Source organism: Pedobacter sp. UYP24, from assembly GCF_054057295.1.
This window is the reverse complement of sequence record NZ_JBSRZD010000017.1, coordinates 1-42,140: the sequence shown is the minus strand read 5'-3', so window position 1 is coordinate 42,140 and position 42,140 is coordinate 1. Positions and strand designations below refer to the sequence as shown.

General features: G+C 40.4%; 38 protein-coding genes and 1 tRNA gene. 17 read left to right on the top strand and 22 right to left on the bottom strand.

Going from position 1 to position 42,140, the window contains the following annotated elements:
• Window positions 1-228: hypothetical protein (locus ACVWYN_RS17995; RefSeq protein WP_457290201.1), on the top strand; the 228-nt coding region annotated here is incomplete at its 5' end.
• A gap of 134 nt (window positions 229-362) precedes the next feature.
• Here the strand turns inward: ACVWYN_RS17995 and ACVWYN_RS17990 are convergent.
• The gene (locus ACVWYN_RS17990; protein ID WP_457290278.1) at window positions 363-590 is read right to left on the bottom strand and encodes a HipA N-terminal domain-containing protein; all 228 of its coding nucleotides are present in this window, start codon (window positions 588-590) and stop codon (window positions 363-365) included.
• A gap of 477 nt (window positions 591-1,067) precedes the next feature.
• Here ACVWYN_RS17990 and ACVWYN_RS17985 point away from each other — a divergent pair, with 477 nt between their 5' ends.
• Entirely contained in the window at window positions 1,068-1,190 is a 123-nt protein-coding gene (locus tag ACVWYN_RS17985) for a hypothetical protein (protein ID WP_457290276.1), read from the top strand.
• 237 nt (window positions 1,191-1,427) lie between these two features.
• Here ACVWYN_RS17985 and ACVWYN_RS17980 read toward each other — a convergent pair whose 3' ends face one another.
• On the bottom strand, window positions 1,428-2,156 hold the full coding sequence (locus tag ACVWYN_RS17980) for an AcvB/VirJ family lysyl-phosphatidylglycerol hydrolase (RefSeq protein ID WP_457290275.1): 729 nt from the start codon (window positions 2,154-2,156) through the stop codon (window positions 1,428-1,430).
• Window positions 2,157-2,409: 253 nt separating this feature from the next.
• Between ACVWYN_RS17980 and ACVWYN_RS17975 the strand changes: the two genes are divergently transcribed.
• Window positions 2,410-3,396 (top strand): 2-hydroxyacid dehydrogenase, encoded by a 987-nt coding sequence (locus ACVWYN_RS17975; RefSeq protein ID WP_457290274.1) that lies wholly within the window; start codon window positions 2,410-2,412, stop codon window positions 3,394-3,396.
• 23 nt (window positions 3,397-3,419) lie between these two features.
• Here the strand turns inward: ACVWYN_RS17975 and ACVWYN_RS17970 are convergent, their stop codons facing one another.
• A complete protein-coding gene (locus ACVWYN_RS17970) occupies window positions 3,420-5,111 on the bottom strand; it encodes a GH39 family glycosyl hydrolase (protein WP_457290273.1) in 1,692 nt (563 codons plus the stop codon).
• Between the two features lie 129 nt (window positions 5,112-5,240).
• Between ACVWYN_RS17970 and ACVWYN_RS17965 the strand changes: the two genes are divergently transcribed.
• Window positions 5,241-6,236 carry an ABC transporter ATP-binding protein gene (locus tag ACVWYN_RS17965; RefSeq protein WP_457290272.1) on the top strand — a complete coding sequence of 332 codons (996 nt, stop codon included), beginning with the start codon at window positions 5,241-5,243 and terminating at the stop codon, window positions 6,234-6,236.
• Window positions 6,237-6,245: 9 nt separating this feature from the next.
• On the opposite strand, the gene ACVWYN_RS17960 is transcribed toward ACVWYN_RS17965, so the two are convergent.
• The 15 genes from ACVWYN_RS17960 to atpD form a co-directional block, all read right to left on the bottom strand.
• Window positions 6,246-6,662, bottom strand: a complete 417-nt coding sequence (locus ACVWYN_RS17960; protein WP_457290271.1) for a hypothetical protein — start codon at window positions 6,660-6,662, stop codon at window positions 6,246-6,248.
• Window positions 6,663-6,728: 66 nt separating this feature from the next.
• Window positions 6,729-7,967, bottom strand: coding sequence for a threonine ammonia-lyase IlvA (gene ilvA, locus ACVWYN_RS17955; RefSeq protein ID WP_457290277.1), 1,239 nt, complete (start codon window positions 7,965-7,967; stop codon window positions 6,729-6,731).
• Window positions 7,968-7,972: 5 nt separating this feature from the next.
• A complete protein-coding gene (gene leuB / locus ACVWYN_RS17950; protein ID WP_457290270.1) occupies window positions 7,973-9,031 on the bottom strand; it encodes a 3-isopropylmalate dehydrogenase in 1,059 nt (352 codons plus the stop codon).
• A gap of 54 nt (window positions 9,032-9,085) precedes the next feature.
• Entirely contained in the window at window positions 9,086-10,603 is a 1,518-nt protein-coding gene (locus ACVWYN_RS17945; protein ID WP_457290269.1) for an alpha-isopropylmalate synthase regulatory domain-containing protein, read from the bottom strand.
• A gap of 12 nt (window positions 10,604-10,615) precedes the next feature.
• On the bottom strand, window positions 10,616-11,212 hold the full coding sequence (gene leuD, locus ACVWYN_RS17940; protein WP_457290268.1) for a 3-isopropylmalate dehydratase small subunit: 597 nt from the start codon (window positions 11,210-11,212) through the stop codon (window positions 10,616-10,618).
• A gap of 42 nt (window positions 11,213-11,254) precedes the next feature.
• Window positions 11,255-12,673, bottom strand: a complete 1,419-nt coding sequence (leuC, locus tag ACVWYN_RS17935) for a 3-isopropylmalate dehydratase large subunit (RefSeq protein WP_457290267.1) — start codon at window positions 12,671-12,673, stop codon at window positions 11,255-11,257.
• A 37-nt stretch (window positions 12,674-12,710) separates the two neighbouring features.
• The gene (locus tag ACVWYN_RS17930) at window positions 12,711-13,874 is read right to left on the bottom strand and encodes a 2-isopropylmalate synthase (protein WP_457290266.1); all 1,164 of its coding nucleotides are present in this window, start codon (window positions 13,872-13,874) and stop codon (window positions 12,711-12,713) included.
• 60 nt (window positions 13,875-13,934) lie between these two features.
• The gene (locus ACVWYN_RS17925; RefSeq protein ID WP_457290265.1) at window positions 13,935-15,404 is read right to left on the bottom strand and encodes an ATP-binding cassette domain-containing protein; all 1,470 of its coding nucleotides are present in this window, start codon (window positions 15,402-15,404) and stop codon (window positions 13,935-13,937) included.
• A 10-nt stretch (window positions 15,405-15,414) separates the two neighbouring features.
• Complete coding sequence (gene ilvC / locus ACVWYN_RS17920) at window positions 15,415-16,896, bottom strand: ketol-acid reductoisomerase (protein ID WP_457290264.1); 1,482 nt, start codon at window positions 16,894-16,896, stop codon at window positions 15,415-15,417.
• A gap of 96 nt (window positions 16,897-16,992) precedes the next feature.
• Window positions 16,993-17,607 (bottom strand): acetolactate synthase small subunit, encoded by a 615-nt coding sequence (gene ilvN, locus ACVWYN_RS17915; RefSeq protein ID WP_457290263.1) that lies wholly within the window; start codon window positions 17,605-17,607, stop codon window positions 16,993-16,995.
• A gap of 9 nt (window positions 17,608-17,616) precedes the next feature.
• Window positions 17,617-19,356 carry a biosynthetic-type acetolactate synthase large subunit gene (gene ilvB / locus ACVWYN_RS17910; RefSeq protein WP_457290262.1) on the bottom strand — a complete coding sequence of 580 codons (1,740 nt, stop codon included), beginning with the start codon at window positions 19,354-19,356 and terminating at the stop codon, window positions 17,617-17,619.
• Window positions 19,357-19,386: 30 nt separating this feature from the next.
• Window positions 19,387-21,084, bottom strand: coding sequence for a dihydroxy-acid dehydratase (gene ilvD, locus ACVWYN_RS17905; protein WP_457290261.1), 1,698 nt, complete (start codon window positions 21,082-21,084; stop codon window positions 19,387-19,389).
• Between the two features lie 59 nt (window positions 21,085-21,143).
• On the bottom strand, window positions 21,144-22,034 hold the full coding sequence (gene ilvE, locus ACVWYN_RS17900; protein WP_457290260.1) for a branched-chain-amino-acid transaminase: 891 nt from the start codon (window positions 22,032-22,034) through the stop codon (window positions 21,144-21,146).
• A gap of 514 nt (window positions 22,035-22,548) precedes the next feature.
• Window positions 22,549-22,791, bottom strand: a complete 243-nt coding sequence (atpC, locus tag ACVWYN_RS17895) for an ATP synthase F1 subunit epsilon (protein ID WP_457290259.1) — start codon at window positions 22,789-22,791, stop codon at window positions 22,549-22,551.
• A gap of 13 nt (window positions 22,792-22,804) precedes the next feature.
• Window positions 22,805-24,310, bottom strand: a complete 1,506-nt coding sequence (atpD, locus tag ACVWYN_RS17890; RefSeq protein ID WP_457290258.1) for a F0F1 ATP synthase subunit beta — start codon at window positions 24,308-24,310, stop codon at window positions 22,805-22,807.
• Window positions 24,311-24,493: 183 nt separating this feature from the next.
• On the opposite strand from atpD, the gene ACVWYN_RS17885 reads away from it, so the two are divergent.
• On the top strand, window positions 24,494-25,402 hold the full coding sequence (locus tag ACVWYN_RS17885; protein WP_457290257.1) for an SDR family oxidoreductase: 909 nt from the start codon (window positions 24,494-24,496) through the stop codon (window positions 25,400-25,402).
• 7 nt (window positions 25,403-25,409) lie between these two features.
• Here the strand turns inward: ACVWYN_RS17885 and ACVWYN_RS17880 are convergent, their stop codons facing one another.
• The gene (locus ACVWYN_RS17880; protein ID WP_457290256.1) at window positions 25,410-26,261 is read right to left on the bottom strand and encodes a VOC family protein; all 852 of its coding nucleotides are present in this window, start codon (window positions 26,259-26,261) and stop codon (window positions 25,410-25,412) included.
• Between the two features lie 293 nt (window positions 26,262-26,554).
• Between ACVWYN_RS17880 and ACVWYN_RS17875 the strand changes: the two genes are divergently transcribed.
• The 7 genes from ACVWYN_RS17875 to ACVWYN_RS17845 all read left to right on the top strand — a co-directional run bounded on the left by ACVWYN_RS17875 (window position 26,555) and on the right by ACVWYN_RS17845 (window position 32,105).
• Window positions 26,555-27,202, top strand: a complete 648-nt coding sequence (locus ACVWYN_RS17875; protein ID WP_457290255.1) for a DUF6266 family protein — start codon at window positions 26,555-26,557, stop codon at window positions 27,200-27,202.
• 109 nt (window positions 27,203-27,311) lie between these two features.
• The gene (locus tag ACVWYN_RS17870; protein ID WP_457290254.1) at window positions 27,312-27,776 is read left to right on the top strand and encodes a redoxin domain-containing protein; all 465 of its coding nucleotides are present in this window, start codon (window positions 27,312-27,314) and stop codon (window positions 27,774-27,776) included.
• A gap of 121 nt (window positions 27,777-27,897) precedes the next feature.
• Window positions 27,898-27,974: transfer RNA gene (locus ACVWYN_RS17865), tRNA-Arg, on the top strand.
• Between the two features lie 473 nt (window positions 27,975-28,447).
• The gene (locus ACVWYN_RS17860; RefSeq protein ID WP_457290253.1) at window positions 28,448-28,744 is read left to right on the top strand and encodes a helix-turn-helix domain-containing protein; all 297 of its coding nucleotides are present in this window, start codon (window positions 28,448-28,450) and stop codon (window positions 28,742-28,744) included.
• Window positions 28,745-28,860: 116 nt separating this feature from the next.
• Window positions 28,861-29,004, top strand: a complete 144-nt coding sequence (locus ACVWYN_RS17855) for a hypothetical protein (RefSeq protein WP_457290252.1) — start codon at window positions 28,861-28,863, stop codon at window positions 29,002-29,004.
• 256 nt (window positions 29,005-29,260) lie between these two features.
• Complete coding sequence (locus ACVWYN_RS17850) at window positions 29,261-29,881, top strand: porin family protein (RefSeq protein WP_457290251.1); 621 nt, start codon at window positions 29,261-29,263, stop codon at window positions 29,879-29,881.
• Window positions 29,882-30,185: 304 nt separating this feature from the next.
• A complete protein-coding gene (locus ACVWYN_RS17845; protein ID WP_457290250.1) occupies window positions 30,186-32,105 on the top strand; it encodes a peroxiredoxin family protein in 1,920 nt (639 codons plus the stop codon).
• Window positions 32,106-32,547: 442 nt separating this feature from the next.
• Here the strand turns inward: ACVWYN_RS17845 and ACVWYN_RS17840 are convergent, their stop codons facing one another.
• Window positions 32,548-33,156 carry a hypothetical protein gene (locus ACVWYN_RS17840; protein WP_457290249.1) on the bottom strand — a complete coding sequence of 203 codons (609 nt, stop codon included), beginning with the start codon at window positions 33,154-33,156 and terminating at the stop codon, window positions 32,548-32,550.
• A 265-nt stretch (window positions 33,157-33,421) separates the two neighbouring features.
• Between ACVWYN_RS17840 and ACVWYN_RS17835 the strand changes: the two genes are divergently transcribed.
• Window positions 33,422-34,321, top strand: coding sequence for an AraC family transcriptional regulator (locus ACVWYN_RS17835; RefSeq protein ID WP_457290248.1), 900 nt, complete (start codon window positions 33,422-33,424; stop codon window positions 34,319-34,321).
• Here the strand turns inward: ACVWYN_RS17835 and ACVWYN_RS17830 are convergent.
• Both ACVWYN_RS17830 and ACVWYN_RS17825 read right to left on the bottom strand, forming a co-directional pair.
• Complete coding sequence (locus tag ACVWYN_RS17830) at window positions 34,281-36,710, bottom strand: glutaminase domain-containing protein (RefSeq protein WP_457290247.1); 2,430 nt, start codon at window positions 36,708-36,710, stop codon at window positions 34,281-34,283. The genes ACVWYN_RS17835 and ACVWYN_RS17830 overlap by 41 nt on opposite strands.
• Window positions 36,711-36,730: 20 nt before the next feature.
• Entirely contained in the window at window positions 36,731-37,546 is an 816-nt protein-coding gene (locus ACVWYN_RS17825) for a phytanoyl-CoA dioxygenase family protein (protein WP_457290246.1), read from the bottom strand.
• A gap of 405 nt (window positions 37,547-37,951) precedes the next feature.
• On the opposite strand from ACVWYN_RS17825, the gene ACVWYN_RS17820 reads away from it, so the two are divergent.
• The 4 genes from ACVWYN_RS17820 (at window position 37,952) to ACVWYN_RS17805 (ending at window position 42,035) form a co-directional block, all read left to right on the top strand.
• Window positions 37,952-38,782, top strand: a complete 831-nt coding sequence (locus ACVWYN_RS17820; protein ID WP_457290245.1) for a DUF6544 family protein — start codon at window positions 37,952-37,954, stop codon at window positions 38,780-38,782.
• 96 nt (window positions 38,783-38,878) lie between these two features.
• Window positions 38,879-39,991, top strand: a complete 1,113-nt coding sequence (locus ACVWYN_RS17815) for an Acg family FMN-binding oxidoreductase (protein ID WP_457290244.1) — start codon at window positions 38,879-38,881, stop codon at window positions 39,989-39,991.
• Entirely contained in the window at window positions 39,981-41,009 is a 1,029-nt protein-coding gene (locus tag ACVWYN_RS17810; protein WP_457290243.1) for an SDR family oxidoreductase, read from the top strand. Before ACVWYN_RS17815 ends, ACVWYN_RS17810 begins: the two co-directional genes overlap by 11 nt.
• 102 nt (window positions 41,010-41,111) lie before the next feature.
• A complete protein-coding gene (locus ACVWYN_RS17805) occupies window positions 41,112-42,035 on the top strand; it encodes a helix-turn-helix domain-containing protein (protein ID WP_457290242.1) in 924 nt (307 codons plus the stop codon).
• The last annotated feature ends 105 nt before the right edge of the window (window positions 42,036-42,140 follow it).

The window sequence follows — 42,140 nt, the reverse complement described above, 5'->3', positions numbered from 1 at the left end:
CCCATGCTATTTGTAGCGGATGCTCGTATCGATGGTAATGGCAAATTGCGTTTCCAGTTAGGACGGGACGATATTCCTATTTCAAGCCGTATGCGTTTTAATATTATGCTGAATACCGATAAGGAATATGCAGCAGGACTTCGATACATTGTCACCAAATACTTTTCATTATCGACGCATTATGATAGTGATATGGGCTTAGGCGGCGGATTAACACTAACTTATTAATTTAACCAACATTTGTAATCTGAGTTATTCTCGTCAAATGATGACGAGAATAACTCAGATTACAAATGTTGCTGCAATTGCGTTTTGCAAAACCGATTGTACATGACATTGATCCGCATAATCCGGCCATAATTTCAGGACATCTTCGATCTGCCCGATGATCTCATTGGGTTTTTTAATGTACCCCTCTGCCCGATAAAACAGAGCATTTCGACCGGGTTCATGCTGTCTGCTGGACGGCCAACCCGTGCCAACCAGGCATTGATCAAGGTGTTTCCATAACGGTCAGGCAATACATCAGCTAACAGCCCCGGTAAACCCTTAAAGGTTTGGCTTTCTCTTAATTCAGGGAATGAAAGAATCCTTCCGTTAGCTGTGTTAAGGGGTATTTTGAGTGGGGCGAAATCCTAGCCTTTGCGTAAAAAAGAAGGCTCAAACTCGAAATTAGCCACTTGTTTCTCTTCATCCCACGCTATAGCGCCAACACGCTCATTCCAAAGATTAATAAATGCGCTGTTGATCATTGTAAACGGCTTTCTTTTATAAATTGACCAATGAGGATTAAAATCCCCTTATCGCTAATTGCATACCAATCTGTGTTTGTTTTTTCCATCACTAAATGCTTTTAATGTCGTTAATGATTGTTTTTCTAAACAAAAATACAGTTATTTTTAAAAATGACATTGTTTATTAGATCATTAGGTCTATCATATTTACCATCCATCAATGTAGCCAAATGTTGTGGTGCCCGTGCAAAGAGCTGATCATTAGCTGTTAGTACCTTTTATCGTTCATATGACATACTAAAATCGGTCAAAAGATGTACTAAGTGATGTCATATGACATTTTTTGAAACACGCGAATGGGGTACATTTGTATCATATAATAAGGAAGGTAATGGTGTGTTTAGAAGACTGAGACACAAAATGACCATTAAAGCATTGGCCAACTGGTTAAATTAAAACGGCAGCAATAAATTGATTAATAAGAGATTGGGATTAGCAATCTAAAAGTAGCTGGGATAGCTGCTTTGAAAGTTCATTGACGTATTAGTATTAAATCTTAAAAGAAATGGCAAGATATAAATTGGAATAAATGGATGTTTTTCAGGTAATTAGGTTCGGTTGTGGTTTCTTATCATCGTAGGGAGGCCATCTTATCACGAAGGATATTGAATGGTGCGAATATAAACTGACGCGCTAATTGCTAATTTTCCTATTTATTACGGACACTATTTTTCCGTAATCTACCTCATCATAGCGATGCGTGCCTTGTAAGCTATCCAGCATGAAATTTTTCTTTGCTATAAATTTTAAGGGCTTTGGTTCTTCTGCTACGCCATAAAAACAGAATATTGGAATATTTACTTTTTCTACCTCTTTATCTACCTTGTAAGCATAGTTGTCGGCTGAAATGTTAGTGAGATCAGCAAAATGAACTTTGAAGGAGGTTGTGGAAAATGGCGATAGCATCTCCAATGCTATAACACGATGCTTAATCCTATTGGGTAACCTATTGTAAATAAATGGAACTACATCGGCACCAAACGAATAACCGCAAAGATATATCTGATCGGTTTTGTACAGTAGTGTATACCTCCTGATCAAATGGAGTAGGTCATTTTTGGTCTGTTCCGGTGTTTTCTGATTCCAGAAATAGTCTCGTGAATTGATGCCGATGGTATAAAAGCCATTATCCGCAAATTTTTGGGAGAGCGCATCTTCAAATTCTACCCAACCGCCATCTCCTGATAGAAATATAAGTAGTTTTTTTTTAGCAGGTTTTTTTGCTGGATAAAGGAAAATGGGAAGGTTAAGCTCCCTGCGTGCTATTGCGTTATTTTCATGAACCCTTTCGCGCTTAAAAAGGGCACAGCTGCTTAAACTTAAGATCAAAAAAGCTAAATAAGAATAAACAAATATTTTCATTTTAATCTAACTTCGATGTCTGCCTAATCAAATTCATATATCCTTCAATAGCGGCAGTCAAGGTTCTTATATAGTACTTCATTAAATTGCTCATTATTATGCTATAACTGGTGGATACACTAATATATGCCTTTAATAAATAAATCTCAATCATTTATTAAACTAAGTTACAGAGGTAAAAAAACGAACAAAAGGGAGTTTATAAAATATGCCCGTTTTAATATGACTACATTACATCAAAACTTTAGCTAATATGAGAATTGCTGTATTTAGCACCTGTAAATATGATCAGGAATTTTTAGAACGATACAATACCGGCCATGAGCTTGTCTTCTTTGAGCAGGCTTTGAGTTTAAAATCTGTATCATTAACGGAGAATTTTGATGCGTTATGTCTTTTTGTAAATGATAAGACAGATGCTAAGGTACTTGGCGCATTAAAACAAAATGGCGTAAAATTGATTCTTCTCCGCTGCGCGGGATTCAATAACATTGATATGGAGGCAGCAGCAGCATTGGATATTAAAGTTTTAAGAGTTCCCGCTTACTCTCCGGAAGCCGTAGCAGAACATGCTTTAGCTATGGTTCTAACCTTAAATAGGAAAACTCATAAAGCATACAACAGGATTAGGGAAGGTAACTTTTCTTTGGAAGGGCTAATGGGTTTCAATTTGCATAACTGTAAGGTTGCGCTAATTGGAACTGGAAATATTGGTAAGGCATTTTACAAAATCTTAAAAGGCCTGGGCTGTAGGGTTGTAGCATTTGATCCTTATCCAGACAAGGCGCTGATAGCTGATGGGCTAACATATGCAAGTTTGGAAGAGGCAGTATGCGATGCAGAAATCGTATCCCTGCATTGTCCGCTATCCGATCAATCCTTCCATATGATCAACGAACAGACTTTACGTTTTTTCAAGAAGGGTGCGATGCTAATCAATACAAGTAGAGGAGCATTGGTAAATACAGAAGAGGTTATCACTGCACTGAAATCCGGACAGCTCGGGTATTTGGGACTTGATGTTTATGAACAGGAATCCGCCTTGTTTTTCCATGACCTTTCTGGAGAGGTTATTCAGGATGATTTAATTGCCCGCTTGATCTCTTTCCCAAATGTGCTGATCACTTCTCATCAGGGGTTTTTTACCCGTGAGGCCATGCAACAGATTGCAGAGGTCACTTTTTTAAATGCAGATGCTTTTGCTAGTGGAGAACCATTGGCTAATGAGGTCAGGGCTTAACAAGGTTATTTGCCAAGCTAACTTTACCAATCTAACTTTATCAATGCCACTGCCTGACGCCTTAATTGCAAATTTACAATAGCTTTGCCCGATTGTATTTTAATCTTTTTAGTGGATACACATTTCAAATGCCCGGCATTTTCAAGTGTTGCAATTTGCTGCTGTGTGGGGTTTTTTGGTGATCCCATTTTTTTCCAAACTTCGTAGGAATTGCTGTTATTCGCATCTATGAGGTAGATTTTTAATGCTGCTTTTTTTACGGGAATGTTGTCAATAGTAATAGCTACTGCTTCAGGAGGGCCTTGCTTGTCATCGTCATGGTAATTCCAAACCATAACTGCTGCAGATTTTACATCCTTACTTGCCAATGCACCAATATCTGATTGCTCGCCTCTAATGCTTGTTTTAAGTACTTCTTCCAAGGGGTACATGCGGTTGCTTTCACTGACAATTCGTTTTCCTTTCATCATTCCAAACATCCTGAAAACATTAAGCACAGGTTTGTCTACTCCATTGGTAGCCAAGTCTCGAAAACCATAAAACCAGGGTTGGTTTTCGAATTCGAACGACCAAGACACTGCGCCTAAAAAGTTGGCTTTAGTTTGGTCTGCCAGTAAATATTCCCTGGCAAATGTAGCTGCAGTATAACTGGAATACATGGTGCCATTGCGGTAAGCATTCTCAGGATTGGTTGTCATCCCGCAGGCTGCACAGCCCTCCGGGTCAGACTCGCCAATAATAATAGGGAGGTCTTTAGTTTCGGGGTAAGACCTTGTTATTCTAAAACCTGTTTCTATATCGTTCAGTTGCGGCATCATGTCCATGCGCACTACGCCGTTTATTAGCCTCGGTGATCCTTTAGCATGAAAAAGCACGGCATCAAGAGGCGCACCCTTTTCGCCCGTAGCGTAATTAGTGCCCGATATACAATGTTTAATAAAGTTATTTAACCAGTCCTGCGCATTTTTGGAACGTGTGCCGGCGATGTCTAGTCCCCCTACTTTTGCAGTCGGCAAAGCTTTTTTTACACCATCTGCAGCGTAATCATACAGCTTAAAAAATTCTTCCTGAGTACCTTTCCAATATCCATTGGGCTCGTTCCATACTTCCCAATACCAGCTTTCTACTTCTTTCTGGCCATAACGGATTACGCAATGCTTTACCCACTGATACACCAACTCGCGCCATTTATTATAGTCTTTTGGCGGGTATGCCCAACCGGTCATAATATCAGAATAAGGATCGCCGGGTTTCCAATAGTGTCTGTAAGGTTTGGGATGTGTGGAAAGGGCTTCTGGCATAAACCCGATCTGGGCAAGTGGCTTCATGCCTCTTTTAAAGTAAGTGTCAAAAATGCTATCAATAATTTTCCAGTCGTAAACTGGTTTTCCAGCGGCATCTTCGGTGTAGGCATTAGTAGAACCCCATTTTAAAGCACCGATACCATCTCCGCTAACGAGCAGACTGTGGGCGCGAACATAAACTGGAACGGGACTTAGGTTGGCAATTTCTGTTAACAGCTTTTTACCGTCTTTCATGTACGTATAGTTTGGCTCATCATAACCAAACCATGCCCACACAGGTTGCATGGGTGCTATTTCTTTATTAAGGTCTACCGTAATTGCTGCTTGTTTTACTATTTCCTGGCTATGCGCAGGCACTGTAGCAGAAAGCGAGATGGTTGTCAGTAAATAAAGAAATCGTTTATACATCATACGAGTTGAGTTCAAAAAGTAATTATTTTACTACCGTTCAACAAAGTCGCTAAAAATTATGATACTTGGCATTCCGTTAGCCAATTTTTTCAAAAAGCTTTTTATTCAAAATCAATTACCTTTACCCCCGTGGAAGATCATATCATTAGCGTTAAGAACCTTAGTAAGCAATACCAGACTTCTCAGGCATCCGGTGTGAAGAACATTAGTTTCGACATTAAGCGGGGTCATATTGTTGGGATTATAGGCGAAAGCGGCAGCGGAAAATCAACACTCCTTAAAAGTATTTATGGATTGATCAAAGCTGATGAAGGAGAATTGTTGTTTAATGGGAAAAGGATTCTTGGTCCGGATGAGCAGCTCATCCCCGGGCATAAAGAAATGAAAATGGTTACCCAGGATTTCGCACTTAACATCTACGCCAAGGTATATGACAACATTGCTTCTATGCTATCCAATACCAATGTAAAATCCAAACAAGAGAAGACACTGGAGATTATGGAGCGGCTTCATATTGATCACCTAAGTGATAAAAAGATAACGGAACTAAGTGGGGGGGAGCAGCAGCGTGTTGCCATAGCTAAGGCATTGGTTAGCGATACCTCGGTATTGTTGCTCGACGAGCCGTTTAGCCAGGTAGATGCACTACTAAAAAACCAATTAAGGGCAGATATTAAACGCATAGCCGCCGAGACAGGTATTACGGTAATCCTGGTATCGCATGATCCGGCAGACGGGCTTTTCCTTGCTGATGAATTACTGATCTTAAGACAAGGTGAGCTGTTGCAGCGTGGTGCGCCCGCTGATATTTATAACCATCCTGATCATATTTATACTGCACAGATATTGGGTAATGCCGTAGTACTAAACGCTGATGAAGCATTGAAACTGGGATTAACCACCATTCAGAAATATGCCTTGTTTTACCCAGAATGGGTAGAACTAAAAAATGGCTGGAACAGCAGGCGCTTTGAAGTTTTAGATGTGTATTATAAAGGGTTTTACGAAGAGTTGTTACTGGAACGGAACGGTGTTAAAATACGAGCAATACAATTGAATAGAGGAGCGCATAAAAAAAACGACCATGTTCAAGCGAGCATTGGTCGTTTTTTAGAATATGATTAGAATTGGATTTTAAGGGATATATTTTGATGCAATCACAACTACTTTTGCTGTTACCACCTTTGTAGGCTTTATAGGTTTTGAAGCTTGTAAGTCTGAACTTTGAATAGCTATAGCTATTCCGCCCTTGAATAATTCATAGCTGTAAGCATCTACATCGTAGACGTAAGGAAGTTGTATATAACTTCCACTATTTAATGGATGGGATAAATAAACTAGAACTCCTTCATCATCAACAGTTACCTGATCAATATCAGAACGCCTCCACTCGTATGTATAAGTGAACCCATCTGCACTCAAAATCCATTGATTTGGCTGAATGTCAAAGTTGTACGTTCGGTTAGGGGTGTCCTGTAAAATGGTGTCTTTTTTGCACGACACCAAGCCCAGCGTGGTGGTACAAAGGATTAAAAATAGGAGCTTTTTCATTGTGTGTTGGTTTTATTTGTGTGTACAGCACATCATGCAAATCCTTTGCCACAAATAGAAAATTAATTATACCAGGTATTCAAATAAAGTCTGGTCGTTATTTAGCTCAATGATCTCGAATTTAAAAGCTTTCATCCGCTCTACCAATGCCTGATAATCATCGCTGTTAGTCAGCTCAATTCCCACAAGTGCAGGGCCATTCTCTCTATTGGTTTTTTTAATGAATTCAAAGCGGGTAATATCATCATGCGGACCTAATACATTGTTTACAAACAATTTTAAAGCTCCCGGCCGCTGCGGAAAGCGCACAATGAAATAATGCTTTAAGCCTTCATATAAAAGAGATTTCTCTTTGATCTCCTGCATGCGCTCTATATCGTTATTCCCGCCACTTATTACACAAACCACCTTTTTACCAGCAATGGTATCTTTGATCTGATCCAAAGCAGTTACTGAAAGTGCCCCGGCAGGCTCTACAACTATTGCGTCCTCATTATAAAGCTTTAAAATGGTGGTACAGATCTTTCCTTCTGCAACCAATAGCACATCGTCCAGGACCTCCTTACAAAGCTCGTAGGTTAGATTTCCAACCCGCTTTACAGAAGCACCGTCAACAAAGCGGTTAATCTCTGGCAGGGTAACTGGTCCACCATGTTCAAAAGCCTTAAGCATAGATGGGGCACCTTCAGGCTCAATCCCAATCAATTTTATTGCAGGATTTATCCCTTTCAGGTAACTGCCAACACCTGCGGCTAATCCACCACCACCAATGGGCATAACCACAACGTCAACATCGGGTAAGTCTTCCAGTATTTCTACGCCTACAGTACCCTGGCCTTCAATAATGCTGTAGTTGTCAAATGGCGGGATGAAAGTCATGTTGTGCTCCTTGGTATAGGCGAGTGCCTCCAAAAGGCAATCGTCAAACGTATCGCCTACCAATACCAACTTAACGCTTCCGTTACCAAACATCTCTGTTTGCTTCACCTTTTGCCTGGGTGTAATCTCAGGCATAAAAATTACACCTTTAGTGCCCAGTTTATCACATGAAAAAGCAACTCCCTGAGCATGGTTGCCGGCACTCGCGCACACAATACCTCTGCCCAGTTCTTCTGCGGTTAGCTGACTGATCATGTTGTATGCACCCCTTAATTTATAAGACCGTACCACCTGCATGTCTTCCCGCTTCAGGTATACTGCGCAGTTGTACTTTTCAGATAGTTTAGGATTATAAATTAAGGGCGTGTGTTTTACAACATCTGCTAAACGTAATGATGCTGCGCTGGAATCTAATTTCAAATCAATAGCTGTTATATGTTTTTAGCCAGCCAATCGCCAACCTCACTGGTTTTGTAAGCTTTGTTAGTTCCCGATAAATCTTCGGTAACAATACCTTCTGCCAAAGATTTGTTTACGACAGACCTGATCAGTTCAGCTTCTTCCGTTAAACCAAAAGCATCTTCAAACATCATCGCTGCAGAAAGTACAGTAGCCAAAGGATTGGCAATGTCTTTACCAGCTGCTTGTGGATACGAACCGTGTATTGGTTCAAACAAAGAAGTATGAACACCAATAGAAGCGGATGGCATTAAGCCCATAGAACCTGAAATTACAGAAGCTTCATCGGTTAAGATATCACCAAAGAGATTTTCAGTAATCAGTACATCATAAGTATTTGGCCATTGTACCAATCGCATAGCAACTGCATCAACAAATTCATAGCTTACGGTTACTTCTGGATAATCTTTTTCCATGTCCTGTACCGTTTCTCTCCATAGGCGTGAGGTTTCTAAAACATTAGCTTTATCTACGCAACAAAGCTTTTTGCCTCTTGTCATTGCCATTTCAAAACCTAGTTTAGCAAGGCGCTGAACTTCTACTCTTGTGTAGGTACAGGTATCAAAGGCAGTATTGCCATTGTCTGTTCTGCCTCTTTCTCCAAAATAAATACCGCCGGTTAGCTCACGAAGGATGATCAGGTCAGTTCCTTCTATACGCTCTCTCTTTAGAGGCGAGTTATCAATCAAAGAAGGGAAGGTAAAAGTAGGGCGAACGTTAGCAAAAAGGCCTAATTTTTTACGCATTTTTAAAAGACCTTGCTCTGGTCTTACCGTTGCTTTTGGGTCATTGTCGTATTTCGGGTGACCAATTGCACCAAATAATACAGCATCTGCGGCCATACATATCTCATGTGTGGAGTCTGGATAAGGTTCGCCAACAGCATCAATGGCACATGCTCCGGTTAAGGCAGGTGTCCAGGTAATTTCATGGTTAAATTTCTTTGCAATGGCATCAGATACTTTTACGGCCTGATCTATTACTTCAGGGCCTATTCCATCACCTGCCAAAAGGGCTATATTTAATTTCATACGTTGTTAAAATGTTTTAATGTTTATGGTTGTTGCTGCAGGCAGCTATTTTTATTAAATGATGTTCAGCATTTTCTGGGTAGCTTTTATGGCCGATACAGTTTGATCAGAATCCAGCCCCCTGGTAATAAATATCCTAAGGTCAATTTCCCAGGTAATGATGGTTTCGCAAAGGGCATCAGAGTTACTGCCGGGTGCTATGCGTACTGCATAATCTATTAGTTTCGGTAAATCTCTGCCTTTCTTTTTATAAACGTTTGCCAATGCATTCATAAAAGCGTTAAACTGCCCATCACCTTGTGCATTTTCTTCAAACTGCTCTCCATCAATTGATACGGAAATTGTTGCAGAAGGGCGTAAACCCATGGCATTCATCAAAGCATAAGATTTTACAATTACCTTTTCTTCATAAAGATTACTGTCAAGCACGTCAGATATGATATAGGGTAAATCCTCTTTGGTTACCGTTTCTTTCTTATCGCCCAGTTCAATTACACGTTGGGTAACTTTCTTTAAATCAGCATCGTTTAGCTTTAAACCGAGTTCCTGTAGGTTTTTCTCAATATTGGCTTTACCCGATGTTTTTCCAAGCGCATAACTGCGTTTTCTTCCGAAACGCTCTGGCAGCAAATCGTTAAAATACAGGTTGTTCTTATTGTCTCCATCAGCATGTATCCCTGCAGTTTGCGTAAATACATGGTCGCCCACAATAGGTTTATTAGAAGGGATCCTTACGCCGGAAAACGTTTCCACCAACTTACTTACCTTATAAATGGAAGATTCGTTGATCTGTACTTCCACCTCTGGTGCAAAGTCGTGAATCACAGCAACAGCACTGGCCAATGCTGCATTACCAGCGCGTTCACCCATACCATTTACAGTTAAGTGTAAACCGCTGATGCCTGCTTTTACGGCTTCCAGTACGTTTGCCGTTCCAAGATCATAATCATTATGCGCATGGAAATCGAAGTGAATGTCCGGGTATTTTAAAGTTAGCTCTTTTATAAATTGATAACTTTCGTGCGGCGTTAAAATACCCAACGTATCTGGTAGCAATATTCGTTTTACAGGTTGTGTTGCCAGGAAATCCAGGAATTGGAGTACATATTCCGGAGAGTTACGCATGCCATTACTCCAATCTTCCAGGTAAACATTGGTAGCGATATTATGGCTTGCTGCCAGTTCAATAACGTGCTTAATCTCTGAGAAATGCTGCTCTGGAGTTTTCTTTAGTTGATGTGTTAAATGATTTAAAGAGCCTTTAGTTAATAGGTTTTGCACCTTAACCCCGGCATTTACCATCCAGTCTATTGAAACACCATTGTCTACAAACGCAAGCACCTCAATCCTGTTGGCATAGCCATTGGCATGTGCCCAGCTCAATATAGATTTAACAGCTTGAAACTCTCCTTCAGAAACTCTGGCCGAAGCAATTTCTACCCGGTCCACATGAAGTTCTTCCAGTAAAAGCTGGGCAATGGTTAACTTTTCAGAACTAGAAAAAGACACTCCCGATGTTTGTTCCCCATCGCGGAGCGTTGTGTCCATTATCTCTATTTTCCTTCTTTCCATTTACGGCCCTGGTTAGATTGGTAGCTGTGCGGCAAATTCCTCAATTTCAGGTTTTATGCTTTGCAGGTAGTCAATGTCATCAAATCCGTTAAGCATGTTGTGCTTTTTATACGGGCTAATCTCAAAAATTTCTTTTTCTCCGGTTGCTAAAAGCGTGATCGTTTGGTCAGCTAAGTTTACTTCCAGTTCTGTGTTTGGATCAGCAAAAATCGCTTCGAAGATCTTTTCAGCAAATTCCGGACTAACCTGCACTGGCAGTACGCCGATGTTGAGGCAGTTATTTCTAAAGATATCTGCAAAGAAACTGGATACTACACACCTAAAGCCGTAATCGTATACTGCCCATGCAGCATGTTCTCTTGACGATCCTGAACCAAAGTTCTTGCCGCCAACCAAAATTTTGCCGCTGTAAATAGGGTTGTTCAATACAAACTCAGGTTTAGGCGTATCGTCGCCGTTGTACCTCCAGTCGCGGAACAGGTTATCTCCAAATCCTACACGCTCTGTTGCTTTTAAGAAACGCGCAGGTATCAATTGATCGGTATCCACATTCTCAATCGGTAATGGAACTGCAGTACTCTTTAATATATCAAATTTATCGTAAGCCATTTTAATGTTGTTTTGTGTTCTACAAAGTTCTTTTGATTGTTCTTAGGCGTTGGCAGTCTCCAAATCCTGCATCATGGTTCTTGGATCTGTTACTACCCCAGTAATCGCTGCTGCTGCGGCAACAAGCGGACTAGCAAGCATAGTTCTAGAACCTGGGCCTTGTCGCCCTTCAAAGTTCCTGTTAGATGTACTCACCGCATACTTACCTGCAGGTATTTTATCATCGTTCATAGCTAAACAAGCAGAACAGCCAGGCTGGCGTAAAACGAAACCAGCATCATTTAAGATGTCCAATAAACCTTCTTCTTTGATCTGGCTTTCCACAATGTGAGAACCCGGAACCAACCATACGGTAACGTCATCCGCTTTATGCTTTCCTTTTACCAATGCGGTAAAGGCCCTAAAATCTTCAATCCTTCCGTTGGTGCAGCTGCCTACAAATACAAAATCAACTTTTTTACCGATCATAGAATCACCCTCAGAGAAACCCATGTAGCCTAAAGATTTTGCATAGGTAGTAGCACCACCTTCAGCATGCTCAGCATCAGGAATTTCTGTAGAAATGCCCATACCCATACCCGGGTTTGTACCATAAGTGATCATTGGTTCAATTGAAGAACCATCGAAAGTTAATTCTTTATCAAAAACAGCATCAGGATCAGTCTTCAAGGTTCTGTAATAAGCTAATGCCCTATCCCATGATTCGCCTTTCGGACTAAACTCTCTGCCTTTAACATACTCAATTGTAGTCTCATCAGGAGCGATCATACCACCGCGTGCACCCATTTCAATGCTTAGGTTACAAACCGTCATACGGCCTTCCATAGTCATGTTTTCAAAAACATCACCTGCATATTCTACAAAATAACCGGTAGCACCAGAGGTAGACAGTTGTGAGATGATAAACAAAGCAACATCCTTAGGTGTAACGCCAAGGCCTAATTTACCATTCACATTGATGCGCATTTTTTTAGGCTTAGGCTGCATAATGCATTGCGTAGAAAGCACCATTTCTACCTCAGAAGTACCGATACCAAAGGCGATTGCACCAAAAGCACCATGCGTAGAAGTATGGGAATCTCCGCATACTATAGTAGCACCGGGTTGCGTAATGCCGTATTCCGGACCAACAACATGCACAATGCCGTTTTTCTGGTGACCTAAACCCCAGTGGCTGATACCGTACTCGTTTGAGTTTGATTCCAGTGCCTTTAGCTGATTAGCAGAAAGTGGATCTGCAACCGGCAAATGCTGGTTAATGGTTGGTGTATTGTGATCTGCCGTAGCAAAAGTACGCTCCGGGAAAAGAACTTTAATTCCTCTGCTTTTTAATCCTAAAAAGGCTACAGGGCTGGTTACTTCGTGGATAAGATGGCGATCAATAAAAAGCACATCAGGGCCACCTTCTATTTTACGTACTACGTGAGTGTCCCACACCTTGTCAAATAATGTCTTGCTCATTTTTGTTTAGTTATATATTGTTATTTACAAAAATTGGTTATGCCAATTGTTGCTTACCCATCATTGCTAACAGGTCGTTATCATTAATGTCTATTTTTTTATCAGCTAAAGTAAGGAAGCTGTGGTATACCAAACTCAGTTCTTCTTTGCTCAGGTTAAAGCCCAAACGCTCCAGGTGAAATTTTAAAGCATGCCTGCCACTACGCGCAGTAAGCACAATGCTTGCATCAGGGAAACCTACATCTTCTGGTCTGATGATCTCATAATTTTCGCGGTTTTTAAGGAAACCATCCTGGTGTATCCCAGAGCTGTGCGCAAATGCATTGCTGCCCACAATGGCTTTGTTAGGCTGTACCGGCATCCTCATTTGCGAGCTTACCATACGGCTAAGCTCATAAAAGTTCTTAGAGTTGATGTTGGTATATAAACCTAATACCTGGTGTGTTTTAAGGATCATGACAACCTCTTCAATAGAAGTATTACCTGCACGTTCACCAATACCGTTAATGGTACCTTCAATTTGGCGGGCACCATTTTGTAAACCTGCAATGGAGTTGGCAGTAGCCAAACCTAGATCATTATGGCAATGCACAGAGATGATGGCCTGATCTATGTTTTTTACGTTTTCTTTAAGAAACTTGATCTTGCTGCCATATTGGTCTGGAAGGCAATACCCATTGGTATCAGGTATGTTTACCACTGTAGCGCCTGCAGCAATTACGGCCTCAATCATTTGAGCCAGGTAATGCACATCAGCTCTTCCAGCATCTTCTGCATAAAACTCAATGTCCTCTACAGATTTTTTGGCGTATTTAACGGCCTCAACCGCACGTTCCAATATTTCTTCTCTTGTGCTGTTAAATTTATGTTTAATGTGCATGTCAGACGATCCGATACCAGTATGGATGCGGGGTCTTTTTGCATATTGTAATGCGGCAACTGCCGAATCAATATCACCTTTGTTTGCACGTGTAAGCGCACAGATGATCGGCTCAGAAACAGCTTTAGAAAGCGCAACTACGCTCTGGAAGTCGCCCGGACTAGAAATCGGGAATCCTGCCTCGATAACATCAACACCAAGTGCTTCCAGTTCCTTTGCTATCTCAACTTTTTCTGGTGTAGACAACTGGCATCCAGGTACCTGTTCTCCATCACGAAGCGTGGTGTCAAACACATAAACTCTATTTGGATCGTGTAGCATATTTCTTAGTGTTTAATTATTATATGATTTTGTGCAATAAATATATTCTTCTTCATGGTATTATACGCGCTCCAGTAAACTTTCTGCTGATTTTACTGCGCCATTTTCTAATAAAATTCTTTTTTCTATACATTCCGGTAGTTGAGATTCAAAATGCCCCACGTAAATTAAAGTGGTTCCATTTTTACAAAGGTCATCAACCAGTCTGTTAAAATGTTGTGTTTGTTGCTGGTCTAAACCCTGACAGGGCTCATCCAGGATCAATAGTTCCGGGTTTTTAATAATCGTTCTGGCCAGCAAAGCCAGTCGCTGTTTACCCAAAGGCAATTCGTTCATCAGCACTTTGCTGTGCTCGCGCAGGCCAAAATAGTCCAATAGTTCATTAACCTGCCCGGCCCTGGTAGAACCCGGTTCGCAAAACAAGCCTGAGCTGTCGTAAAATCCTGAAGCAACACTTTGCCAAACCGTTGCAGATGGGTCAAAGTACCAGTGTAATTCCGGTGATATCAGTCCGATGCGTTTTTTGATGTCCCAGATGCTTTCTCCAGTACCTCTTTTATAACCAAACAGGCTGAAATCATTGGAATATGCTTGTGGATGATCGCCACAAACCAGGCTCAATAAGGTTGATTTGCCAGAACCATTTGGTCCTTGCAGCAACCATTTCTCACCGGGCTCTACTATCCAGTTGATGTTTTTAAGTACCTGCTTATCTCCATAACTAATGTTTACATTGGTCATTTTGATTACGCTACCTAAAAAAGTAGAATTAGGACTTTCACTTAAAAAGATAGGAACAGGTTTAGTTGTAAAGTCGTTAGTACGGCCAGAAATGCGCTCATCTGCAGAAATCTCTATTATCTTTCCATTCTTGATCTCCGCAAAGCGATCCATACATAATGGAATTTCTGCATCATTACTAATCAGGATCAATTGTGTTCCTTTAGCAGAAACTGCATTCAGTAAAATGTTCAGGTTTTCCCTGGATTGTTTATCTAAACCATTATAAGGCTGATCAAGGATTAGCATTTGAGGCGCTAGCCATATCGCTTTTACCAGTTGTAATTTCTTATGTTCTCCGCTTGATAACTGGATTAGGGTAGAATCCAACAAGTCAGAAAAGCCAAATTCCTTAACAATCTTTAACGCATCGTTAAATGAAAGTTGCTTTTTTTTACCGTAGTCTTCTAATTCTGCGCGGACGGTAGCGGTTACCTCGGCCGACTGTTTATTATACCGCTGCTGGTAATAGAAGTTGGATTGGCCTTCTAAATCTTTAAACTGGTACCAGTTGGCCACATAATGTATAACCGGAGGCAGAGCTGCCTCCGGATTAAGATTGATCTCTATATTGCCATTTGCCTTGATCAAACCGGCAATGGCTTTTGCAAGTGATGTTTTTCCACTTCCACTTTCTCCGCATACCAACCAGTTCTCCGACGGATATATAATCCAGTTCAGATCCTGCAATACCGCTTTTTGACGGTACCATAGGTTTAAGTTGGTGATATGGACGACGGGGTTGGACATCTTTTCTTGCTTATGCTGTTTTGATTGCTTTCATTGCAGTCATTGCTTTTCTTAAAGTAGCACCAATAACTTCCACTTCGTGTGAGCGGATAGTTTCATTTACCGATATAAGCGCCCTATTGTCAACCGCACCATCTTTACCTTCATTAAAGTTCTTACCAACAAGGTCAGTATCTACCTTTTTCATGAAGTCCGCCAATAATGGCTTACACGCCTGGTCAAACAAATAACAACCGTACTCTGCAGTATCAGAAATTACGCGGTTCATTTCAAATAATTTTTTACGGGCAATAGTGTTTGCGATAAGTGGAGTTTCGTGTAGCGACTCGTAGTAAGCAGATTCTGGCTTAATACCAGCTTGTACCATAGTTTCAAAAGCCAACTCAACACCAGCTCTTACAAAAGCAACCATTAAAGTATAGTTGTCGAAATATTCTTGATCGCCAATTTTAACATTACCTGCCGGAGTTTTTTCGAAAGCAGTTTCGCCAGTTTCAGCACGCCATGCCAAAAGGTTTTTGTCGCCATTAGCCCAGTCTTCCATCATAATGCGGCTAAACTCTCCGCTCATGATATCATCCTGGTGTTTCTGGAACAATAGGCGCATAATGTCTTTAAGCTCTTCAGAAATTTCAAAGGCTTTGATCTTGGCAACATTGCTTAACCTGTCCATCATGGCGGTAATACCACCTTGCTTTAACGCTTCAGTAATAACTTCAACACCATATTGTACTAATTTAGAAGCGTAACCTGCATCAATACCTTTCTCAACCATCTTATCAAATGATAAAATAGAACCTGTTTGCAACAAACCACAAAGAATGGTTTGCTCGCCCATTAGATCTGACTTTACTTCAGCAACAAAAGATGATTTTAAAACACCGGCTTTATGACCACCAGTACCAACACAGTAAGCTTTAGCTTGCAATAATCCCTTTCCTTCAGGATCGTTCTCAGGGTGAACCGCGATAAGGGTTGGTACACCAAACCCCCTAACATATTCTGCCCTAACTTCACTACCCGGACATTTTGGAGCTACCATAATTACCGAAAGGTCTTTACGAATCTGCATGCCTTCTTCAACGATGTTAAAACCGTGTGAGTATAGCAATGTTGCACCTTGTTTCATCAATGGCATAATTGCATTAACTACGGCAGTATGCTGCTTATCAGGAGTAAGATTGATGACCACATCAGCAGTAGGAATCAATTCTTCATAAGTACCTACAGTGAAACTGTTCTCTGTAGCATTTTTCCATGAATCTCTTTTGCCTTCAATAGCTTCTTTACGTAGCGTATAAGAAACATCTAAACCACTATCTCTTAAATTTAAGCCTTGGTTAAGGCCTTGTGCGCCACAACCTACAATTACCAGTTTTTTTCCCTTTAAGGCATTTACGCCATCTACAAATTCAGAACTGTCCATGAAGTCGCAGACACCCAGTTGGTTTAATTTTTCTCTAAGAGGTAGCGTGTTAAAATAATTTGACATCGTTTTATTGTTTTTTGATTATTAGGTTCTTTTTAATAATTAAATAATTCTTTTAATGACGCTTGCGGCCAAGCCTTGCAAGCATCACTAACTGGTTTACATGGTAAATACGTTTTTCTCCTGATCAAGAAACTCGTTCTCAATAACATCTTGTCCGGGTTCTTCGCGTTCAAACTCTCTCAGCTTAGCATTAAAGCCTTCACTGTCTTTAATGATTGCTACCCGCGCACTGCGTACAAATTCAATCAGTCCGTAAGGCTGCAACACTTCAATCAGTTTATCAGTCTCTTCCCTGTGCCCGGTGGTTTCAAATACAGTATAATCTTTTCTGATCACTACTGCCCTTGCACCATTTTCACGTAGCAGGCGTTCTACTATAACTTTCTCTACAATGGTATCTGTTGGTACCTTATAAAGCGCCAGTTCCTGCCAGATGATGTCTTCATTGGTATTAAAATATACCTTCAATACCTCTACCTGTTTTTCTATTTGGCGGGCAAGCTTGCGTACCACGTCTTCAGATTCTGTAATGACAATATTAAAACGGTGAATGTGCTCAATCTCAGAAGGGGAGACATTCAAACTTTCAATATTGATCTTTCTTCTTGAAAATATAATGGCGATGCGGTTTAACAAACCGATCTGGTTCTCTGTATAAACAGTAATTGTAAATTCCTGCTGCTGATTGTTTTCTATAATAGAATTGCTCATGATCTTTAATTATTTAAGTCTGATTTCACTTACACTACATCCTTGTGGTACCATTGGGAACACATTGTGCTCTTTAGTTACCATCACTTCTAATAGGTAAGAACCCTTGTGGTTAAGCATCTCTTCTAAAGAGCCTACTAAGTCGTGGCGCTCTGTAACCTTCTTGCCTTTAATGTGATAAGAATCAGCAAGTTTCACAAAATCCGGACTTTTAATATCTACAAATGAATAGCGTTTTTCATTGAACAACTGCTGCCATTGGCGAACCATGCCTAAGAATTGATTGTTCAGGATCATGATCTTCACATCAACGCCAGACTGCATAATGGTACCCAACTCCTGTAAGGTCATTTGGAAACCACCATCTCCAATAACGGCTACTACGGTACGATCTGGTGTGCCAAACTTAGCGCCTATAGCGGCCGGTAAGCCAAAACCCATAGTACCTAAACCACCGCTGGTAATGTTGCTTCTGGTTTTGTTGAAATGCGCGTAGCGACAAGCCACCATTTGATGCTGACCAACATCGGTAACAATTACGGCTTCACCTTTGGTTAGTATATTTAATTGGTTAATCACTTCGCCCATAGTCAACTCTCCAGTAACCGGGTTTAGTTCATTTTGTATCAAAGTTTCCTGCTCAATTTTATCAAAAGCGCGAAACTCGTTTACCCATTCTGTATGTTGTTTTGCTTCAACCAATGCAGTTAGCATAGGCAAGGTTTCCTTGCAATCTCCCCAAACAGGAACATCCGCTTTCACATTCTTGTCTATTTCTGCAGGATCGATATCCAGATGTATTACTTTGGCTTGTTTAGCATATTTGTCTAGGCGACCAGTTACCCTGTCGTCAAATCTCATTCCGATAGCAATTAACACATCACAAGAGTTGGTTTGAACATTAGGCCCATAGTTACCATGCATACCAAGCATACCTACATTTAATGGGTGATCTGTCGGGATCGCGCCAGCGCCTAATATAGTCCAGGCCGCAGGAATACCGCTTTTTTCTACAAAAGCTTTAAACTCTTGCTCTGCACTACCCAATAATACACCTTGACCAAACAAGATAAAAGGTTTTTTGGCGGAGTTGATCAATGCCGCAGCTTCGGCTACATATTCTTTCCTTACATGAGGCTTCGGTCTGTAGCTACGGATGTGATTACAAGGAACATATCCTTCGTAATCAAATAACTGCATCTGAGCATTCTTGGTGATGTCTATCAGCACAGGTCCTGGACGGCCGCTTTTTGCAATATAAAACGCCTTAGCTAAAGCTACAGGAATTTCACTCGCATCAGTTACCTGGTAGTTCCATTTGGTAACAGGAGTGGTGATGTTGATCACGTCAGTTTCCTGGAAAGCATCTGTACCCAAAAGGTGAGCAAAAACCTGCCCGGTAATGCAAACCATTGGCGTACTATCTATCTGCGCATCGGCCAAACCAGTTACCAGGTTAGTAGCACCCGGACCGCTTGTAGCAAATACAACACCTACCTTGCCCGATGTTCTGGCATAGCCCTGAGCGGCATGTGTTGCGCCTTGTTCATGACGAACCAATATATGTTGTAATTTTTCATTGTAATCATATAGTGCATCATAAATAGGCATGATGGCACCTCCAGGATAGCCGAAAACGATATCTGTTCCTTCGGCAATTAATCCTTCCAATAAAGCTACAGAACCCGTTACCGATATAGTTTTCTTCGGTTCAGTTTGGGTGGTTATTTCTGCTTGTGCTAATTCCATATTCTTATTTTTAGTATAAGTTCTTAATAATTATCCCGTGAAGGCATCTGTTACGCAGCCTTCACTTGCGTTACTCACTTGTTTAAGGTATTTGTATAAAACACCTTTTGTGACGGGTGGTGGCAACTGTTTCCAAAGGGATCTGCGTACGGTAAGCTGTTCATCAGTTAAATTCACATTGATCGAGTTCGTTTTGGCATCAATCGTGATGATGTCATCATCATGTACCAGTGCGATATTACCGCCATCCCATGCTTCAGGAGTGATATGGCCCACTACAAATCCGTGGGTACCGCCAGAGAAACGACCATCAGTAATCAATGCAACAGATTTACCTAAGCCAGCTCCAATAATTACAGAAGTTGGTTTAAGCATCTCAGGCATACCGGGGGCACCTTTAGGGCCCACCTGCCTGATCACTACAACATCTCCGCTCTTTACTTTTCCACTTTGTATACCTGCAATCAGGTTTTTCTCGCCATCGAATACACGTGCCGGACCAACAAATTTCTCTCCTTCTTTACCGCTGATCTTTGCAACCGAGCCTAATGTAGCCAGGTTACCGTACAGCATTTGAAGGTGACCAGTTTGCTTTATTGGTTCAGTAACCGGGAATATGATTTTCTGTGTTTCAAAATCAAGATCAACCGCATCAGCAATGTTCTCTGCAATCGTTTTGCCTGTTACAGTCATGCAATCACCATGGATCAGGCCTACTTTTAATAAATATTTTAAAACAGCAGGTACACCGCCTATAGCATGCAAATCTTCCATTAAATAAGCACCGCTAGGTTTTAGATCGCCCAATACCGGCGTACTGTCGCTAATCTTTTGAAAATCTGCTAAAGTAAGCGACAAGCCAACAGATTTAGCTACTGCGATTAAATGAATTACTGCATTGGTAGAACCGCCCAAAACCATAACGGTAACTATCGCATTGTGAAATGCCTTCTCGGTCATAATATCCGATGGCAATATGTTTTTCTCCAGCAGGATTTTAATGTATTTACCAGCTTCTATGCATTCATTCTTTTTCTCTTCGCTAAGCGCCGGATATGAAGAGCTATAAGGCAAGCTCATACCCAAAGCCTCAATTGCCGAAGCCATCGTATTTGCAGTGTACATGCCACCGCAGGCACCCGCACCCGGACAAGCGTTTCTAATTACACCCTGAAAATCTTCTTCGTCAAGATTGCCGGCAAGCTTTTGTCCCAATGCTTCAAATGCGGAAACAATGTTTAAAGCCTGGCCTTTGTAATTCCCAGAGTGGATGCTGCCGCCGTATACCATAATAGATGGGCGGTTTAAACGGCCCATTGCCATTACAGAACCAGGCATGTTTTTATCGCAACCAGGAACGGTGATTAAAGCATCGTAATATTGTCCGCCACAAATGGTTTCAATGGAATCTGCAATCACATCTCTGGAAACCAGGGAGTAGCGCATACCATCAGTGCCGTTAGACATTCCATCGCTTACACCAATGGTGCCGAAGGTTAATCCCACCATATCGTTTTTCCAGACACTCTCTTTCACAATCTGTGCTAAACTGTTTAAGTGCATGTTGCAGGTATTCCCATCGTAACCCATGCTGGCAATACCTACCTGGGCTTTATCCATATCCGCTTTGGTTAAACCAATTCCGTATAACATGGCCTGCGCTGCCGGCTGTGTAGGATCCTGTGTGAAAACTTTACTGTATCTGTTTAATTCTGGTGTTTCTGACATTATTTAACTATTTATTATTATTCACTTATGTTCAAAATCAAATACTTACTAGTTAACCGTTAGATTATTGTTTCATAGTTTTGTTTATCCAATACCAGGCTCTTATAAGTTCGCTGTATGGTTGCACCTGCACTTTCAGTCCACGTTAACGGGAATACATAATCATCTACCGATGCCAGACCTGCAATTTCAGTAGCGGTACCGCATAAAAATGCGCTATCTGCATGCTTTAGGTCTTTAACCGTTAAGTGCTTCTCTGTAAGTTCTATATCCAGCACCCGGCAAAGATCAATTACAGTCGCCCTGGTAAGGCCGGGTAAGATATTGCCAAGAGGAGGTGTAAACAGGCGGCCGTTCTTTTCTATAAAGATATTTGCGCCTGGTGCTTCCGCAATGTTTCCATTCATGTCAAGCAACAAAGCTTCATCAAATCCTTTACTTTTAGCTTCTGTAGCGGCAAGGATGGAGTTTACATAATTACCACTTGCCTTAGCCTCCATAGGAGTAGATTTAGGGTTTGGCCTTTCATAGCTAGATATGCCCAATCTAAGTAGCTCGCTGCCCGAATAGGCGCCCCATTCCCAGGCACATATCATAATAGAAGAATCCTGTGCGGCGACTAAAGTCATGCTTGGCGGGCAGTATATAAGCGGTCTGATGTAAGCATCTTTCAGGTTGTTCAACTCTAAAAGTTTATAGGTTTGCTTGATCAGATCATTTACATTCCATTTAAAGGGGATGTGCAGTAATTCTGCAGAGCGTTTTAACCGCTCAAAATGTTCCCTTGCTTTAAATATTCGGGTACCGTTGTGGGTATTATAAGCCCTGATGCCTTCAAAAACCGCATATCCATAGTGGAGCGACTGTCCGTATAGATCAGTAGTTGTATCAACTGCCCTTTCGAACTGTCCGTTTATGAATAAGGTGGTTTCTGAATTATAGTATTGCATTTAGCAGGTATTTAATTTTAATTTGGTTTGTTCATTAAAAAAGCGCCATTTTGGGTGGCGCTTCGTATATTTTGTTTTATATGTTATAGCTGCGCCTGATGCTTCTGGTTTAAGAGAAGAATTACGTTAATAATGACAATTAGTAATATGCTTGCTATAATATTCATGTTGTTAATACTCGTGTTATTTTATAAAAACCAATTTAGTGCTTGCTATTTAAACTATCAATAGGAGATGCAAAATAAATGAAAAAAAATATTATACTGCTATTTGATTAAAAAACGATATAATGTATCTGATAAATCTACAATAACCTATCTTAAAGTGGAGGCTACTATACCAAATATGAAATCGGTATTCGGTATAGATGTTATGCTGACATTATAAATAATTGTATTTTCTGCGTAAAACGCTCAAAGTGGCAGTCAATGTTGTAAAAAAAGGATTGAAAATAGGTTATAAAAAAAGCCCTTTGAAAGTTCAAAGGGCTTTTTAATATGATGATTTCTAAATACTAAACAACCCCTTCGGCCAACACAATAATTTTGTTTTTTAAAACCTCTACCACGCCACCTTTAATAAAAAAGGTATCTTCAGTAGCATTAGTTTTAATAATTACCGGTCCATCTTCTAAAGTCGAAATAATAGGAGCATGGTCTTTCAAAATCTGGAAAGAACCCATAGTTCCCGGTACAGTAACCGAAGTTACTTCGCCTTCAAAAACTTTCTTGTCTGGTGTTAATATTTCTAGTGTCATTATTAAATGTACTTTATGCGTTTGCTTCAGCTAATAGTTTTTTACCTTTTTCAATAGCCTCATCAATGTTTCCAACTAAGTTGAATGCAGCTTCAGGATATTCATCAACTTCACCATCCATGATCATGTTAAATCCTTTGATGGTATCTTTAATGTCAACCAATACACCTTTTAAGCCAGTGAACTGTTCAGCAACGTGGAAAGGCTGAGATAAGAAACGCTGAACGCGACGGGCGCGTGAAACAATCAGTTTATCTTCTTCAGATAGCTCGTCCATACCTAAGATGGCAATGATATCCTGCAATTCTTTATAACGTTGTAAAGTTTCTTTAACTCTTTGAGCTGTATTGTAATGCTCATCACCTAAAATAGTTGGAGAAAGGATCCGTGAAGTAGAATCCAAAGGATCTACCGCTGGATAGATACCTAACTCAGCAATTTTACGTGACAATACAGTAGTTGCATCCAAGTGGGCAAATGTAGTAGCCGGAGCAGGGTCAGTTAAATCATCCGCAGGAACGTAAACGGCCTGTACAGATGTAATTGAACCACGTTTTGTTGAAGTAATACGCTCTTGCATCAAACCCATCTCAGTAGCTAGCGTTGGTTGGTAACCTACAGCTGAAGGCATACGGCCTAAAAGTGCAGATACCTCAGAACCAGCCTGAGTAAAACGGAAAATGTTGTCAACGAAGAAAAGGATGTCCTTTCCAGCGCCTTCGCCATCACCATCACGGAAATATTCAGCAACCGTTAATCCTGATAATGCCACACGTGCACGTGCACCAGGAGGTTCGTTCATTTGACCGAATACCAACGTTGCTTTAGATTCTTTTAATTTTTCAATATCAACTGTTTTTAAGTCCCAGCCGCCTTTTTCCATAGAGTGAAGGAATTCTTCACCGTAGTTAATAACGCCAGACTCAATAAATTCACGTAAAAGGTCGTTTCCTTCACGAGTACGTTCACCAACACCGGCAAATACAGATAAACCTGCATAAGCTTTCGCGATGTTGTTTACCAACTCCATGATCAATACAGTTTTACCAACACCCGCACCACCAAACAAACCGATCTTACCACCTTTTGCATACGGCTCTAGTAAATCGATTACTTTAATGCCAGTAAAAAGCACTTCAGTTTCAGTAGATAGCTCATCAAATCTAGGAGGAGCATTGTGGATTGGACGGCCACCTGTTTTGTCAACTGCGTTGATACCATCAATAGCTTCACCTACAACATTGAAAAGACGACCTTTAATTTGATCACCAATAGGCATTTTAATAGGAGCACCGCTATCTATTGCTTGCATTCCACGAACTAAACCATCGGTAGAGTCCATTGCAATTGCACGAACGCGGTCTTGTCCAAGATGTTGTTGAACTTCTAAAACGACTTTCTGTCCGTTTTCTTTTGTAATCTCTAATGCAGAGAAAATCTGAGGTAAATGAGCATCGTCAGCAAAACTCACGTCAACTACCGGTCCTATAATCTGCGCTATTTTTCCAATGTTAGGCATAAATTGTTTTGGGTAAATTTATAAATATCAAATTGTTAAAGGCCGTTTTGTAAGCCCGCAATTCGGTTTGCAAAGTTAAAATTTTTATACAAGAATTGCATATATAAATAAAAAGATTTTCCACAGATGTTTTAAACCAATTTATCCTATCTTAACACATCACAATTAACTACGCTTAAATCCATGAAAACCATCTTAGTAACAGGCAGTAACGGACTCCTTGGTCAGAAAATTACAGCGCGAATATTGCAAACCAAACAGTTCGGTTTAGTGGCTACTTCAAAGGGTTTAAACCGCTATCCTTTTACGGAAGGTTACACCTACGCCGAAATGGATATCTTAAACCCAGCGCAGGTACGTGAAGTGATTGAGCATTATAAACCCGATGCCATTATCCATACCGCAGCAATGACTAATGTGGATACCAGCGAAGCCCAACCCGAACTTGCGCATCAGCTAAATGTTGATGCAGTAAAAACACTAGCAGGTATCGCTGAAGAGCACCATATCCAGCTGGTGCACTTATCAACAGATTTTATTTTTGATGGCGCCGATGGGCCTTATGATGAGCTGGCGCCGGGCTGTCCGCTAAGTCATTATGGTAAAACCAAGCTGGCCGGGGAAGAGGTTATCAAAAATACACCCTGCCGCTGGGCAATTATCCGTACCATTTTAGTTTACGGTATAGTAAGCGATATGAGTCGTAGTAACATTGTGCTTTGGGCAAAAGGTGCATTAGAGAGCGGAGCGCCTATAAACGTAGTGAACGATCAATGGCGTATGCCTACGCTGGCAGAAGATCTGGCCAACGGTTGTCTGCTTGCGGTAGAGAAGGATGCCTATGGCGTATTTAACATTTCCGGTAAAGACATGATGAGTGTAGCAGAGTTAGTGGGGCGCGTAGCTGATTTCTGGAAACTGGATAAAAGCATCATTACAGAAGTAAGTTCTAGCAGTTTAAATCAAACCGCAAAGCGACCTGTTAAAACGGGCTTCATCTTAGATAAAGCCATTAATGAGTTAGGCTATAAGCCCCATACATTTGAGGAGGGTTTGAGGCTTATAGACAAACAGTTAAACATTCAAAGATAGAGGCAGGCTATGCTTGCTCCAGATCAGCAATAATCAATTTCTTCATTTTCATGAGTGCTTGCATGGCGCGTTGACCCTTTTCAGGATTGCTGACTAGCGCACCCAGGTTTTTAGGAATAATTTGCCAGCTCACCCCATATTTATCAACTAACCAGCCACATTGCACTTCCTTGCCGCCATTGGTCGATAGCGTATCCCAGTATTTATCAATTTCAGCCTGATCTTCACACGCTACTACCAGCGATAAGGCATCAACAAATTGAAAGCCATGGTTGGCAGAGCTGTCCATCGCCATTGCGATAAAATTTTTGATCTTAAACTGACCATGCTTAACTAAGCCAGGCTTATCTTCATCACCTTCTGCGTACTCCATGATGCCCTGAATGCTTGAATCAGAGAAAAGCCCGGTGTAAAAATGCATTGCTTCACTTGCTTTACCTACATTTTCGCCCGTAAACATTAACGTGGGACTAAACTTTTGAGGAGTGTCAGCCTTGCTGCCAGTATACAATTGCCAGTTGATACCAAATTTATCCTGTACCCATGCATATTTCGGGCTCCAGTCGTAGCTTCCTAACGGCATAAGCACTTGGCCATCAATAACGAGTTTGTTATAATATCCTTCAGTTTCTTCTGCTGTTTCTCCAATTACCATAAAAGAAATGGAGGGGTTGGGTACAGATGAAGGGCCATCATTAAGGAGCATCAACTTTTGTCCGCTTAATTGGATTTGTATCACATAAAAAGAACTTTGGATGATACTGCCATCGCCAAATGCATTGATGTAAAAATCAGCTGCTTCTGCTACTTTGCCTTTAAGCGTAAAGCAAGGATAAATTTGGTTTGTTAATGTTTCCATTTTTTCTAAATGAGTTTAAACAAAAATACAATTGCTGCTCCAAATTATTGAGGTTAAACACGACAAATATATGGGTAGTATGCTACAGGAATAAATCAATTTATGTTCAGTCTCCATTTTGTTATTATAGGGTATCTCTAGGGCATATCTAGGGCTTACTTAGGGTCTATATAGGGTTATTGACCGATTAATACTAATGAGATACCTATAAAAGTATTAATAATATATTTAATAAAATAAAACAGATATAGAATTGAATACGTATATTCACTGCTTAACTAAGTATATAATTTATGGGAATACTATTAAATGGGCCTAACGGGCCAGTAATTGGTAAAGTAGGAGCAAATGTTTCCTACATGCTCAATGGTCGGAATGTTATCCGGATTCATCCGAACAAAGGGAAGAGAAACGTAAAATCGCTCAGTTTGAAGCAACAGGCAAACTGCATGCAAATGAGTGTGATTAACGAACTTTTTGAAGAACTGAAACCATTATTGAAAGTAGGATTCAGCGCTGCTGCTGCCGGTACTGCTAAAAATTATCATAATATAGCAACTGCATTGAATAAGCCTGGTGCATTAAAAGGAGAGTTTCCAAACATAGAAATTGACTACCAAAAGTTGTTGATTAGTATAGGTAATTTGCCGCTGCCTTCGACTACAGCTGTTGATCTGGATGGAGATAACCTGATTTTTAGCTGGTCGACTGATCAAAATGAAGTTGGAATATCTCCACAGGATCAGGCGATGATATTGGTCTTCTTTCCCGAAAATAAAGAGTCTATCTCGTTTTGTTATAGTTCGATGAGAAGTGAGGGCCAGAAAATAATTGCATTGCCGGATTACCTTAGTGGGAAAGTGATGGAAACTTACCTGTCTTTTGTATCTGACGACAGAACCCGGGTAGCTACTAGTTTGTATATGGGCAGAATTAATTAGTCAGCTTTCTTTGTTAGACATAGCATGAGAATTGCAATTGATTGTCAATATTTGGGTTCCATTGCTTTTGGCTGGCTTTTAACTTTATATTTGGTCAAAAAAATAGCATATGGCATTACAGATAGGAGATGCAGCTCCAGATTTTAAGTTGTTCAGTTCTGAACTAAAAGAAGTTTCATTATCAGATTACAGAGGAAAGAAATTGGTAATTCAGTTTTTTCCAATGGCTTTTACAGGCGTGTGTACGGCACAGCTTTGTACCATGCGTGATAGCTTTGGATATTATACAGGCATGAATGCAGAGGTAGTAGGTATTTCGGTGGATTCGCCATTTACATTGGCTAAATTCAAAGAAGATCAATCTTACCAGTTTCCATTGCTTTCAGATTTCAATAAGGAAGTTTCTAAGGCTTACGGTGCATTTTACGAAGATTTTGTATTCAATTTAAAAGGGGTTTCCAAGCGCGCAGCGTTTGTAATTGATGAGCAAGGCACGATTATTCATACCGAAGTTCTGGAAGATGCAGGTAATATGCCCGATTTTGAAGCAATTAAAAAAGCAATAGAGGGTTAATTATCAGTTTGTTGAAGTGATGCGCCTAGTAATTTTTTCAAAAAAATTGCTAAATTGAATCTCAAGCGTTACTTTTGCAGTCCGTTAACGAAACGGGAGATGCGTAAAACATCTTAAAATTGCATTTGTAGCTCAATTGGATAGAGCATCTCACTACGGATGAGAAGGTTTGGGGTTCGAATCCCTACAAGTGCACCAATGAAAAAGGGAATTTCAGCAATGAGGTTCCCTTTTTTATTCATATATCTGATATTCAGATTATTACAATTTCTTTGGATTGGCTAATTTGTGAACTATAAAATTTTAGTGTTTTTAGGGATTTTTAAGTACTATTTTATTTAATATGTTGATACTAAGTAGTCGTCATTGTCTATTTTACCCGTCAGTAGAAGTTCCTTAGTGTTATTTAGCCTTTCAAATGTTCTTCTATACTTTTAAAGATTTGCGATTGTGTATTTGAAGCTTCGCCGAAATGTTTATTATAAATATGTTGTGAGACCAGATGAAAAATAGATAAATAAAATTCTCCAGGGATTAACTGTATTAACTCTTTTATTACCACTTCATCTAGAGAATCGGCTCTAACCCGGAATTTGCAACCATTTATGCAGTGATAGTAATGGTAATACGTATTTCTACCCTTCGAGGCGTTGATACTAAAGATATTTGATATGAAGGCACAAGTTATTAAAACGTTCGATCAGCTGATCGAAGCAGAACATGGACAGATTGGTACGGATAAAAGAAATGCGTTTGAAGAGAATGCACATCGTTTTATCATCAGTGAAATGCTGAAGGAAGCACGTAGGGAAGCGAAAATTACCCAGCAGGAACTGGCCGATAAGACTGGTACCAAAAAGAGCTATATCTCAAAAATTGAGAATGGTAAAGGCAATTTACAGCTTTCTACGCTCATCCGGATTTTTGAAACAGGTTTGAATAAACGAATCGGGCTTACGTTTTTATAAGGGGCTGTAGTATGTTTGAGCCGATTTCTGTTCGGAAATATTTAGAACTGTATATCGAGAGTAATACCTCTGAACGCCGGAATGATCTAGAGGAACGGTTGAGGGATGTGCTTGGTATGGTGTTATCTGGCAGAAAATGGGGATGTGGCAACCCGATCTGGGCGGTTGGTGGCGCCGAAGCAGGATACTACTGTTTTACCTACATTACAGGTGAGACGGTGCCTGACGAAGATTATGAGATTGACGGTTTTTGGCAATAACTTTTAATGACGGCAATCGGACTATGTGGCCTCGATTAGTCTCCTTGCTTTACCAGCAAGGAGCATCTTACAAGAACCACTTACAAATAAAAATATGCCTAAATGGACTGGTAGAAGGTTGAGTAAACTTTTAAAAAAAATCTTTGTAATCCAGTTTTGATTTCTGTAGTACCGTTAACCTTAGTAATTTTTCATCAATTTTCTTTTTGTTTGTTGTCACGAGTTAATATCTTCGCGGACTAAATTAACAATCAAAATGAAAAAATTACTTACAATTTTATTCTTTACAGGTATAAGCCTTTCCTCATTGTCACAAGAAAAAGGTAGTCTGGAACTCGGTGCACATGTTGGCTACAATTATGCAACTGCTACAAGTGGAGCCCTCACAAACAGCAATGCAAGAAGCGGTTTCAATGTGACGGCTTTCGGGGATTATTTTTTCTCGGATAGATGGAGTGTGAAAGTAAAAGCAGGTTACGACCAAAAAGGTTGGGATAATGGTTATATCACGAATCTGAACACTGGACAGAGTTATGCAACAAATTACCGTCTAGATTATTTAACTATACCGGTAATGGCAAACTGGCATTTTGGGAAAAAGCGCAATTGGTATCTAAATTTTGGTCCTTACGCAGGAGTTTTAATGAATGCTACAGAGACGGCATTTGCAACTGATTTAAAAGATGTTTTCAAGAGTCCTGACTTGGGCTTTGATTTCGGGATCGGTGTTAAAATACCTGTTTCCAGCCATGTAAAAATTCTTCTTGAAGCAGATGGACAAGCGAGTTTTTCTGATATTGTAAAAAACAATTCTGGAGATAAAATTCAAAATACCAGATCAAGCTATAATGTCGGGCTCGTTTTCGGCCTTAAATAAGATAAATTCTGATAATTTAATTGATCATCAATTATTAATTTTTAAATGAGGTTGTTGGCAATAGCCAGTGACCTTTTTAGATTTTTACGGTCAGGGCGGAAGTTTTTATAAAAATTAGCTTTGCTGGAGTTTATCCAGTTGAATGTGAAAGATTGTCGTGAGATTTTTTTTCGAAAGCTCTTTTGGGGCAGTTAAGGGATTCTAAGGATATCAATCATGATATATCAGATAACGAGAAAGTTTTGTAAATTGTGTTGTGACTATGTATTTAAATCCATATTGCAAGCTGCCTAAACTAAGTATCATGTATTCTAAAATTTTAATTATTTGTTTCATCATATTTGGAGTAGGGAGCAGGGGAGTGGCACAGACCTATTCAGCCTTTAAGCTGAGTACTGATAAGCCTGAAACAGGAAAGCAAATTAACTTTGTGTATACTGGCGTATTTTCTAAAAAAGTTGACCCGCGAATAACCTTATATTATTCGGGCGCCAATTCAGGATGGCTAACTTTAAAAGCAAAATTTGATGGACAGCGCACGGTCGGGTCCTTTGTTATTCCCGATTCGGTATTGGCAATTGGCATCGTACCCAGAAACAGCAGGGACAGTAATGAGGTATTCACATTTCCTTTGTATAATAAAGGTATACTGTTAAAAGGAGCACTAGCCACTGCTGCAAAATTCATTTCTAATATCTCCATAAACTATAGGGAAGTTGAAGATGTTAAAAAAGCCAGGATGGAGTTCCTAAAAGAATTTGAAATGAATCCAGAATTAAGGCCAACTTTTCTATTGAAGTACTATGAAACTGGAGCCTGGTTTCCAGATCCTGTAATTAATCTGCAATTCCAGAAAACCTGGGTAGATTCTTTGGTAAGGGGTACAAGTCAGAAATTTCTTACAGAAATGTATTATCTCGGAACACGATTTAGGGAATTAAATACAAAAGACCTTTTGAAGGGGGATCTTCTGGCAAAATATCCACAAGCTGAAGTTGCATTTGCAGATACTTCGGCAGCGTTTATTGAGACAATGAAAGATGGTGGATTTGAGGAGTCACTTATAAAATTAGAACACAAATTTGCGGATCTCCAGCATCAAGGTAAATTTGACCGGATATATCTCGAGGCGTTTAAAGTTAACTTTGAGCATGCAGATTTTCCTAACGCTGAAAAATACCTAAGCAAGATAAAGTCCGATGAAATCAGGAAGGATGCGTTTTTAAAAGCTGCAAAGACATTGTTAAAAAACAATCAAAATCTTCCAAGGGCAGAATTTTACACAACGTCAGCTATAGCGCTATTGGTATCCTCAAAAAATTCAATGCCATATTACATTTTTGATAAGCAAAAATGGCTTGAGGACGTGGAAGCCTACAGGGGAAATTATTTGGGCTTGCTTGCAGAAATTCAACATAAACAAGGAAACACTTCTTCGGCTTTGCAAAATTTAGCCATTGCAGAAAAGATTAATGATTGGGATGAGCAAATCAAGGAACATTATGTTCAGTATTTACTGGAGGAAGGTAAATCTCAATTGGCTTTAGAGGTATGTTCAGGCTATATTAAAAGAGATAAAGAAACAGTTGTGCTGAAAAAATTATTGTTTCAAGCGTTTGAAAAAGTTAATGGAGAAAATAGTAATGTTAGGGAATATTACAACGCATTAATAAAGGAAGTTAATAAAAAGTATGCGCTAAGAGACTTTAGTATGCTTAACGTAAGGGCGAGAGATTTTACACTGAAAGACATGAACGACCAGCCCGTGACTTATAAAGTGGGGAAAGGGGTGGCAGCGGTGTTGTATTTTTTTAGTCCCAATGACAGTAATGCAGAAAAGGAAAAGTTCAATGCCTACTTTAATGAAATGGCTGTACGCTATGCAGGCCGGCATGATGTTGTTTTCTATGGCGTAGACAAAACATCGATTTTCGATGCTGATGAAAACAAGCGGCTTATTTTAAGAAAGCAGAAAATACAGGAATTCAGAAATCAATACGACTTCAAATTTAATATTCTGCTGGATGACATGATATATAACTCTAAAAACAGCAATGGGACTTATTTTATCGTCTCAGATAATTATAGTTGTGAATATCGTTCTCAGTTTTATATGATTGACAAAGACGGCATAGTACGTTACAAACAATTTCCACCGGGGATTGATACTTATGAAAAATTTGAAAGAGAATTCTCCGCGGCTTTAAATCTGATCATCAAATAATTAGGATAAAAAGATCCTAATTTCTTTGCAGGTTAGGTTGTTTGCAAACTAATTAAAATTCGTTCTTCGATGGTTAATGGGGGAATTTCACTAAAACTGTTCACTTATTTGCCTTTGATCAGTTTGTCTTGTGCAGGTCTGATTCTTTTCTTTCCCAGTTTTTTTCGGGCAGTGGCATAAACACGTAACAATGCTCAGCAAAAGGCAGGGGTCTTAGCATCCGGCCTTTTAATTTCTTGGTCATCGCATCATTGATAATGATCGTTTTTATGGAACACCATTCTGTTAACCTGATTGATATCAAAATCGGTCAATACGATCGGCTCTTGGAAAATCAGTTTTTTAATTTTGACAACAGGTGTATCAGAAATGAACAGCACACTCGACCGCTTAGAAAACGGGGATCCTTTATCGTTTTAGCTTTCTGAAGTCGAAGGAAGATTTAGTTTAAGTTACCTTTATAAGCATCAACAATATCTTCAATGTGTCGAAACTTATACTTTTTTTTCGCTACTTTATCAGCTAGATCAGGTCTTTCCTTCAAGATTTCAACCATTGAGGCGAGGAAATTTTTCTTTGTCAATTCCTGCAGGTGATCTGCGTCAGGTCCGAAATAATAAGTATACACTTTCCTGGTTGCGGCGCCCCCACCATAAAACCCACCATTAGCAGACATTGCCATTCCTCCACCCGATGTAGCAAAGCTCATCTGGTTATAGAGTTTGACCTCAGTATCTAGAATTACATTATAAAAATTTGCCTTTTCCCCATGGGAAACTGTAAGACTGTCCTTTCCAACAACAAAGCAAGAAATCAGTTGAGGATAGATCCGTTCTCTGTCACCGCCGTCCGCAGGTTTAAATAGAAAATAATTGCCTTTTCGAAATATATTTTTGGCACTAGCATCTTTTGCAATTTTGCCCAAAATCTTTTCACCTTTTAAATTATAATAATAACCTTCCTTAAAAGAATTTATTGGGATGAGGCCAAATAGTTGAGCCTTAAGAGAAAAGGAAATACAAATGAAAAGTAAGGTTAATATAGATTGCATAGCGTTTTTTGAATGCTAAAATATTCAAATTAATTATAAATCAGAAAATTAAAGTGATTTTCCAGGAAAGCTGATTTTACTTTAAGATGTTTTTAAAATATTCCTATGATTGACGACAAAAGAGATTAAAAATCACAATGATGGAATAGGTTAGTTCGATGCTATAAATTGCCTCTACGTTTGCCGATACATGCATTTATATGGGTTTTTTTATCCATTTTAAAATTTCAAACCCTATTTTTATGAAAATATGAATTAACCTTCCATGATAAAAGCGTCTTTCGAGGCATTAAATCCTTTCCCAAGTCACTCGTTTCTATTAAGGGAGTTTAGCGAATTTGCAACGCCTTATCATTTTCATCCTGAGTACGAGTTAACGCTGATTGTAAGGGGTAGTGGCAGCCGGTATGTAGGCGACCATATGGGGATTTATGGTGACGGGGATTTGGTATTGATCGGTTCAAACTTGCCCCATTGCTGGAAGAATAATCCGAGTGAAGATCCGGACACTACGATTGCTTCTGTTGTAATCCAGTTTAGCGCAGACTTTTTGGGCGCAGACTTTTTAGGCCTGCCGGAATTAAGCGAAATATTAATGCTGTTGCAAAGAAGTGCACATGGCATCCAATTTACCGGCGATGGCGCTGCGAAAATTAGCGCACTTATGGTTCGCCTTAAGGATGAAGAAATTCCTTTCAAAAGATTAATGGGTATGCTGGATATGCTTTATGTATTGTCACAGTCCAAAGAATACCATTTGCTGGACCAGCGAGGGGAATCGGCACAGCAAACTGGCGACAAAGCGGAGCGGATCAGCACAATTCTAGGTTACATTATTGACAACTACCAAGGGGAGATTCAGCTGGATAAAGCTGCGGCTACGGTTAATATGACTAGTAATGCTTTTTGCAAATATTATAAAAAAACAACAGGCAAAACGTTTATAGAAACAGTGACCGATTACCGTATAAATTACGCAATTCAGCAACTTGTGCATTCCGACAAATCCATATCCGATATCTGTTTCAGTAATGGGTTCGGAGACTTGTCACATTTCTACAAACTTTTTAAAAGGAAGATGATGGTAAGTCCCCTCAATTACCGTAAAAAATTCCGTCAAGGACTTATCTGCCTACTTTTAGTTTCAATTCTAGCATTTTCATAAAATAGCCACCAACTACACTTCTTGCCTGAAAACCGACCGATTTGGCCGAGGTTGTTTCGCTCCAGTCACTCAGCGGGACTCTTAAAGGCGTTTCCGTTGCATATCTATAAATCGGACGTACAAATTTTTCAAATTCTGGTTTGTCTGCTGCTAATACGGCGGTCCATAATACGGAATAGTTAATGGTATATGTTTTTCTATTGTCCAACGGCAGCCCAAATTCGTTTTGCTTGGTTAGGTAATATTTAATTTCCTTTGCGAAGACTTCTTTTGAAAACAGATTCAGTTTAAATAATTTGTCCCATACCAAATTATACTTTTGGCTCCAGGTATTTTTCTGTTCGAAAGCCAAGCTGTAGTGGTCTCCGTCATCCGCTAATTTCAACCATTTGGGAACCATTTCTCTTGCACTTTTCCAGTAGCGCTCTGCTGTTGCATTTTCCCCCAACTGATCTGCAAGGGAAGCATAACAGCCTAATGCCACAATTGCTTTTAGTGATAAGTTTGAATTGCGCGCCAGTCGTCCGGAAAAATCTTCCGTACACAATTGGTCGGCTGGATCAAAACCTTCCTTTTCCAGATAAGCGGCCCAGGTAGACAAACTCTTCCAGTGTTTGCGTGCATAAGCTGCATTGCCTTCAGATCTGGCTATGGCCTTAGTTAATATAATCATATTTCCCGCTTCTTCCACGGGCATATCATCTCCGTAAGTCTGCCCATTGGCTAAAGGGAAAGTCCCCAGATCGTGTGCTGGAAAGGGTTTTTGCCATTTCCCACTCTCGCTATAGTAAAAAATTCCATTAAGCATTCCCTTTACCAGATTCGGGTTGTAAACTAAATATAGGGGAGCTGAAGGATAAGTTACATCCACCGTATTGATGGAACCATTACTGAAATTTTCTTTAGAAAGAAAAAGGAGGTCACCTTGCGGGCTCTTTACCAGTTTGTGTCCAGCAATACTCTGCCGGTAGGCCATTTCGCAAAGCTTTGCATACTCCTCGCCGCCAGTCAAAACAGCATCGCTATGCAATTTTTGATTAAAAGCCCTGCAACGCTGTAATATCGAAGTATATTGTGTACCAGCAAGTGCAAACTGATGCTCAATAGTTTCTTGATTCGCTTCCTTCCAGAACGGTTTAAGATTAGTTCCGAAATATTGGATTGCATATTGATCGTCGTAACCCAGCATAAATACCTGTTCTTTAACTTCGCGTCCAACCTTACCTAAAACTACGTTTGTATTGAGCATCAGCTCCCTGTCTATAACTCCTGCAGTTAAGGGTGTAATACTTTGGCTTACCCCGGGCTTTAGGTCTGTGGCGACATAAACATAGCCCCAATCTATTCTCAAGTCATCCCCTCGTTTTTGCAGTAATGGTTGTTCGATGGTGCCGGCCTTCAAAATTGATTGCTTTCCTGATCTATACTGGTTTGCACTTACTGCCTGGTTAGCCTGATTGACGGCAATAGAAGACGAGGCTCCAAAATAAACCTCAGCATCATGCTGCTTCCCATCATTTGAGCGCAGCCGGTAAGAGATATAGGAAATTGGTCTGGATAGCAAGTTCAAATCATCCATTAGCAGGGGCGAAGTAAAGGTCAGTTTAACATTCACTCCTCCGCATACAAAATCATAGACAGTCTGCGTGGCATTGATCTCGCTTTTCTTTTGTAGAGCAGTCCGTATTTTTTTATCCTTTACCGGATTCTGTTCCTGGGAAAGTCCTGCATCCAGCCAGCTCCCGCCACCAACATTTTGACAGTGAATGGCCAGAACATTCCTGCCATTTTTTAACCCACCTTTTAGTTTTGCTATCGAAAAATACGACATGCGGTTTAACCAACATTCGCAGTTGTAAATCAGTTCGCCATTTAGGTACACCTCAATGTAGTCGTCATGATTAATCTTCAAGAAAAGGGCATTCATATCAACAGCATCCTTCAGTTCAAAAGTCCTCCTGGTCCAGATTTCCTTACTCCTCCACAGTGTTCCAGCAGTTTCGTTATTGTCTGTAAATGGTGCTTTGCCTACTTTCCAATTGGCGTCCTCAAAATTCTCCCCATTCCAGCCCGAAGCAGGTTTTGCTTCTGTATACCTCATCTCATATCCCTTTTCATCTGTGGTGGGCAAAAGTGTTTTATAGACAATTGGTCGTTCTCCTAGTACGCGATAAGTGGTGCCATCTATCTTTACCGTGCCCATCAACGGCTGGTTAAAGCCAGTCCAGTGGGTAGTTGGCTTATCAGTAAGCAGATCTGAGTTGGACCAAATGCTAAAATATGGGTCGTGTACAATTAATGGATAAGCCGGAGCTAATTGTTTCTGGGCAAAAAGATGCTGGCCCATACCACAAAAGCAAAGCAAAGCTGCAAAAAAATATTTCTTCATGATATCTTGTTAAATCAGTTTTATAAAACCTTCGGATTGATTGCCGAAGCTGCGAGTTCGCCAACTGGCGTATTCATTAGCCAGCGTTCCCGATCCTTTTGCTGCCAGATATTCTTAGGCTCGATTACCCGCCCCCCATCAGCCATGTAGATGACCGTCATCACTTCCCGCATTTGTGCTGAACAGTTGCCCGGGGCGCTGTGTATGGTATTTCCATAGTGAAAAGTTGCATCACCAGCCTTAACAGAATCCTGACGGGATAACACAAAGCCATTATCTTTTATGTATTTTTCATACCCGGCCTCCGACTCATCTGAGATCTCATAATCAAATACTACACCTTTTGTGTGAGAGCCCGTGGCAAAAGTGAGCATTCCCATATTGATATCTATATCGACCAGTGGCATCCACATCGTGATCGTATCCATCGTATCTAATGGCCAGTAGTACTGATCCTGGTGCCATGGGGTAGGGCCACCGCCCGGCTCTTTAAACAAAGCCTGATCATGGTAAATTCTTACATTTTCTACTCCCATTAAGTCTGCCGCGATCTTAGCCATGCGTTTTGCTAGCGTAAATTGCTTTACTGCTGCATCCATCTCCCAAAGGTTCATGATCTGTAGAAAAGCTTTGCCATAAGTGTCACGGTCATTCAGTTCGCGTTTTTCAGTATTATAGCGTTCGGCAGCCTCACAGATCACCTTGCGGTAAACCGAGAGTTCATGCGGCTGTAATATGCCAGGGATGAAGATATGGCCATTACGGCGAAAATCAGTCGATTGCGCTTCGCTTACCTGTAGTGGCGTATGCAATCTTGGTAATTTATGGGTAGCCATCGGTATTCCGTAGGTAATAGGGTTAATTATTTGACACTAAGTACGGTCAAATCATCAGTCCACCACAGGCATAAATTGGTCTTTTTGTGGGGTTTATTATCCGTTTACAAAATTAATGCTAATAATTTACGAAATTATGAACTAATCTTTCCTGTAGGAACTTATATATCCTTGCCCGTTATTGAAATGCGGTTGATACTGCTCAATATGCAAATTCCAGTTTTTTAGAAACATGTTGGGCTTTTAGTGACATACATCACACTATTATCGGATGGCCATCAAGTAGAAACCACATTCTACTGCCCACCTTTGATTCATTGAATCTATGATCGTTTTTTAAACGGATAAAAGAGATACTAATAATTGACAACATGAAAGCAGCAAGTAATCTTATCGACTACGGAAATGAAGAATTATTTCGTCTTTAAAATAGCTATTAGTTTGACTGCGGTAATTATAACCGCATTTGTTATAGCGCGCATAATGCTTTCAAGACAATTCAGTAAAGAAGTGTCTGATTTGTTTACCCACTCCAAAAGCATTTCAGAAAAATTATTTAGCTATGAAGAGCTTTCCGGGCTGCCTGTTCCTGTTCAGCGTTATTTTAAACATGTTTTAACAAACGGGCAGTCTTATGTCAGCTATGTGAGGTTAACGCACGATGGCCAGTTTAAATCAGGATTAAAAAAGGATTGGGCTAATATAGTTGGCGAAGAATATTTTACAACGGAGCAACCCGGCTTTATTTGGAAAGGTAAAACCAACCTGTTTACAGCACGCGACCTATATATAGCAGGTCGGGGAAGATTGGTTGTTTCACTGTTCTCACTTTTTAAAGTTGCCGATTATAAGGGGGAAAAATTTAATCAGGGCGAATTACTTCGTTGGCTTGGAGAAAGCGTTTGGTTCCCTACAAATTTGTTGCCTTCTGAAAATTTAAAGTGGAGCCCCATCGACTCTAATTCTGCTATGCTGAGCTACAAACAAAAAGACCTTTCCATTTCTTATACGATAACCTTCAATAATAAAGATGAGATCGTACAATTGGCTACGGAAAGATATATGGCAGATGCTGGTTTAGAAAAATGGGTTATTAGGTGCAGTAATTATCAACAACGTGGTGGTATGCTCATTCCAATAACTGCTGAAGTGTTATGGCGATTAAAAGCAGAAGATTTTACCTATGCTAAATTCAACATTAAAAAAATTGAATACGACCAACCAAAAAAGATTTAGCGACAGTAGCTTATGGAAGCAACCAACTCAACTTTTTTGCAGGTATTGTCGTCCTGCTCGTGTTTCAATTAGTAAAGAATAAGTAATAATAGACCTATGAAAAGGAGAAAATTTTTAGGGATTTCCGGCGGCACCATTTTAGCTGTTGGGGGATTAGGTTACCTCGTAAGCGACAAAAGTAATTTTGTGCGTTCTGATATAAAACTAGCTCCCTTTAATAAATTGCTTGATGCGGAGGAGGAGATACTCTATTTAGCTTCACTTGCGCCTAGTGGTCATAATACACAACCGTGGTTTGTAAATCACATCGGCCCCTTTCATTGGATCATTTGCAATGATCGGTCTAAATGGCTGCCCGCCGTAGATCCTACCCAACGGGAAACCATTTTGTCTATAGGTGCCTTTATCCAAAACATGGAATATGCGGCCAGTTATTATGGTTATTGTTGCGAATGGAGAACACTTGCAAAAACAAACCAGGACGAACAGATCATGGAGGTGTTACTTTGGAAGTTAAAGGATATCCCACAATTTGATATTTCAAAAATAAAACAGCGGAGAACAGTTCGTTCTAATTTTCTCAACAATACCCTTAAAGCGGACGACCTGCGCAGCTTGACCACCGAAGAAGAAGCTTATTTCCATTACTTTCCAAGGAAAACAAAAGAATTCAGCTGGCTCAATGAACAAACAATAGCCGCCAATCGGCATCAGATGTACAGGGATACCGCGGAAAAAGAATTGGGCGATTGGATACGATTTTCGGGAAAGGATGCAGCGAAATATGGTGATGGCTTAACTCCCGCTAGTATGGAAATGACAGGATTTACAGCTTGGGTAGTCAGGAATTTTTATAATAAATCATCTGTGATGAGTAAAAGTTTTCGCGAGCAGGGATTAGAGGAGGTAAAAACGCAGGTGAACAGTTCAGCAGGTTGGTTGCTAATAACTAGCAAAGATGATACTGTGACTTCATTGCTAGAAACCGGAAAGCGTTTACAACGCCTGTTGTTAAAGATCAGGGAAAAAGGCATCGCCATTCATCCCATGACGCAAGTTTTGGAAGAAGTGCCATTTTCTCAAAAGATAAATAAGGCTTTGGAAATAACAGCCCCCATACAATTTGTTCTGAGGTGTGGGTATATCGAGAAATACCCTGAACCGGTTTCCATCAGGAGGCCTGTAAGTAGTTTTTGCCTTGCCCTCTGATGAATCGGTTAAGAAACTGATACAACTATTAAATCCAACCAGGTTAAATACGTTTTGGCTAAACCAAACGCAGATTTGGATAAATCCAAGGGACCAAAGCAGCGCATCTTTGTATCAACAAGAGAAAATAATTATGCGCGTATTTGTCACAGGAGCCACAGGCTTCATAGGAACTGCCATTGTGCAGGAATTAATAAGTGCCGGCCACCAGGTATTAGGGCTGGCCCGATCGGATGAATCGGCCCAAAAGTTGATTGATGCCGGTGCGGAAGTTCACAGAGGCGATCTGGAAGATCTCGATAGTCTCCGCAGCGGTGCTGCTCAGTCTGATGGAGTGATCCATGCCGGGTTTATCCATGACTTTACCCGCTTCGCGGAAGTTTGCCAGGTAGATAAAATTGCCATTGAAACAATTGGTGGAGTTTTGCTTGGTTCTGATCGTCCGTTCATTGTAACTTCCGGCACAGCATTGGTTAGTCCGGGGAAGCTGGCAACAGAGGATATAACTCCTCCGATTAACCCTGCCTGGCCGCGCTCTTCCGAACAAGCAGGTGACGCTGTTGGTGCGTCAGCTCTCCGATTATCACCATCGGTACATGGCGATGGTGATAAACATGGATTTATACCCATACTAGTTAATATCGCCCGTGAAAAAGGTGTTTCGGCTTATATTGGTGACGGTCAGAATCGTTGGAACGCTGTACACCGGTTGGATGCAGCTCATTTGTACAGGCTGGCTTTAGAGAACGCGGAATCTGCACCTCGATATCATGCCTGTGCGGAAGAAGCTATAAAAGTTAAAACGATAGCCGAAGCCATCGGTAAGCAACTGGATTTACCTGTAGTTTCGATAGCACCGGAAGCTGCATCTGAACATTTTGGCTGGTTTTCGCACATGGCGGCTATTGATTGCCCGACATCCAGCGAATGGACACAGAGACATTTAAACTGGCACCCAACGCAGCCCACCTTACTTTCCGATATTGACAATGGCATTTATACCAGTAACCAGCGATGAAAATTATCGTAACCGGTTCCTTAGGGAACATCAGTCAACCGTTAACAAAGCCAAAGAGTTTGCATTAGCTTATCATAAAAAATAACGAACTTTAACCTAGCTATGAATAATACCCTACTTTTCCATTTTCATACGATCACCGAATACCACCGGGCAGCGGGTCTGCCCAAACCTGCTCACCCGCTCATTAGCTTGGTGCACATGGAAGACTTGAACAGACCCTTGGTTGATGGTCCGTTTAGTATAGTTTATGATTTTTATTCGATCTCGTTGAAAAGGATGAAAAACGTTAAATTCAAATACGGCCAGCAGTCCAGTGATTTCGACGAAGGGGTATTGTTCTTTATGTCTCCAGGTCAGGTATTCGGAATTGACATTGAAAAGGGTAGCTTGATACACCGTCCTGAGGGCTGGATGATCCTAATTCACCCAGATTTTCTATGGAATACCCCGCTGGCCAAAACCATCAAACAATACGAATTCTTCAATTACTCGGTTAACGAGGCGCTGTATCTATCCGACAAGGAAGAAACGATGCTCACTACCATCACCCAAAACATTGAGCAGGAATACCACGCTAATATTGACCGCTTCAGTGCTAGCGTGATCATTGCACAGCTGGAACTCCTACTAACCTATTCGGAAAGGTTCTACCAACGCCAGTTCATTACCAGGAAGATCGCTTGCCATGAAATCCTGAGCAAACTGGAAGACTTACTCAATGGCTATTTTAGCAGCGGCGCGCTTGCGCAAAAAGGACTGCCCAGCGTAACCTTCATTGCCGAAAGCTTAAATATATCGCCGGGTTACCTGAGTGGCCTGCTTAAATCATTGACAGGCCAGAGTACCCAGCAGCATTTGCATAACAAGCTGATAGAACTCGCCAAAGAGCAACTTTCAACCACCCATCTTTCGGTAAGCGAGATTGCTTACGGTTTAGGTTTTGAACACCTGCAATCCTTCAGTAAATTATTCAAAACCAAAACAAGCTTCTCGCCAATGGAATTCCGTCATTCTTTTAATTAACTCAAGTTACTAACCTGAGTTCGATTAATAAAATCGGAACAAAACGGTAAATATCGATAAAGAAATAGTAGATAAATTGGTAATATTCAGTAGAATTTTATATAT

Bases quoted from the DNA above. Each gene is read 5' to 3' on its own strand.
- leuB (WP_457290270.1), bottom strand. From the start codon at position 9,031: ATGAAATTAAATATAGCCCTTTTGGCAGGTGATGGAATAGGCCCTGAA.
- ACVWYN_RS17840 (WP_457290249.1), bottom strand. From the start codon at position 33,156: ATGCAATCTATATTAACCTTACTTTTCATTTGTATTTCCTTTTCTCTT.
- ilvC (WP_457290264.1), bottom strand. From the start codon at position 16,896: ATGTCAAATTATTTTAACACGCTACCTCTTAGAGAAAAATTAAACCAA.
- ACVWYN_RS17835 (WP_457290248.1), top strand. From the start codon at position 33,422: ATGATAAAAGCGTCTTTCGAGGCATTAAATCCTTTCCCAAGTCACTCG.
- ACVWYN_RS17860 (WP_457290253.1), top strand. From the start codon at position 28,448: ATGAAGGCACAAGTTATTAAAACGTTCGATCAGCTGATCGAAGCAGAA.
- ACVWYN_RS17875 (WP_457290255.1), top strand. From the start codon at position 26,555: ATGGGAATACTATTAAATGGGCCTAACGGGCCAGTAATTGGTAAAGTA.
- ACVWYN_RS17985 (WP_457290276.1), top strand. From the start codon at position 1,068: ATGACATTTTTTGAAACACGCGAATGGGGTACATTTGTATCATATAAT.
- ACVWYN_RS17855 (WP_457290252.1), top strand. From the start codon at position 28,861: ATGGTGTTATCTGGCAGAAAATGGGGATGTGGCAACCCGATCTGGGCG.
- ACVWYN_RS17805 (WP_457290242.1), top strand. From the start codon at position 41,112: ATGAATAATACCCTACTTTTCCATTTTCATACGATCACCGAATACCAC.
- ACVWYN_RS17880 (WP_457290256.1), bottom strand. From the start codon at position 26,261: ATGGAAACATTAACAAACCAAATTTATCCTTGCTTTACGCTTAAAGGC.
- atpC (WP_457290259.1), bottom strand. From the start codon at position 22,791: ATGACACTAGAAATATTAACACCAGACAAGAAAGTTTTTGAAGGCGAA.
- ACVWYN_RS17975 (WP_457290274.1), top strand. From the start codon at position 2,410: ATGAGAATTGCTGTATTTAGCACCTGTAAATATGATCAGGAATTTTTA.
- ACVWYN_RS17930 (WP_457290266.1), bottom strand. From the start codon at position 13,874: ATGCTACACGATCCAAATAGAGTTTATGTGTTTGACACCACGCTTCGT.
- ACVWYN_RS17870 (WP_457290254.1), top strand. From the start codon at position 27,312: ATGGCATTACAGATAGGAGATGCAGCTCCAGATTTTAAGTTGTTCAGT.
- ACVWYN_RS17820 (WP_457290245.1), top strand. From the start codon at position 37,952: ATGAAGAATTATTTCGTCTTTAAAATAGCTATTAGTTTGACTGCGGTA.
- atpD (WP_457290258.1), bottom strand. From the start codon at position 24,310: ATGCCTAACATTGGAAAAATAGCGCAGATTATAGGACCGGTAGTTGAC.
- ACVWYN_RS17925 (WP_457290265.1), bottom strand. From the start codon at position 15,404: ATGTCCAACCCCGTCGTCCATATCACCAACTTAAACCTATGGTACCGT.
- ACVWYN_RS17970 (WP_457290273.1), bottom strand. From the start codon at position 5,111: ATGATGTATAAACGATTTCTTTATTTACTGACAACCATCTCGCTTTCT.
- ACVWYN_RS17945 (WP_457290269.1), bottom strand. From the start codon at position 10,603: ATGGAAAGAAGGAAAATAGAGATAATGGACACAACGCTCCGCGATGGG.
- leuD (WP_457290268.1), bottom strand. From the start codon at position 11,212: ATGGCTTACGATAAATTTGATATATTAAAGAGTACTGCAGTTCCATTA.
- ACVWYN_RS17825 (WP_457290246.1), bottom strand. From the start codon at position 37,546: ATGGCTACCCATAAATTACCAAGATTGCATACGCCACTACAGGTAAGC.
- ilvE (WP_457290260.1), bottom strand. From the start codon at position 22,034: ATGCAATACTATAATTCAGAAACCACCTTATTCATAAACGGACAGTTC.
- ilvN (WP_457290263.1), bottom strand. From the start codon at position 17,607: ATGAGCAATTCTATTATAGAAAACAATCAGCAGCAGGAATTTACAATT.
- ACVWYN_RS17850 (WP_457290251.1), top strand. From the start codon at position 29,261: ATGAAAAAATTACTTACAATTTTATTCTTTACAGGTATAAGCCTTTCC.
- ACVWYN_RS17980 (WP_457290275.1), bottom strand. From the start codon at position 2,156: ATGAAAATATTTGTTTATTCTTATTTAGCTTTTTTGATCTTAAGTTTA.
- ACVWYN_RS17845 (WP_457290250.1), top strand. From the start codon at position 30,186: ATGTATTCTAAAATTTTAATTATTTGTTTCATCATATTTGGAGTAGGG.
- ACVWYN_RS17815 (WP_457290244.1), top strand. From the start codon at position 38,879: ATGAAAAGGAGAAAATTTTTAGGGATTTCCGGCGGCACCATTTTAGCT.
- ilvB (WP_457290262.1), bottom strand. From the start codon at position 19,356: ATGGAATTAGCACAAGCAGAAATAACCACCCAAACTGAACCGAAGAAA.
- ACVWYN_RS17885 (WP_457290257.1), top strand. From the start codon at position 24,494: ATGAAAACCATCTTAGTAACAGGCAGTAACGGACTCCTTGGTCAGAAA.
- ACVWYN_RS17960 (WP_457290271.1), bottom strand. From the start codon at position 6,662: ATGAAAAAGCTCCTATTTTTAATCCTTTGTACCACCACGCTGGGCTTG.
- ilvD (WP_457290261.1), bottom strand. From the start codon at position 21,084: ATGTCAGAAACACCAGAATTAAACAGATACAGTAAAGTTTTCACACAG.
- ACVWYN_RS17830 (WP_457290247.1), bottom strand. From the start codon at position 36,710: ATGAAGAAATATTTTTTTGCAGCTTTGCTTTGCTTTTGTGGTATGGGC.
- leuC (WP_457290267.1), bottom strand. From the start codon at position 12,673: ATGAGCAAGACATTATTTGACAAGGTGTGGGACACTCACGTAGTACGT.